Source organism: Marinobacter sp. OP 3.4 (genome assembly GCF_036224885.1).
Taxonomy (GTDB): Bacteria; Pseudomonadota; Gammaproteobacteria; order Pseudomonadales; family Oleiphilaceae; genus Marinobacter.
Genome location: NZ_JAVVLT010000085.1, coordinates 1 through 44,497 on the forward strand (window position 1 = coordinate 1; position 44,497 = coordinate 44,497).

At 62.0% G+C, this 44,497-nt stretch carries 37 protein-coding genes; 20 read left to right on the top strand and 17 right to left on the bottom strand.

The window, feature by feature from the left end; all coding sequences use genetic code 11:
- The first annotated feature begins 247 nt into the window (after positions 1 to 247).
- The 3 genes from RO069_RS14120 to mdoH all read left to right on the top strand — a co-directional run bounded on the left by RO069_RS14120 (position 248) and on the right by mdoH (position 4,252).
- Positions 248 to 1,783, top strand: a complete 1,536-nt coding sequence (locus tag RO069_RS14120) for a glucan biosynthesis protein G (RefSeq protein ID WP_328188376.1) — start codon at positions 248 to 250, stop codon at positions 1,781 to 1,783.
- 86 nt (positions 1,784 to 1,869) lie between these two features.
- Complete coding sequence (locus RO069_RS14125) at positions 1,870 to 2,157, top strand: hypothetical protein (RefSeq protein ID WP_328188378.1); 288 nt, start codon at positions 1,870 to 1,872, stop codon at positions 2,155 to 2,157.
- Positions 2,141 to 4,252 carry a glucans biosynthesis glucosyltransferase MdoH gene (gene mdoH / locus RO069_RS14130; protein WP_328188380.1) on the top strand — a complete coding sequence of 704 codons (2,112 nt, stop codon included), beginning with the start codon at positions 2,141 to 2,143 and terminating at the stop codon, positions 4,250 to 4,252. Before RO069_RS14125 ends, mdoH begins: the two co-directional genes overlap by 17 nt.
- 8 nt (positions 4,253 to 4,260) lie before the next feature.
- On the opposite strand, the gene RO069_RS14135 is transcribed toward mdoH, so the two are convergent.
- Positions 4,261 to 5,880 carry a L,D-transpeptidase family protein gene (locus RO069_RS14135; RefSeq protein ID WP_328188382.1) on the bottom strand — a complete coding sequence of 540 codons (1,620 nt, stop codon included), beginning with the start codon at positions 5,878 to 5,880 and terminating at the stop codon, positions 4,261 to 4,263.
- 191 nt (positions 5,881 to 6,071) lie between these two features.
- On the opposite strand from RO069_RS14135, the gene RO069_RS14140 reads away from it, so the two are divergent.
- The 3 genes from RO069_RS14140 to RO069_RS14150 all read left to right on the top strand — a co-directional run bounded on the left by RO069_RS14140 (position 6,072) and on the right by RO069_RS14150 (position 8,824).
- On the top strand, positions 6,072 to 6,809 hold the full coding sequence (locus tag RO069_RS14140) for a murein L,D-transpeptidase catalytic domain family protein (RefSeq protein WP_328188384.1): 738 nt from the start codon (positions 6,072 to 6,074) through the stop codon (positions 6,807 to 6,809).
- Positions 6,810 to 6,910: 101 nt separating this feature from the next.
- The gene (locus RO069_RS14145; RefSeq protein WP_328188386.1) at positions 6,911 to 7,606 is read left to right on the top strand and encodes an SDR family oxidoreductase; all 696 of its coding nucleotides are present in this window, start codon (positions 6,911 to 6,913) and stop codon (positions 7,604 to 7,606) included.
- 69 nt (positions 7,607 to 7,675) lie between these two features.
- The gene (locus RO069_RS14150; protein WP_328188388.1) at positions 7,676 to 8,824 is read left to right on the top strand and encodes a patatin-like phospholipase family protein; all 1,149 of its coding nucleotides are present in this window, start codon (positions 7,676 to 7,678) and stop codon (positions 8,822 to 8,824) included.
- Between the two features lie 11 nt (positions 8,825 to 8,835).
- On the opposite strand, the gene RO069_RS14155 is transcribed toward RO069_RS14150, so the two are convergent.
- Complete coding sequence (locus RO069_RS14155) at positions 8,836 to 10,281, bottom strand: phospholipase D family protein (RefSeq protein ID WP_328188390.1); 1,446 nt, start codon at positions 10,279 to 10,281, stop codon at positions 8,836 to 8,838.
- 82 nt (positions 10,282 to 10,363) lie between these two features.
- Between RO069_RS14155 and RO069_RS14160 the strand changes: the two genes are divergently transcribed.
- Positions 10,364 to 10,735: a VOC family protein gene (locus tag RO069_RS14160; protein WP_328188392.1), complete on the top strand. Its 372-nt coding sequence runs from the start codon at positions 10,364 to 10,366 to the stop codon at positions 10,733 to 10,735.
- 52 nt (positions 10,736 to 10,787) lie between these two features.
- On the opposite strand, the gene RO069_RS14165 is transcribed toward RO069_RS14160, so the two are convergent.
- The 3 genes from RO069_RS14165 to RO069_RS14175 all read right to left on the bottom strand — a co-directional run bounded on the left by RO069_RS14165 (position 10,788) and on the right by RO069_RS14175 (position 13,270).
- Positions 10,788 to 11,693, bottom strand: a complete 906-nt coding sequence (locus RO069_RS14165) for a VOC family protein (RefSeq protein ID WP_328188394.1) — start codon at positions 11,691 to 11,693, stop codon at positions 10,788 to 10,790.
- A gap of 65 nt (positions 11,694 to 11,758) precedes the next feature.
- Complete coding sequence (locus tag RO069_RS14170) at positions 11,759 to 12,358, bottom strand: TetR/AcrR family transcriptional regulator (RefSeq protein WP_328188396.1); 600 nt, start codon at positions 12,356 to 12,358, stop codon at positions 11,759 to 11,761.
- A gap of 90 nt (positions 12,359 to 12,448) precedes the next feature.
- The gene (locus RO069_RS14175; RefSeq protein WP_328188397.1) at positions 12,449 to 13,270 is read right to left on the bottom strand and encodes a hypothetical protein; all 822 of its coding nucleotides are present in this window, start codon (positions 13,268 to 13,270) and stop codon (positions 12,449 to 12,451) included.
- A 254-nt stretch (positions 13,271 to 13,524) separates the two neighbouring features.
- Here RO069_RS14175 and RO069_RS14180 point away from each other — a divergent pair, with 254 nt between their 5' ends.
- Positions 13,525 to 14,550: an NADP-dependent oxidoreductase gene (locus tag RO069_RS14180; RefSeq protein ID WP_328188398.1), complete on the top strand. Its 1,026-nt coding sequence runs from the start codon at positions 13,525 to 13,527 to the stop codon at positions 14,548 to 14,550.
- A gap of 244 nt (positions 14,551 to 14,794) precedes the next feature.
- Here RO069_RS14180 and RO069_RS14185 read toward each other — a convergent pair whose 3' ends face one another.
- The 4 genes from RO069_RS14185 to RO069_RS14200 all read right to left on the bottom strand — a co-directional run bounded on the left by RO069_RS14185 (position 14,795) and on the right by RO069_RS14200 (position 18,300).
- Entirely contained in the window at positions 14,795 to 15,511 is a 717-nt protein-coding gene (locus RO069_RS14185) for a YebC/PmpR family DNA-binding transcriptional regulator (protein WP_328188399.1), read from the bottom strand.
- 106 nt (positions 15,512 to 15,617) lie between these two features.
- On the bottom strand, positions 15,618 to 16,721 hold the full coding sequence (locus tag RO069_RS14190) for a GGDEF domain-containing protein (protein ID WP_328188400.1): 1,104 nt from the start codon (positions 16,719 to 16,721) through the stop codon (positions 15,618 to 15,620).
- A gap of 237 nt (positions 16,722 to 16,958) precedes the next feature.
- Complete coding sequence (locus tag RO069_RS14195; RefSeq protein ID WP_328188401.1) at positions 16,959 to 17,759, bottom strand: MBL fold metallo-hydrolase; 801 nt, start codon at positions 17,757 to 17,759, stop codon at positions 16,959 to 16,961.
- 97 nt (positions 17,760 to 17,856) lie between these two features.
- A complete protein-coding gene (locus RO069_RS14200; RefSeq protein WP_328188402.1) occupies positions 17,857 to 18,300 on the bottom strand; it encodes an SRPBCC family protein in 444 nt (147 codons plus the stop codon).
- 113 nt (positions 18,301 to 18,413) lie between these two features.
- On the opposite strand from RO069_RS14200, the gene RO069_RS14205 reads away from it, so the two are divergent.
- Positions 18,414 to 19,541: an AI-2E family transporter gene (locus RO069_RS14205; RefSeq protein WP_328188403.1), complete on the top strand. Its 1,128-nt coding sequence runs from the start codon at positions 18,414 to 18,416 to the stop codon at positions 19,539 to 19,541.
- A gap of 213 nt (positions 19,542 to 19,754) precedes the next feature.
- On the top strand, positions 19,755 to 20,822 hold the full coding sequence (locus RO069_RS14210; protein ID WP_328188404.1) for a proline racemase family protein: 1,068 nt from the start codon (positions 19,755 to 19,757) through the stop codon (positions 20,820 to 20,822).
- 30 nt (positions 20,823 to 20,852) lie between these two features.
- Here RO069_RS14210 and RO069_RS14215 read toward each other — a convergent pair whose 3' ends face one another.
- Positions 20,853 to 22,154, bottom strand: coding sequence for a nitrate- and nitrite sensing domain-containing protein (locus tag RO069_RS14215; protein ID WP_328188406.1), 1,302 nt, complete (start codon positions 22,152 to 22,154; stop codon positions 20,853 to 20,855).
- 248 nt (positions 22,155 to 22,402) lie between these two features.
- Here RO069_RS14215 and RO069_RS14220 point away from each other — a divergent pair, with 248 nt between their 5' ends.
- Positions 22,403 to 23,482 (top strand): efflux RND transporter periplasmic adaptor subunit, encoded by a 1,080-nt coding sequence (locus RO069_RS14220; RefSeq protein WP_328188407.1) that lies wholly within the window; start codon positions 22,403 to 22,405, stop codon positions 23,480 to 23,482.
- A gap of 3 nt (positions 23,483 to 23,485) precedes the next feature.
- Positions 23,486 to 26,551 (top strand): efflux RND transporter permease subunit, encoded by a 3,066-nt coding sequence (locus tag RO069_RS14225; protein WP_328188408.1) that lies wholly within the window; start codon positions 23,486 to 23,488, stop codon positions 26,549 to 26,551.
- A gap of 84 nt (positions 26,552 to 26,635) precedes the next feature.
- On the opposite strand, the gene RO069_RS14230 is transcribed toward RO069_RS14225, so the two are convergent.
- The 4 genes from RO069_RS14230 to RO069_RS14245 all read right to left on the bottom strand — a co-directional run bounded on the left by RO069_RS14230 (position 26,636) and on the right by RO069_RS14245 (position 30,962).
- A complete protein-coding gene (locus RO069_RS14230; RefSeq protein WP_328188409.1) occupies positions 26,636 to 27,496 on the bottom strand; it encodes a lipase secretion chaperone in 861 nt (286 codons plus the stop codon).
- Positions 27,493 to 28,557, bottom strand: coding sequence for an AraC family transcriptional regulator (locus RO069_RS14235; protein WP_328188410.1), 1,065 nt, complete (start codon positions 28,555 to 28,557; stop codon positions 27,493 to 27,495). Before RO069_RS14235 ends, RO069_RS14230 begins: the two co-directional genes overlap by 4 nt.
- Before the next feature lie 181 nt (positions 28,558 to 28,738).
- Positions 28,739 to 29,560 (bottom strand): poly(ethylene terephthalate) hydrolase family protein, encoded by an 822-nt coding sequence (locus tag RO069_RS14240; RefSeq protein WP_328188412.1) that lies wholly within the window; start codon positions 29,558 to 29,560, stop codon positions 28,739 to 28,741.
- Positions 29,561 to 29,780: 220 nt separating this feature from the next.
- A complete protein-coding gene (locus tag RO069_RS14245; protein WP_328188413.1) occupies positions 29,781 to 30,962 on the bottom strand; it encodes an NAD(P)/FAD-dependent oxidoreductase in 1,182 nt (393 codons plus the stop codon).
- A 244-nt stretch (positions 30,963 to 31,206) separates the two neighbouring features.
- Between RO069_RS14245 and RO069_RS14250 the strand changes: the two genes are divergently transcribed.
- Entirely contained in the window at positions 31,207 to 32,151 is a 945-nt protein-coding gene (locus RO069_RS14250; RefSeq protein WP_328188414.1) for a DegV family protein, read from the top strand.
- Positions 32,152 to 32,293: 142 nt separating this feature from the next.
- Positions 32,294 to 33,238 carry a DegV family protein gene (locus RO069_RS14255; RefSeq protein WP_328188415.1) on the top strand — a complete coding sequence of 315 codons (945 nt, stop codon included), beginning with the start codon at positions 32,294 to 32,296 and terminating at the stop codon, positions 33,236 to 33,238.
- Between the two features lie 107 nt (positions 33,239 to 33,345).
- Here RO069_RS14255 and fdxA read toward each other — a convergent pair whose 3' ends face one another.
- Both fdxA and mutS read right to left on the bottom strand, forming a co-directional pair.
- Positions 33,346 to 33,669: a ferredoxin FdxA gene (fdxA, locus tag RO069_RS14260; protein WP_328188417.1), complete on the bottom strand. Its 324-nt coding sequence runs from the start codon at positions 33,667 to 33,669 to the stop codon at positions 33,346 to 33,348.
- 215 nt (positions 33,670 to 33,884) lie between these two features.
- On the bottom strand, positions 33,885 to 36,503 hold the full coding sequence (gene mutS, locus RO069_RS14265) for a DNA mismatch repair protein MutS (protein ID WP_328188419.1): 2,619 nt from the start codon (positions 36,501 to 36,503) through the stop codon (positions 33,885 to 33,887).
- A 172-nt stretch (positions 36,504 to 36,675) separates the two neighbouring features.
- Between mutS and RO069_RS14270 the strand changes: the two genes are divergently transcribed.
- The 3 genes from RO069_RS14270 to RO069_RS14280 all read left to right on the top strand — a co-directional run bounded on the left by RO069_RS14270 (position 36,676) and on the right by RO069_RS14280 (position 38,854).
- Positions 36,676 to 37,173: a CinA family protein gene (locus tag RO069_RS14270; protein WP_328188421.1), complete on the top strand. Its 498-nt coding sequence runs from the start codon at positions 36,676 to 36,678 to the stop codon at positions 37,171 to 37,173.
- 132 nt (positions 37,174 to 37,305) lie between these two features.
- Positions 37,306 to 38,358: a recombinase RecA gene (recA, locus tag RO069_RS14275; protein ID WP_328188423.1), complete on the top strand. Its 1,053-nt coding sequence runs from the start codon at positions 37,306 to 37,308 to the stop codon at positions 38,356 to 38,358.
- A 25-nt stretch (positions 38,359 to 38,383) separates the two neighbouring features.
- Positions 38,384 to 38,854 (top strand): flavodoxin family protein, encoded by a 471-nt coding sequence (locus RO069_RS14280; RefSeq protein ID WP_328188425.1) that lies wholly within the window; start codon positions 38,384 to 38,386, stop codon positions 38,852 to 38,854.
- A 30-nt stretch (positions 38,855 to 38,884) separates the two neighbouring features.
- Here the strand turns inward: RO069_RS14280 and RO069_RS14285 are convergent, their stop codons facing one another.
- Entirely contained in the window at positions 38,885 to 39,169 is a 285-nt protein-coding gene (locus RO069_RS14285; RefSeq protein WP_328188426.1) for a hypothetical protein, read from the bottom strand.
- Positions 39,170 to 39,506: 337 nt separating this feature from the next.
- Here RO069_RS14285 and RO069_RS14290 point away from each other — a divergent pair, with 337 nt between their 5' ends.
- The 3 genes from RO069_RS14290 (at position 39,507) to RO069_RS14300 (ending at position 44,292) form a co-directional block, all read left to right on the top strand.
- Complete coding sequence (locus RO069_RS14290; protein ID WP_328188427.1) at positions 39,507 to 41,909, top strand: Lon protease family protein; 2,403 nt, start codon at positions 39,507 to 39,509, stop codon at positions 41,907 to 41,909.
- A 122-nt stretch (positions 41,910 to 42,031) separates the two neighbouring features.
- The gene (fixJ, locus tag RO069_RS14295; protein ID WP_328188429.1) at positions 42,032 to 42,658 is read left to right on the top strand and encodes a response regulator FixJ; all 627 of its coding nucleotides are present in this window, start codon (positions 42,032 to 42,034) and stop codon (positions 42,656 to 42,658) included.
- A 44-nt stretch (positions 42,659 to 42,702) separates the two neighbouring features.
- Complete coding sequence (locus RO069_RS14300; RefSeq protein ID WP_328188430.1) at positions 42,703 to 44,292, top strand: ATP-binding response regulator; 1,590 nt, start codon at positions 42,703 to 42,705, stop codon at positions 44,290 to 44,292.
- Positions 44,293 to 44,497 lie beyond the last annotated feature (205 nt).

Below are 44,497 nucleotides of genomic sequence, written 5' to 3' on the forward strand. Positions count from 1 at the left end.
CCGCGTTGCGCCGGCTCGATTTGGAACCACCAAACCTTCGCCACCGCGCCTTGCTATCAAGGCCCTCAGTGGCTCAGTAGGTTAACGAATTACCCAGACGGGACACTAGCGCCTGTTCCGCCTTTGTGTCGAATGGCTTACAAAGACGTCACTTGCTGCCCGACCGGGGCGGGGTTACAAACAGGGATGTCATGTTTATTCGGGGCGTCTGCCCCTATTGCCAAAACACACCCAGGGAACCCCACGTATGCTACGTCCGCTCGCAGGACTGCTGTGCATCTGTCTGGTGGCGTCGAAGGCTACCGCTGCTGAATCCTTCGGTTTCTCGGATGTGGCCGCAAAGGCCCGGGACCTGGCCCAGCAGGGCTGGAGTGCGCCTCCGGGGATACCGGACTTTCTCAGGGAGATCGAATACAGTCGCTACCAGGAGATCCGTTTCCGGGAGGATCGCAACCTCTGGCGCGATTCCGACTCGCCCTTCCAGGTGATGCTGACCCCGGCCGGCAAGCACTTCACCCACGCCGTGGCGCTGAATGAGATCCGCGATGGAGAGGTCCAGCCGATCCCCTTTGCCCGCGACAACTTCTCCTATCCCAGCGAGGAATTCGCCAAACGGATTCCCGCCGACCTGGGATACGCCGGTTTCCGGTTGACCTACCCACTGCGCGGGCCGGACATCAACAATCAGTTCCTGGCGTTCGCCGGTGCCAGTTATTTTCGTGGTGTGGGGCGTAGCGATGGCTTTGGCCTGTCCGCCCGCGGGGTCGCCATCGACACCGGGTTGTCCAGTGGTGAGGAATTCCCCTCGTTCATCGAGTTCTGGCTGGAAAAGCCGGCGGGAGGTGCCGAAGAGATGGTGCTTTACGCCCTGCTGGATGGCCCCAGCCTGACCGGCGCCTACCGGTTCACCGTCCGGCCCGGTGATGCGCTGGAGGTGGACGTTCAGGCCCAGCTGTTTTTCCGCAACCAGGTGGGTCTGGCGGGCTATGCGCCCCTGACAAGCATGTTCTACTACGGTGAGAACACACTCCGCCCCCTGGGGGAGTGGCGGCCCCAGACCCATGATTCCGACGGCCTGCTGGTGGTGGATGGCGATTCCGGAGAGTGGCTGTGGCGTCCGCTTATCAATCCGGCCTCGCTGCGCATGAGCTATCTCCGGGCCAATAACCCAAAGGGGTTCGGGCTGATCCAGCGGGACCGGGACTTCCGTGATTTCCAGGACCTGGAAGCCCGTTATGAACGTCGGCCCAGCGCCTGGGTCGAGCCCCGGGGTGACTGGGGCAAGGGCAACGTGGTGCTGGTGGAAATACCCACCCGTTCGGAAGTGAATGACAACATCGTTGCCTTCTGGGCGCCGGAGGAATCTCCCGGCGCGGGCGACAGCGTGGAACTGGCCTACACCCTGACCTTCGGGCCGCCGGATATCACCGGAAGCCCCGCCGGTGCGGCCATGAACACCTTCGTGGGCGATGGCAACCGCATCGGGGGAGGTGATCAGGATGGGGCCTACCGGATCCTGGTGGATTTCGCCGGTGGTGCCCTGGACAAGACCGATCCCGGGGCGGACGTGGTCAGCCATGTCAGCGCGGTCGGTGACACCAGGGTGCTGGAGCACTTTGTGGAGTATTCGGAGCCGACCGGCCAATGGCGCCTGTCGATGCTGGTAAAGCCACCCCCGGACCAGACGTTGGACCTGAGAGCCTATCTATCCCGGGAGGGTGAACCCCTGACCGAGACCTGGACCTACGAGTTGCCGCCGGGTCTCGATATTCGATCCCAGTAGCGGAGGCCGGACCGGGTGGTTGGAAGCAGGGTTGATGAAGGCCGGGTTTGATGAATGCCTGGGTCATAGGTGCATAGGAGAGAGCCGTGGAAAAAGCCATTTGTCAGTACGCTCTCGATCGCGTGATGCTCTACCTGCGGAACTACGGGGTGGAACCGTCCCCCGAGGTCTGTCGACGGGCGCTGACCCTGATCGACGAGTGCCTGAGAGACGCCGATAGCGCAGCCTGTGATGGCCCGGGGGCCATGCCTGGCGGCGTACTGGCCATGGTGTTTGATCGCCTGCCGGAGGTGTTCAGCCTTCCGGACCTGGACCTGCCGGTGCAGCGCCCACCCATTCGTCGAGGGAGTATCGGTTATGGGCCTCCCGTATGACCTGAATGCGGTGTCGTCAGCGGTATCGGTTGGCGGTCGGTGGCAACTGGTGGCAACGGTTCGGCGGTTTCTGCTGGCGGCGCTGGTGCTGGGGCAGACCCTGGTGGCCACCTGGTTGATGCTGCGGGTATTGCCCTACCATGGGGGCACCTGGATCGAGATTGGCCTGGCGGGGCTGTTTGCGATTCTTTATGCCTGGATTGCCGTCGGTTTCTGGACCGCAGTCTACGGTTTCGTGCTCCGGCTGGCAGGCGGTGACCGCTGGTCGCTGGCCCGCCGGCACAGCGAGCGGGACCTGGCGTTAACGCCCCTGACGCGAACCGCCGTGGTCATGCCCATCTACCATGAACCGGTGCAGCGAACATTGCGGGGCCTGAGGGCCATCTACCGGGACCTGGAACGGGCCGGGCAGATCGAGCACTTCGAGTTCTATATCCTCTCGGACAGCCGCGACCCGGAAGTATGGCTGGAAGAACAGGCCGCCTGGCAGGGCCTGTGCAACGAACTCAACGCCAATGGGCGTCTGTTCTACCGTCGTCGTACCCTCAACCTGAACTACAAGAGCGGCAACGTGGCGGACTTCCTGCGTCGCTGGGGGCGTCGCAGCCGGTACACCGTGGTGCTGGATGCGGATAGTCTGATAGGGGGGGACACCCTGATCCGGATGGTTCGCCTGATGGAACGTGAACCCCGGGTGGGTATCCTGCAGACCGCACCCGGCGTGGTGCGGGGGCGCTCCCTGTTTGCCCGTATCCAGCAGTTCGCCAACCGGCTGTACTCCCCCCTCTTTGCCACCGGCCTTGCCGGTATCCAGATGGGCGATGCGGCCTTCTGGGGGCATAATGCCATCCTGCGGACCGATGCCTTCATGGCCCATTGTGGTCTGCGCAAGCTGCCCGGAGCGGGCCTGTTTCGCGGGCCCATCCTGAGCCATGATTTCGTCGAGGCGGCCTTCATGGGGCGGTCGGGTTACGAGGTATGGCTGGAGCCTTCCCTGGGTGCCAGTTACGAGGAATCACCGCCGAGCCTGGCGGACGAGCTGTCCCGGGATCGTCGCTGGTCGAAAGGCAACCTGCAGCACCTGTGGATCATGCTGAGGGCGCCGGGATTGCGGTTTGCCCACCGGATGGCGTTCTTCAATGGCATCATGGGATACCTGTCCTCGCCCCTGTGGCTGTTGTTCCTGGCACTGACCACCGTGGAGGCGGCCCAGCTTGCCCTGATGCCCATCGACTATTTTCCGGACGATCAGCCGGGGCTGTTCCCGCTGTGGCCGGAATGGCGCCCCGGGCTGGCCCTGACCCTGGCCCTGACCACGGTCACCATGCTGTTCGCGCCCAAGCTGATTGCCTGGCTCGATGCCCTGATCCATCGCCGGGCCCGGTCCTTTGGCGGCGTTTTCCGGACCTTGGTGAGCGTGGTGGTGGAGACCGTGGTTTCGGTGTTGCTGGCGCCCATCAAGATGTTGGCCCACTCGGCCTATGTGCTGGGTGGGTTGTTCAACCTGTCCCTCCGCTGGGCGGGGCAGAACCGGACCGAGGAGACCCGCTGGCGCGAGGCCCTGGTCTCCCAGGCCCCGGGCATGGCCATTGGCCTGGCCTGGTCGGCGTTTGCCTGGTACCTGGATCCGCTGTTTTTCCTGTGGTCATTGCCGGTGGCCGTGCCCCTGGTGCTGTCTGCCCCGACGGCGGTCTGGCTCAGCCGGGTGAGGGCGGGGCAGTGCCTGTGTCGGCTTGGCATCCTGTGCACGCCGGAGGAAACGGCACCCAGCCGCCTGCTCCAGGATACTGACGATGAAGAGTCACTGCTGCCTCCCCTGGGACAGCTGACCCGATTTGAGGAAGCGGTGCTGTTACCGGCGGTCAATGCCATGCATTGCAGCCTGGCGCGCAGCCACCCGGGCCGGCTGCGGCGGGAAACCCTGCAGACACTGGCCCGGCGCTGCCTTGACCGAGGTCCCGGAGCCCTCGACCGCGCCGAACTGAGCCACCTCTGCCGTGACAGCGATACCCTGGCCTGGCTCCATCATGCAGCCTGGCGATCCGACCCGGACACCTGGTGGGGGCGGAAGCTGGCCCAGGCCGTGGCGTCGTGACGCCCTTCTCATGGCTCATCATCCAGCAGGTCGATCACCAGCCGGTCTTCCCCGTAGGTGTCGGGGCGGTACCGTACCCGACCATCGGGGCCCGCTTCAGCGGTCCAGTAGGCCATGACCAGGGGAATTCTGGTCGACAGGGAGATATTACGGGTTTCCCCCGAGAGACGGGTCTCCGTGACCCGGCGCCGGAGGCTCTCCGGTGCTTCCCGGAACAGTCGCTCGCTCAGTTGCACCGCGTTCTCCACCCGCACGCAGCCGGAGCTGTAGAAACGGTCCGGCGTGTCGAACAGCCAGCGGGAGGGAGTGTCGTGCAGGTAAACCGCAAAGGGGTTGGGGAACCGGATGGCCACTTCGCCCAGGGCGTTGCCGGGGCCGGCGGCCTGCCTGAGCATCAGGTTGCCGGGCTGGCTCCAGTCCACCTGGTCCGGGTCCAGTGGCGTGCCGCTGCGATCCAGTACCGTCAGCCGGTTGCGTTCGAGGTAGTCGGGGTCGGCCTGGATCGCCGGCAGGGTGTCCTCATAGAACACGGTGGGCGGAATGGTCCAGGTGGGGTTAACGGTGATGTGGCTGATGGCTGAGGTCAGTGCCGGGGTTTTCCGTTCCGGCCGGCCGACCTGAGTGTTGCCGTGCCAGACCTCCGCGCCGTCCCGGAACAACTGGACGCGGGCGCCGGCAATATCCACCAGTACCATGTCGTCGGTGAGGTAGGGGGCCATCCAGCGCAGTCGCTCCAGGTTGGCCCGGGTGCGGGCCTTCCAGGCCCCCGGTGCCAGGTTCAGTGCTTCCAGGGTGGCCTTGCCCACCAGTCCGTCGTCATCCAGGCCGTGGTCGCGCTGGAAGGCTTTTACAGCCTGGGTGGTGTGCTGGTCAAAGCGGGTCTGCTCCGGCGGTATCGCCTCCGGGTTGGACGGAATCGCCGATCCGGCCAGGTAGCCCTGGGCGGTCAGGCGGGCGACGAGGGCGTCCACCCTGGGACCGGTGTCGTCCTGCCTGAGCGTGGGGCCCGGCGGCACCGGTGGCCAACTCACCGGCAGGTGACGGTGTTGCTCCCGGTAGGCAGCGCGCAGGTTCCGGTATCGGGCAATGGACGGACGTGACCGCTGATAGGCCTGTCGCAGGCCCTTGCGGTGGTGGAAATCGCGGTGGATGTCGATGGCAAACTGCTCGGCATCCGGGTTTTTGGGTGCCTGGTGCCACATCAGGCCCAGTTCCTGTGGGTCCAGCCGGCCCCAGGCCAGGTCCGACAGGGACCAGACCAGGGTGAGGGTCGCCAGCTCGGCCTGGCAGGGGGTGGGTGGTATGTCGGCCGATAACTGGTCGGCAATCCGTGCCAGGTCGGACAGCTGGTAGTTCTGGGGGTTCAGGCCATCAAACCTGAGCCGGTCCAGTTCCCGCAGCAACCGTTGCCATTGCAGGCGGTCACGCCAGCGCTCGGTATGGGTCTGGATGTTGGCCAGCTCACTGACGGCCTGTTCCACAAAGGCCGGTGGTTCCGGCGCTGCCGGGCATCCGGCCTGCAGGCTCTGTGCCTGCCCCTGGCAAGAGAGGGTCAGCCACAGGCCGGCGGCACCGAGGGTCTGGACCACGGAGTGACGTAAAGATGCCCCTGGGCTCGAGTCCCGCATACCGAGCGTCCTCCAGCAGCCGTCGCTGCGCGTACAATATGTTGCAATTTGTATGGATTTTGTACAATTCGACCCGTTTCCCAGATTATTCCCGGGAATTTATTGCACAATAGTGACCATTGAATCGCCGGCACCCTAGTGGCAGGCACGGCAACGTCAGAATCCCCCGACCATGGCATGAGGAATGGTAAATGGTAGTCAGAGGCCTGAAACGCGCTCTGTTGGTATCGGTTTGTGCGCTTTCGTTCAGCCTGCCCTCAATCACCAGTCTAGCAGCGGTCACCGGAGACAGCCTGTTTTCCGGGCTCGCCGGCTCCGCGCCCAACCTTAACCCCGACGTGCTTCGCTACGCCCTGATGGCCACCCAGTGTGCCGTTCGCAATGGCGAAAGCTACCCGGACAGGCTGGCGGTGATTGATTTCTCATTGCCTTCCAGTGAGGAACGGCTATGGATATTCGACCTGCGTCAGCGCAGCCTGATCATCCGCGACCTGGTCGCCCATGGCCGTAACTCCGGAGACCTGGAATCCACCCGCTTCTCCAATGTCGAGGGCAGCCACCAGTCGAGTATCGGCCTGTTCCGGGCGGCGGAGAGCTACCGGGGCAAGCATGGCTATTCACTGCGCCTGGACGGGCTTGAGCCGGGGTTCAATGACCACGCGCGTCAACGGGCCATTGTGATCCATGGCGCCGACTATGTGGACCCGTCCTGGATCGACACCTATGGCCGTATCGGGCGCAGTCTGGGCTGCCCGGCGGTGCGGGAGGAAATCAGCCACCAGGTGGTGGATTCCCTGAAAGGCGGGCAACTGGTCTTCAAGTATTACCCCGACGAGGAATGGCTCAGCCGTTCCGGCCTGCTGAACTGTGGTGATACCACGGTGGCGGGCGCGCCATCCGGCGCTCCCGGCGGCAAGCAGGGGTCGTGATCGTCGCTTGAAACTGGCCGGGCCTTTTACGCGCCGGTCGGTTCTCGGCTATTCTGACTGCGGACAATACAACAACGCAGGAATGGCAGGAGAACCCTTTCATGTCAGACAATTCCCCTCAAGGCCCTCTGGCGGGCAAACGTATCCTGGTCACCCAGGCCGATGCATTCATGGGCCCCGTGCTGTGCGACGTGTTCCGGGAGCAGGGCGCCACCGTTATTGCCAGCCATGATGATATTACCGACCCCGATACCCCGCAGCGGATTATTCGCGAGGCCGGTCCGATCGATACCCTGGTGGCCAACCTGGCTGTACCCGCCCCCTCCACCCGGGTGGGGGAGGTGTCCCAGGACGAGTGGCGTGATACCTTCTCCGCGCTGGTGGACCCATTGCCGCGTTTTATCCAGGCGTTGCTTCCCGGAATGCGTGAACAGGGGCATGGCCGGGTGCTGGTCATGGGCAGCGCATCGGCCTTGCGGGGGATGAAGCGGGCCTCCACCTACAGTGCTGCCCGAGGTGCGCAGATGGCCTGGGTGCAGGCGGTTGGCGTCGAGCTGGCGCCGGAGAATATCCAGGTCAACCTGATTGCCCAGAACTTCGTGGACAATCCCACCTATTTCCCCCCCGAGATCCAGGAGAACCCGAAATTCCAGGATCGGCTCAAGCGCGAGGTGCCCCTCGGGCGTCTCGTTGGCGCCCGGGAGGACGCCCAGTTTGCCGCCTACCTGTGCAGCGATGCCGCGGGCTGCTTCGTGGGTCAGGTGTTCCCGGTCTGTGGTGGCTGGGTCAACCGATAACACGACACCGGTCCGCTGGCTTCGGTCGGCGGGCCCGGGTCGTTGACTCTGCAGGACAGGGAGGCGTTCATGGAAACCGGTATTGTGCTGACGGGAGGTGGCGCCCGTGCCGCCTACCAGGTGGGAGTGCTCAGGGGTATCTCGGATATGTACCCGGACTGGGAAAACCCGTTCGGAGTGATCGTCGGGACCTCGGCGGGGGCCATAAACGCTGCTTCCATGGCCGCTGGAAGTTCCATTTTCCGGCACAATATCAGTCACCTGGAGGGGCTCTGGTCGGAGATTTCCGTTAACCGGATCTACAAGAGCCAGACACTGGAGATCTTCCGCAACATGACGGGGGTGGCGAGGCGTCTGTTCATGGGCCAGGTGGATGGCTCGCCCGTTGCCCTGCTCAACAACAGCCCCCTGCGGGCCATGCTTGAGGAGGAACTGGACTTCGGGGCCATATCGGCGGCCATCGACGACGGCCGTCTGTCAGCCCTGGGGGTCAACGCCTGCGGTTATTCCACCGGCCAGAACGTGTGTTTCTTCCAGGGCAGGGATAGCCTGAAAAGCTGGACGGTGGGCCAGCGTGCCGGCTCCCGCACGCAACTGGGGCTGGACCATGTGATGGCATCTGCGGCCATCCCCACGGTGTTTCCACCGGTGCAGATCAACCGGGAGTACTTCGGCGACGGGGTGACCCGGCAGATGGCCCACGTCAGCCCGGCACTGCGGCTGGGGGCCGACCGGGTGCTGGTGATCGGGGTCAGCGCCAACAGCATGTGCCCCACCGAGCGACCGGAACCACCAGGTACCCCCACGTTCGCGCAGGTGATTGCCCAGGTGTTCAATGGCATGTTTCTGGATACACTGGACTACGATATCGACCGTCTCAGGCTGATTAACCGACTGCTGGAACTGATTCCGGAGGAGAAGCAGAAGGAGGCGGGGCTGGATTTCCGGCCCGTCAACCTGCTTGAGATTTCCCCCAGCCAGCAGATCAACGCCATCGCGGAGAAATACCTGGATGGCATGCCACTGGTTCTGCGTAACCTGGTGGGTGCCGCTGACCGGCATCATGGCACCGCCGCCAGCCTGGCCAGCTACCTGCTGTTCGACCCCCGCTTCTGCCAGGAACTGATCAGCCTGGGTTACCACGACGCGCAACAGCACGCCAACCAGATCAATCGCTTCTTCCACGAGCAGCCGGTGCCTGGGGGGGAAGAAGACTGAAATCCGCCCTGTCAGAAGGTGGAAAAGCCGGTGGCTTCCATGAAACGGTATTGCCAGTACCGGAACCGTGACTCGTCGGCATTGGCGGAGTAGGGCAGGCTGAATACCGGTGTCGACCCCGGCCCGTTCATCCACAGGCGCTCGAACAGCTCGGTCGCCGTGGCCATGACAGGCGCATCGGCGGTGCCGGTAACCAGCATCGAGGTCTCCAGGTTGTAGTTGTCGATATTGCGGCGGGTCAGGTTGGCCGATCCCAGCAGCAGCCGTGCCAGTCCCTGGCTGTCCCGCAACATCAGAAGCTTGTTGTGGCACTGTTCGCCGGCGGTGTTGCACCAGCGTATATCGATATCCGCCTGGTGCAGTTCGAACGCCACCTGGCGATTGGGGATGCCGTTCTTGGCGTGGCCAAAGGCGTCCTCGTTCCGGTCCAGCAGGATCCGCAGGGTGGCCCCCCGGTTGTGGGCCGCCTTCAGCGCCTCAACGGTACCCCGGTGGGACAGGTAGAACATGGCCAGGTCGAGCCGGTCGCCCTGGCCGGCGCGGTCGATCAGGTCGATGGCGGCTTCCCGGATGGCGGCCTCGGTCAGTACCTGGCCATGCAGGTCGGTATCTTCCGTCGCCTCCGGGGGGTAGATCTTCCCGGGCAGTGACCAGTCCGGGACCGCGACCCCGGACAGGGTCATGACCGCTTCCTCCGTGGCCAGCAGGTCCAGGGCGGCGGGGCCGGTGAAGGTGATGGCGGTGTTCCAGTGGCGGCTGCTGCCAGCGTGGGGGTTGGCGGAGGTGATCAGGCCCCGGAGCTGGTCGTCTTCATCCACCACCAGGGTCTTGCGGTGGTTGGCCTTGAAGTTGAGCAGGGCGAGATAGCTGCGAAGGGTTACTTTGCCATCCTCGAAGGCATTGGGCAGCCAGCCACCATCCGGATTATTGCCGAACCACTGGCAGCATCCCCGCCACAGGGCGGACCAGGTGGGATTGGAATCCCGCAACGGACGCAGGTTGGTTTCCACCAGGGTGATACCGGCCTGTCGCAGCCGCTCGAAATGGGGCTGGCGCACGCCGCCGTAGACGGTATTCAGGGGGTCGGTGATCACCACCACTTCCAGCTCCGGCACCGCTTGCTTGCGCGCCACCAGTGCCTGGGTGAGTTTTTCGGCCAGGGGTTCGAAGCTGCTGTCCGGGGCGCTGTCATTGAACAGGAACATGTCGATGACAATCATCCGTTGTGCCTGGGCGATCAGGTCGAACACCTCCCGGAATATGCCCTGGCTCTGGAAATGCCCGCCGGCGGCGGTGCGCCAGCTTACATCCGGAATCAGTCGGGCGTCGTACAGTGGACGGGTCGGCGTACTCCTGGACAGGCCTGCGGGCATGGGTTTGAACGTGTTATAAAGACCTGTTGCCAGCAACAATGTAAATATAACGGCGGCCACGAGCTTGAACGAGATCAGGTGCATCCCTGCGGGGTCTCCTGTTTCGGGTAATATCCGGCTATCGGTGAAAGCAGTATAAACAAACCAAATAAAAAGGGTTTTCGATATGATAGGTTACGTTACTATCGGTGTCAGTGACATGGGGCGGGCCAAGGCCTTCTACAGCGACCTGCTGGCCGACCTGGGCGCAAGTGTCCTGATGGACATGGAGCGTATCGCGTTCCTGGGCAAGAGTATGGGCCAGCCCATGCTGGCCGTCTGCACGCCCTATGACAAGGAGCCCAATCACCCGGGCAACGGCAACATGGTAGCCATCAATCCGGGGTCCAAGGAGATGGTGGACAAGCTCTACCACAAGGCTATTGAGCTTGGTGCCACCTGTGATGGCGAGCCGGGCCAGCGTATCCCCGACCGTTTCTACGGCGCCTATATCCGGGATCACGATGGCAACAAGGTGGCCTTCTTCCACTTTGGCTGATTGGCATAGCAGGGAGGGAAACACCGCAACCTGATGGTTGCGGTGCTGGCGGTCAGTCTCCGGAATCGGGAACCGTCAGGTCCGCCGGTTCATCGTCGATGATGAGCGGGTTGCCGTCCAGGTCCTGGGTCTGATCATCCTCTTCCGAGAGGGTCCGTTCCGTGACTTCCTCCGGATCCTCTGAAATCAGTCGCACCCGGGTGATGTTGCCCTGGTAGCGGCGCTCCACATCATCTTTCCAGTGCATCAGCACCAGGGACAGTGAACGGCGGCCTTCCGGGGTGCCCATGATGTATTCATCGTAGCTTTCGGTTTCAATGAACAACCGCTCGGTCAGCCCCACCTGATCATGGTAGAAGTCCCTGGCCTCCTCAAGGTCGCTGGCACCGATACCCACGGCCTCCAGCATGATGAGGGGAGCGTCGGGCGACTCGACGATCTCGATCAGGTTATTGTCCGGATCGCGTCCGAAGCCCACGACACCAAAGCCCGGTTGTTCCTCGGGGGGCAGTGTCACCACGCCGCCGGACCTCTCGAACTGATTGGCCAGGGCCTCGGCATCCGGCGTGTAGAAGACAATCTTGCCGGGGTTGTCCTGAAGGTTCCGCCCCAGCCCATCGGTAAATTCGATCAGGGTCAGGGTGGCCTCCTGGAGGGGGCTTCCCGGCGACTCCAGGGTAATCTGCCGGCTGTTGTCGGTGGTGATTTCGTCAACAATCCTCATGTCCAGGCCATTCCGGTAGACCGGCAGTGACACGTCCAGGTCACTGACGCCCAATTCCAGACCGGTTACCTGGCTGGCCACGGGGGTGGGCTCGTCGTCGTCATCCTCTCCGTCGGCATTCTTGTCGAAGAGTTCCCACTCGCAGCCACTGAGCAGCCCCACCAGCAGCAGGGCCATGAAGCAGGTAATAAAACCCGGGCGGGACGACGCCTGCCCGTATTTTCGGTACGCCATAGTCAACTTCCTGTTCTTTTTTGAGTTATGTCCCGGTACAGGCTCAACCCTGGGATGGTGAATTGTTAGCTGGCGCACATCCGCCAGCAGGCGTCGCGGGCATCGTTAATGTCCTTGTCCGACAGTTCGATATAGCCGGCCCTTTCGGCTTTCATCAGGTTGACGAAAGCGCCCCAAACCGTCGCCATGATAATTTCGGCGCGGATGTCCGTCCGGAACACGCCCTGTTGCTGCAGGTTCCTTGAGGGCTTCACGAGTCGTTGGAGCACCTGACGTTCCAGTGCCCGCGAGCGGTTATCCAGATAGGGCAGGTGGTCCTGCAATTCCAGGAACCGGAAGGACTTGGGATGCTCCCGGGCGAACCCGACCATCTGCTGCCAGTGCTGGTTGAACAGCTCCCGTGGCGAACCCTGCCTGTCCCGGGTCTGTGCCAGGTACTCGCCGAATCGCAGCTTCTCCTCCTGGAACAGCGCGTTAACCAGCGCCTCCTTGTTCTGGAAATAGCGGTATATGGTCCCGGTGCCAACCTGTGCCCGGTTGGCGATGTCCGGTACCGCCACTCCGTTGACACCCAGCTCCGCAAAGCGGTCGAGGGCGGCCTCCAGTATGGCCGTGCGCTTGGGTTGGGGGTCCGTTTGTTGTGTTTGTTGGGCGGTTGAAGCCATGACGTTCCTCTGCAGTGGTTTCCCTGAACCCTGGACAGGGTGAACCGGGAGGAACCCAACCGGTTCCTCCCTACCCGATGCATCAGGTTATCAGTTCGTCGTTGCTTCTGCCTCGTTTCCCTGTGTGACCCTTGCCGCAGTGCGGAAAGTCTGGTGGGGCTGGAAAATGCACATATTGGTATCGCCCATGGCATTACTGTCTGTAATTTCGGTGAAATGGCAGTAGGAGGTATCGGGTTTCAGTTCGTTGGTGATGGTGACACCGGCCCGGTTGAGTCCCGCTTCCGGATCCGTGGTGAAGCGCTGCAGGAAGATGTTGTCCCACCACGCCAGGTTCTGGGTATCGAACTCCTTGGCATTACGGCCCTCCGACAGGCGGAAGATGTAGTAGGCATCCTGGCCGGCCAGTTCGCTGAGTGGCTTCCAGGTCACTTCGATATCCTTCAGTGGGGTGCCGTCCGCAAGCTGGCTGCCATTGGCGGGGCGGTAGGACCCGTGGATATCGTCTTCCACCTGCTTGTAGGCCTTGATCAGTGCCTGGCCGGGGGCGTCCTTCTGAACCCGTGACATGGTGCGGACAATGCCGTCCTTGCCAGTGACCTCGATGGTGTACTCGCCTTCCTTCATAAAGCCGGTGGGCAGGTTGAGCATGTACCAGTGGCTGTTGGTGGTACGATCAAAGATATGGCCGTTGCAGTTGGCGGCGGTAAAGGTCTGGTTGGCGATTTCCTGCTCGTAGCCCTCGGGGCCCTTGGCCTTGATGCTTTCGATCAGTTCGGGAACCGGGCGGCCACCGGTGGGGTGGAAAGCAACCAGGAACTTGTGCTGCTCCTGGGGCAGGCCGGTATTGGGAAAATTCCAGAAAACGTTGCAGGCCATGATGTCGTAGATTTCGATCTTTTCCTCGGCCATGGTTCGGGCTCCTTGATTGTCGTGGTTGTTGGGGTGCCTGGTGAAAAAGCGCTGACCGTAATACGGCGACAGTCAGCCAATCTTGCTAACGTTCAGGGAAATAGGAATGAACGTTCATTCATTATCCTAGCCCCGGTTTTATCGGAGTGCAAGAAGCCATGGCTGGATTTTTTCCATGGACATTTGACCCGGCGGGAGTTTGGCTTCATCCTAATCCGGTTTCATAACGCAACCAAAAAACGGGAGAATCGACCGTGACTGATTACAACAATCGCGCCGTTGTACTGAAACAGCGCCCTCAGGGTGAAATCCAGGACGGCGACCTGGAGATCATCGAGAAGCCGGTCCGGGACCTGAAGGAGGGTGAAGTCCTGGCCAGGACCCTGTGGCTGTCTCTGGATCCGTACATGCGCCCGCGCATGAACGACAGCAAGGGCTATATGGATCCCATCGGTATCGGTGAGGTGATTGTCGGCGAGGTGGTCGCCCGGATTGAGGAGTCCCGGTCCGACAAGTACCAGGTGGGTGACCTGGTGACCTGCTACGCCGGCTGGCAGGAGTATTCGGTGTTCCCGGACACCGCCGACATGGTCTACAAGATCCAGGAGAAGCCCGGTGTTCCGCTGCAGGCCTACCTGGGTGTGGCGGGTATGCCAGGGCGTACCGGTTACTGTGGCCTGATGTTCGTGGGCGAGCCCAAAAAGGGCGAAACCGTGGTTGTATCCGCAGCGTCAGGCCCGGTGGGCACCGTGGTGGGGCAGACTGCCAAGAAGGAAGGCTGCCGCGCCGTTGGCGTTGCCGGTGGCCCTGAGAAGTGCCGTTATGTGGTGGAAGAACTGGGCTTTGACGCCTGTGTGGACTACAAGGCGGGCAATCTCGAGGAAGACCTGAAGGCGGCCTGTCCGGACGGTATCGACATCTACTTCGAGAACGTGGGTGGTGCGGTAACCCGCGCGGTCGCGCCGCTGCTGAACAAGGGCGCCCGGGTGCCCATCTGCGGCTACGTATCGGCCTACAATGCCGAGGATCCCAGCAAGGTGGAAACCCCGTTCCACGTCCTCAAGGCGCTGGATCCGGTGCCGGAGCACCGTTTCTTCCTGGTCACTGAGTGGCAGGACAGGCACCAGGAGATCACCGGCATCCTGGCGGACCGGGTGGCGTCAGGTGACCTGAAGTACCGTGAGACGGTGGCCGAAGGTCTTGATAACGCCGTTGAGGCGTTCAAGGGGATGCTGAAAGGGAAGAACTTTGGTAAGCAGTTGGTGCATATTGCCGACTAGTTGTCTGTTCCGGCCCTCTATGTCTTGCGGGCCAGCACCAGAGAGCAACTCCGGTGTCCAGAAGAGGCGGTTGGGGATTGCTTTCCGGGACCGTCGAACGCCAGGGATGGCGTTCGTCGAGCTCTATGACCGCCACGGATGGCGGGAATGCCTATTTTGCAGGAGCAAAAATAGGCCAGGGACGTACTTGCGGGGCGTGTCCCGGAAAGCGATACCCAACTGACTCCGCCCCCAAAGCCTGCAATCAAAGCTCAGCGTTGTGATAGACGTTCTGCACGTCATCCAGATCGTTGAGCATATCCAGGAACTTCTCGAACATCTCCACATCCTCACCCTGAACCGGCGTCGTGGTTTGGGGCAGGAACTGGATCTCGTCCACCTCGAACTCCAGCCCTTCGAAAGCCTCGCTCAATGCCTGCTTGGCCTTGGCGTACTCGGTGTTGGGGGCAAACACGGTGATCAGACCTTCCTCGTTCTCGATGTCCGTGACATCCACATCCGCTTCCATCAACGCTTCCAGAACGACATCCTCGTCATCGCCCTTGAAGGCCAGGATGGCGCAGTGGTCGAACATGTGGCTGACACTACCCGGGGTGCCGATCTTGGACTTGGTCTTGGTAAAGCACACCCGTACATCGCCGAAGGTGCGGTTGGGATTGTCGGTCAGGCAGTCCACGATCACCATGCAGTTGCCGGGGCCGAAGCCTTCATAGCGGGCTGCGGAAAAGTCTTCACCGGCGCCGCCCCTCGCTTTTTCCAGGGCCTTCTCGATAACGTGGGTGGGCACCTGGTCTTTCTTGGCGCGGTCGATCAGCCCCCGTAGTGTCAGGTTGCTGTCCGGGTCGGTGCCGCCGGACTTGGCGGCGACGTAGATTTCACGACCATACTTGCTGTAGACGCGGGTCTTGGCTGCGGCCGTCTTGGCCATGGAGTCTTTTCGGTTCTGGTAGGCTCTGCCCATGTTCAGGATCCTGTGGTTCTTCGGAAAAAACGAATAGTACACGCAGTCACCCGGAGGGACCACTGACCGTCGTCACACCCGGGCGAAGCATTGGCCGTTGTCGGGGTCAGGCCACCACGGCCCGGTTTCGCCCACATTCCTTGGCCATGTGCAGGGCCTGGCCGGCACGGGCGACCAGCCGCTCCGTGGATTCCCTGTTGTCGTACACCGCGATGCCGAAACTGGCGGTCTGGTTCAGGGAGGTGTCCAGGGTGGTTATGGGGGCATTCCGCAGAGCCGCCCGGATATTGTTCGTGGCGGCGGTGGCCCCTTTTTCATCGGTATCCGGTAACAGGATCAGGAATTCCTCGCCACCCCAGCGGGCGACGTCGTCCTGTTGACGGGTATTGGCCCTGAGCCGGGCGGCCACCTCCCTCAGGACTTGATCGCCCGCCTGGTGTCCCAGGGTGTCGTTGACCCGCTTGAACAGGTCCAGGTCCAGCATGATCACGGCAAAGGCCTGGGTGAACCGGTTGTGACGGGCCCGTTCGGATTCCAGCCGCGCGACCATGGCGCGGCGGTTCATCAGGCCGGTGAGCGGGTCCACGGTGGATATTTCGTTGAGTTCCTGACGGGCGATAAACTCCCGCACGCGAATCCTGAGCTGCAGGTGCGACACGAAGGCGGCAATGCCGATGGCGGAGAGAAGGCCGAGTTGCGATGCCACCAGTGCCAGTGGCTCATGGCCCCGCTGAATCATCACCGCGATATAGCACAGGACCGGAAGGAACAGCGGGATAACGCAGCCCCGCAGTCCGCGCAGGCTGACCAGTCCGGCACAGAATACACTGAGTATGGCCAGCTCACTCAGTACCCGGAAGGCGGTACCGCCCTGGTCGTACGCGAAGACCAGCAGGCCGAGCACACTGGACATCGCCGTGAGGGATATCAGCCTCAGCATCACCAGGGGCCATAGGTGGCCCGGAAAGCGCCGATAGTGCATGACCAGGGTGATCAGGCAGACGGCCAGCGGTGGTACCCGCAGGCCGTAGGACCAGAGGGTGTCCGCTTCAATCAGTGACCCGCCCCGGATCAGGATTGAACTGTGGGCAAAAACGCTCACTACCAGTAGAACCCAGGCCGCTTTCACCATGACTTCCCGGATCATCCGCTGTTCGTAACGGGCATAGGCCTCACGGAATCGTTCTGGAAGGCTGGCGGACGCGAACATGTAACCTCAGGTGTCAATTCAGGTGTGGTTATGGCTTTCTGGTGTTGGTGATGGCTCGCCTATGTGAACCGTGTCGCAATTATAGGGGTGAACGTGGAAAGGTGGTATGTCGAAGTGCAACGTCTTGTTTCCGTCGCGCCATTCGGTTGCAAACCGTTACAGGGGCGCGACGGAAGATGGTGGACTTGGCCCCTGAAGTCATGGGCTGGAGGTTTGCAGGCAGGGTTTCGGTACTGACTATACAAACTCCCTTGGGGGTTGGTAGTGATCACGGGTCATCAGGTCAATGCCGCAGTCCACGGCTGAGACCCAGTCCAGGAAGCGCGTCACCATGGCAGGGCCCTCGAACCGTTTGCCGTGCTGGGGCACAATCATATCCACATCCATGGTGCGGACCATATGGGCCCAGAGCTCGCAGACTTTCCGTGAACCGATATAGCGTCGGTGGAATCCCTCCATGTAGGGGATATGGTGATCGAAATTGCTAACGGGCCTGTGGTCTTCCGCCGCGCCCATCGACGCCCCCAGATCACCGGAGAACAGGATCTTTGACACCGGATCGTAGAATTGCAGGTTGCCGACGGAATGCATGAAATGCGCCGGCAGACACTGGATATAGGTATCCCCGAACGTCACCCGCGCACCACGGTCGGGAATGGCAATGATGCGATCAAAGACACTGCTTCCGAGCTGGTTGGTAACGTAGTCGGAGGCCAGGTGGGGCAGGAAACGGGCCCAGAGTCTGGAGGTGACAATGCTGGCCCTGGTGTGCACGATCCAGCGATCAATCGAACCGATGATATCCGGATCCTGGTGGGAGGCGAATACATAGTCCATTTCCCGGATGTTCATATGGCGGGATGCCGCCATGGACAGGGGGGTATAGGTAAGGTCGCCACCGGGATCAATAAGGGCTTCGTGTTTGCCATCCACGATAAGGAACTGGTTGGACTGGACACCCTCGCCGGTGACCAGGGAGTCGAACATCAGGCACTTGTGATGGCCATTATCAAACAGGACTATGGGGTCGACTGCCATTCTTCAATCCTCCTGGCACGTTAAGATGGAGCAGGCGGCGAGCTTAGGGCAGGAGCATCAGGATGGTATTGCGCCAGGTCAATCGAGCTGACTTTCGTCAAAGATCGGTCTCTGACAGCACCTGGCGCAGGCGGCGGATACCACGGCGGAGTACCCGCTCCACGGCCAGTTCCAGGGTACGGCCGGAATAGGGGACAACCTCGTCAAACTCGGCGGTGTAGTGCAGTCGGGTGCCTCCGTCCGGTGGCCCCGACAGCCGGATGCGGCCCAGGTGGTTGCGGAAGGCACTGAAGCTGGTGACCGAGTATTCGATCAGGTGGTCAGGCTCAAAGGTGAGGATGGTTTCCTCGAAACCAACCGGTCCGACACCGATCCAGCGTACCGACCCGGTGCCGTTGGGGTCGGCCTGATCGCTGTCGCGGATACGCTTCACCGGCAGCCCCACCAGGCTCCCTAGGCGATTGTGGTCTGCCAGCAACTGGAAGACCCGATCGCGGGGATAGGGCAGTTGCTCCGTGAGTTCAACGCGATATTTTGGCATTGGCAGTCGCTGTCATTGTTATTGTTGAAACATTATATAAGCCACTAGACTACCCGGTTCGCGATGCCGGAAAAAGCCGCGTCCGATAACACACTCCTGCTCAGGATAGATCCATGTCCCCGGAACATGACAGCGCCGACTCATCGAGCGGCGGCGATGATACTGCCACCACACGCTGGCAGGTGCTGAAGGAAGTCAGGGAACTGTCGACGCCGCTGTATGGCCTGTTTGGGCTGGGTGTGCTTTACACCCTCTATATTGCCCACCAGATCGTACTGCCTATCATCCTGGCCATCCTCGCTAGCCTGTTACTGGCGCCGCTGGTGAGTCGTGGTGTGCGGGTCGGCATTCCCCGCTTTGTCAGTTCGCTGGTGCTGGTGCTGACATTGCTGGCCGGTATCCTGGGATTGGGATGGGCGGTGGTCACTCCGGCACTGGAATGGGCGGAGGAAGCACCCCAGGGTATCTCGCGGCTGCTGGTGGGGCAGAGCGGGTTTCGCAACCAGATCGAAAAAGTCACGGAATCCGCCCGTAAGGTCGAGGAGTCAATGGACGGTCTCGCCGAAGGCGATAACCGGACACAACCCACCACCGTTGTCCTGCAGGCTGAATCCTGGCGTAGCCAGTTGATCCAGAAGGCGCGCAACGGTGTGGCGGGATTGGCCCTGGCGCTGGCCCTGACTTATTTCCTGCTGGTCAGCGGGGACCGGCTTATCCACAACTTCATTCGCCAGTTACCCGCGGGCCAACGGCGACGGGCCCTGACCATCGTGAGTGATTCCCAGAGCCAGATAGCCCAGTACCTGGGGGTTATCGGAGTCAGCAACCTGCTTATCGGCACCGTGACCGGCCTGATGTGCTGGGCGGTGGGCCTGCCGGACCCGGCGATCTGGGGATTGGTGGCCGGGCTGGCACGTTTCATACCCTACCTCGGTGTCATCCTGACCATCTCGCTGCTGGCGGTGGTCTCGGCAACCAGCCTGGATGAACTATGGCTGATGGTGGTCGCGCCCCTCGGATATCTCATACTCACTTCCCTGGTGGGTTTCTTCATTGAACCCTGGATCCATGGGTTCAGGATGGCGATCAATCCCGTTATCATTTTCGTGGCCATCTTCTTCTGGGGCTGGCTTTGGGGGCCGGTTGGCGTGTTGCTGGCGGTGCCACTGATGACCGTGATCCAGGTGGTGCTCAAGCAGATTCCGCGGCTAAGTCCGGTATACCGGGTTATTGCCCGGTGAGGCGCGCCGGACGCCAGGTTTTCGATCCATGGCTGCGGCGGGACTTCCCGTAGCCGCTGGACTACATTGAACAGAAGACGATCCGACCGCAGCCGGCGCCAGGGGCACGGCTCCCGGATTGCCATGGGGTCCAGACCGAGTTCATGACCAAGGCACAGCTTGGCATGCATGTTGTAGTTCCCGACCGTACGTGGGAGAAGAGAGGAGCTGTCTATGCCGGTGTTTGAGTTCCGCAGGCCAACCCATCATCGCACCCGTTCCATCGAGCTGGTGGATATGCAGTCCGGTGGCGATGTCAGCCGCATTGTGACCCGGGGCGTCGGGCATCTGCCCGGTGGCTCGGTACTGGAACAGATGCGCTATATCCAGAAGTACGGTGATGGCTTTCGCCGCTGGCTGCTGAACGAGCCCTATGGCGATCCCTTCATGTCGGTGGACCTGATCGTACCGCCTGACAATCCCAGGGCCCAGGCCGGTTACATCATCATGGAAGCCATGGGCTACCCGTTGTATTCCGGTTCCAACACCATCTGCACCGCAGCGGCGATTCTCGAGAACGGCGTCGTACCCATGGAGGATGGCGAACAGACCCTGGTGCTGGAATCTCCCGCCGGTCTGGCCTGGGTGACGGCCCACAACGCCAATGGCCGGGTACAGTCAGTGACCACCCGCAGCGAGCCGGCCTTTGTCTGCGAGCAAAACATGAAGGTGGACGTGCCCGGATGGGGGGAGGTCCGCTTCGACCTGGTGTGGAGTGGCGCCTACTTCGCACTGGTGGATGCCGAGTCCCTGGGATTTGGCCTGATGCCCGGGGAGATCAACCGCATGATCGAGTTTGGTCTGGCCATGGTGGAAGCGGCCCGCCCGGTGGTGACGGACCAGCATCCGGAACTGGGGGATGTGGGCCCCCTGCCGTTTGCCCACTTCATGGGGCCACTGGAGCCCGTCGACGGTGGGTACCGGTCCCGTTCCGCCACTTATGTGCACCCCGGTGTCATCTGCCGCAGCCCCACCGGCACCGGTACCACGGCGCGTATGGCGCTGATGTATGAAAACGGCGAACTGCGGGAGGGCGAAACCCTGGAGACGGTGTCTCCCAAGGGCAGTTCGTTCGTGGGGCGGTTGCTGGGCGAGTCCACCGTCAGCCACTACAGGGCGGTGAACACTGACATCACCGGTCGGGCCTGGACACTGGCAAGATCCGAAGTGCTGCTGGACCTGGATGATCCCCTGGTGGATGTCTCCGATCTGGAGGGCGTGCTCAACTCCGGGCCGGCATGACCATCCCCGGGACGCCCCCAGGGGATGGCATCACCGCAGCAGGTCGGTCATTTCCAACACCGAGCGGGCCACCTCGGTGAGTTTGCGGCCCTGGTCCATGGCCACCTTGCGCAACTGCTTGTGGGCCTCGTCGTCGGATATCTGGTGGTGTTTCATCAGCAGTAGCACCGCCTTCTCCAGGGTACGACGGTCGTCCAGGGCCTCCCGGGCGATGCGCAATTCGTCGCTGAGCTGATCCAGTCGGATCGCCTGCTGCTGAACCAGGTCGAACACCGAGCGTCCCAGCTTCTGGCCCATGCCGTCGCTGCGATATGAGCCGGTGTCACCGCCACTCTCGCTGGCACAGACCACCAGTACCGGGTCCGGGGCATGCCCACTGTCATCCAGGCTTTCCATGAGATTCTCCTCATGGGTCAAAGCATTGCGGGCCTCGGAGTAGCGGGCAATGCAGCGTCGGTGGAAGTGGTCTTCCAGTACATCCTCAATCTGTTTGAGTTCGTCGATGCGCTGGGTCATCAGCTCAAACCAGTGGTCGGCCAGGTCCGTATCCAGTTCCTTGTAACGGCCCACGGAACAGGCCAGCCCGCGCAGGTGTTTCAGGTCATGCCAGAAGTCCTCCCGGTTATGGCGTTTCCACAATGCCAGGACTTCCTCGTCCGCGAAGCGTTCGAACACCGGGAAGGACCGTTCCTGTGCGTCAATAAGGTGCGCTATGCGCTGTGACAGTGCATGGTCGAAGTGTCCGCGGGAGAACCCCAGGGAACCGGCTGCGCGCTCCTGGCCGGCCATTTCCTTGCCCTGCATCAGGTTGACCATGGCCACCATCATGCCCGCAATGGTGGGATCCACCACGGTTTCCGCCGCCTCGAAAACCACGGTCAGCAGGTGGCGGATCCGTTCAATATAGGCGTCGATGGCCTGTTCCGCGGAAATGGTCTGCCTGCGGACCTGCTGGCGGATGGCCGGCAGGGACTCGAGCCCGTGCAGGGCCGCCGCCAGGCTGTTGAGGAGGCTGGTGCTGGACGGGTCCTGGGTCAGTTCGGCCTGGATTTCCATCAGCTCATGCTCGAAGGCGTCATGCTGGCGAAGGCTGCCTTCCACCATGGCGGTCAGCTCCTCCGAGAATCGGTCCCCACCAGACCCGAGAAAGACGTTGGATGCGCCCCGCTCCCGCTGGAGTTCGTGGATCAGGTTGCCAACGCTGAGCACCAGCTTGCCCATCTGCAGGAACCGCTCCAGGTTCCTGAGTTCGCACCGTTTCGAGGCGATCAGATAATCCGCCGCCCGGGGGCGTTGATGGGGGTGGGGGGATAGCTTGGCTGCTGACATCATGGTGGCTCCCTGGAATCAATCCCTTGAGGGTTGGAATCTTCCGGACCCGTTCACGGGTCCGGCTTTCGGATCGGCTGTCCTGTCAGCAGCAATATGCAGGCCAGACCGTCCGTGATGACCTGAAAGACCGGTAAGAAACGATCGTTTGAGGGTTGCGGTCCTTTCTGTAGAATTGTGTGGATTTTCACAATAACGGACGCCCCGGAACAGGGACCTTCCGTTGCCATTGTCAGGGAGCGAATGCCGGTATGTCGAAGGTTAGATGGAGTTCCATGGGGCTTTCGCTGGCGCTGGCCGTGGCGATTATTGCCTGGCTCGCCACCGGCGAACTCCGGTCGGCCCAGGAGCAGGCACCGGGCCCGCGGGAAGGGCAGGGGCTGAGTCTGCCCTCGGTGGAGGTGGACCTTCGCCAGGCCAGCACCTTTCATCCGGATATCCGCCTGCAGGGCCAGGTGGAACCCTGGCGGCGGCTGGAGGTCAACGCTCGCCTCAGCGGGGTGGTGGAGAAACTCTCCGTCTCCCTGGGGGATGCCGTCAGCGAGGGCGACACCCTGCTCAGGCTGTCCGAGGACGATCGACCGGCAGCTGTCGCCGGTGCCCGGGCCCGGGTCCGTCAACTGGAGGCGGACCTGGCGGCGGCCGAGCGGCTAAGGTCCAACCGGCTGGTATCCGAGTCCGAGCAGATGCGTCTGGAGTCGGAACTGGCCTCGGCCCGGGCGGAACTCCGTCAGGCCAGCCTGGCCATGAGCTATCTCACTCCGTCGGCCCCGTTCGACGGCATTATCAACGCCCGCCACGTGGAAACCGGTACCTTCGTGCAGGCCGGCGAGCCCCTGTTTGAAGTGGTGCAGGTGGACCTGCTGAAAGTGAGCGGTTACCTCCCGCAGCAGCAGGCCGGGCGGGTAGCCCCGGGCCAGGGTATCGTGGTCAGTCTGCTGGATGGCCGTGAACTGCATGGGGAACTGACGTTTGTCGCCAGCGCCGCCGATCCGGAAACCCGCAGTTTCCGGGTTGAGGCCCGGGTGGCCAATCCCCAGGGCTATCGTATTGCCGGTGGCAGTGCGTCGGTCCGCATTGAAATGCCCGCAGAGGAAGCCCTGTACCTGTCCCCCGCGCTGTTGAGTCTGGGGCCGGATGGTCGCCCCGGGGTTCTGCATGTGGATGACGGTGATCGGGTGGCCTTCACCACCGTGACGCTGCTGAGCGTTGGTACCGAAGGGGCGTGGGTGTCCGGTGTCGATTTCCCGGTGCGGCTGATTACCCGGGGTGGCGGGTTCGTGTCGGAGGGGCAGAAGGTCCAGCCGGTGTCCGCGGTCGCGGGGGACTGAACCATGCGAACCCTGATACACGCGGCCATGGATCGCAGCCGCACCACGCTGCTGCTTCTGCTCTTCCTGCTTCTGGGTGGCTTTGCGGCCTTTAGCACCATTCCCAAGGAAGCCAATCCGGATGTCACCATTCCCACCATCTATGTGTCGGTCACCCTGGAAGGGATCAGTCCGGAGGATGGTGAGCGCCTGCTGGTCCGCCCCCTGGAGCAGGAACTGCGCTCCATCGAGGGCATCAAGGAGATGCGCAGCACGGCGGCGGAGGGCTATGCCGCGGTGATCCTGGAGTTCGATGCCGGTTTCGATCCCGACCGAGCCCTCCAGGATGTGCGGGAGAAGGTGGATACCGCAAAGGCGGAGCTGCCCTCGGAGGCGGAGGAGCCACGGGTCCATGAGATCAACGTCTCCCTGTTTCCGATCCTGTCCATTGGCCTGTCCGGCCCCCTGTCGGAGCGGGAACTGATCACCATCGCAAGGGAACTCCAGGACGCCATCGAGGGTATCCCTGAGGTGCTGGAGGTGGAGATCGGAGGCGACCGGGAAGACCTGCTGGAGATCGTGGTCGACCCCCAGGTCCTGGAGAGCTATGGCGTCGACTACGATCAGCTTGCCACCCTGGTGCGCCGTAATAACCAGTTGGTGGCGGCGGGCAGCCTGGATAACGGTCAGGGGCGGCTGGCCATCAAGGTACCCGGTGTGGTGGAGGACGTCGAGGATGTCATGAACATGCCGGTGAAGGTGAGCGGCGACCGGGTGGTGACCTTCGGTGACGTGGCGGTGCTTCAGCGGACCTTCAAGGACCCCACCGGCTTTGCCCGGATCAATGGCGAACCGGCGGTGGTGCTTGAGGTATCCAAGCGGTCCGGGGCCAATATCCTGGAAACTGTGGCCAAGGTCCGTGGCCTGATGGACGCCGCCGGTCCCAGGCTGCCGGAGGAGCTGGACGTCCGCTACACCATGGACCAGTCCGACGATGTGAGGAACATCCTGTCCGACCTGCTCAATAACGTGCTTACCGCCATCGTGCTGGTGGTGATCGTGGTGATTGCCGCCATGGGCCCCCGTTCCGCAGCGCTGGTGGGTATCACCATTCCCGGTGCCTTCCTCAGCGGGATCCTGCTGATCTGGGGGGTGGGCTATACCCTCAATATCGTGGTGCTGTTCAGCCTGATCCTGGTGGCCGGCATGCTGGTGGACGGCGCCATCGTGGTGTCGGAACTGGCGGACCGTAACCTGTCTGAGGGCATGTCCCCGCGCAAGGCCTGGGCGGAGGCGGCCAGCCGTATGTCCTGGCCGGTGATTGCCTCAACCGCCACCACCCTGGCGGTCTTTGTGCCGTTGCTGTTCTGGCCGGATACCGTGGGTGAATTCATGAAGTACCTGCCCGCCACGGTCATTGCCTGCCTCACCGCCTCCCTGGCCATGGCACTGGTGTTCCTGCCGGTGATGGGCGGTGTCAGTGGCGGCGGCAGATCGAGGCAAGCGGCTGTCGATGGTGCCATTGTAGCCGGCTACCGTCGGATCCTGTCGGGTTTGCTGCATTATCCCTGGCTGACGCTTCTGGGTGCCCTGCTGATCATCGCGGTGATCGGCTGGAGCTACAAGGCCTTCCATCATGGCCTGGAATTTTTCCCCGAGGTGGAGCCGGAATCGGCCCAGGTTCATGTCCGGGCGCGGGGTGACCTCTCGATCCACGAACGGGATGCCATTGTCCGGGAAGTGGAGCATCGGCTGGCGGGCATGCCGGAGGTGGCGTCGCTGTATGCGCGCTCCATGGTCAGCCCCGATCAGCAGATGGCGCCGGATGTGATCGGCAGTCTCCAGTTCAATTTCGTGGACTGGGACCAGCGTCGCCCGGCTTCGGAGATCCTCGCTGATTTCCGGGATATGACAGCGGATATTCCCGGTATCCGGCTGGAATTCCGGCAGCAGGAAGAGGGCCCCGGTGGCGGCAAGCCGATCGAGATCATGATTACTGGCGCGGATTATAGCGTGCTGGACGATTACACCACACGGCTGCGGGACACCATGGACGACATCGGCGGGCTCGTGGATGTGGAGGACAACCGCAGCCTGCCGGGTATCGAGTGGCGCCTGGAGGTGGATCGGGAAGCCGCGGCCCGGTTTGGCACCGACGTGGTCAGTATCGGCAGTTCCGTGAGGTTGGTGACCAATGGCCTGGTGCTGGCTACCTACCGCCCGACGGAAGTGCGTGACGAAGTGGATATCGCGGTGCGTGTTCCACGGGCCTGGCGGGAGCTCGACCAGTTCGAGCGGCAGACCCTGAACACGTCACGGGGGCAGGTTCCCCTGTCCCAGTTCATCAGCCTGGAGCCCGCGCCCAAGACAGGGACCATTGCCCGGCTGGACGGCCAGCGGGCGATCACCGTGAAGGCGGACGTGGGGCCTGACAGCAACGCCAACGCCCTGCTGAACCAGTTGCGTGAGCGTCTGCCGGAGCCGCCGCAAGGGGTGGGAATCCTCTATGGCGGCGAGGATGAGGAGCAGCGGCGTACCATGAGCTTCCTGGGGCTTGCGTTCCTGGTGGCCATCGGGCTGATGACGCTGATCCTGGTGACCCAGTTCAATTCCCTGTACCAGACCCTGTTGATCCTGTCGGCCATCGTCCTGTCGACGGCCGGGGTACTGCTGGGGCTGTTGCTGAACGGGCAGCCTTTTGGGGTGGTGATGGTGGGCATGGGTATCATTGCGCTGGCCGGTATCGTCGTGAACAACAACATCATTCTGATCGATACCTTCAACCAGATGCGGGCCGAAGGCCTGGCGCCGCTGGCGGCGGCCCTGGAAACCGGCTGCCTGCGTCTGCGACCCGTGCTGCTGACGGCCATTACCACCATCCTGGGCCTGATGCCCATGGTGCTGAGTGTGAACGTGGATCTGCTGACGCCGTCCCTGGGCGTCAATGCGCCTTCAACCCAGTGGTGGACACAGTTATCCAGCGCCATCGCCGGTGGACTGGCCTTTGCCACTTTCCTGACACTGTTGCTGACACCGGTGCTGTTGTTGGTGGGGGCCAGGTTCGGGCCGGCGGCAAAGCCCTCCGAATAGGCGGCGGGGGATTCAGCGGGGGAGCGGAAGTGTCCTGCCAGGGCATGTGTTCCGGCACTGGCAGGATGTGGCTGAGAGGTTGGGTTAGTTGGTAGCCTGTTCCGACGATTGGTCGGCGGACGACCCGCCGTTGGGCATGACCTCCGGATATCGGGAGGCCAATTCCCGCTGTCGTTCCGTGCGCTGTTCGGGGGTCAGGTCCGGGTCCGACTGGATGGCCATGACATCAAGGGTGTAGCGGGCCATCTGCTCCTCCCTGTGGTAGAGCTCGTCGGCCAGTTCCGGTCCCAGGTGAGTACGGCGCAGGCGGGCAATCTGTTCGTAATCATTGCGCAGGGACTGGGGATCGCCGCGAACCGCCAGCGTATCGGAAATCTCCCGGAAGGCATTGCTGTAGCGGTAGAACTTCTCTGCAATCTGCACCGCCTGTTCCCCCGCCTGTCCTCCCAGGCCGGCTTCAATCATCACCTTCAGTTCTTCCAGCTGCTGCTCGTCCATGGTGATGCGGGCATCCAGGAAGGCCTGTTCCAGAACGGTCTGGGCGGTCTCGTTCAGGACGATGTCGCCGTTCTCGTCCAGTTCGACCCGGCTCAGGGCGTTGGCCACCTGTTCAAGTTTGAACGGGAGATCGGTTTCCTCTTCCTGTTCCGCCTCGACAAGCTCTTCCGGCGCCTCTTCCTCCGCCGCAAGCATGGTGTCGGAGAACAGCTTTTCGTCCCCGGAGGCGTCACTGATCTGCGGTGTTTCGGTGGTGGCCGGTTGCGATTCCGCAGCCTGTTCCTCCGCCGGTGTGCCGGATTCCGGAATCAGGGCCTTTCCCCCTGCCCAGATGGCAATGGCCACGACACCAAGGACACAGGCGCCGGTGGCAAACAGTGTGGCCCGGTTTCTGGAGCGGGGCGCCGGGGCATCTTTTTTCCTGGGTTTGTCGATCCGGGTACTCACGGTATCAACTCCTCAATGCCCTGCCGTTCGCGGATATGGGAAATGGTGGTACCCGACCACTTCTTCATGGCCCGGCGCAGGCTGGAGGCGCAGGAGAAGCCGACGATGTCGGCAACCTCGTCCACACTCAACCCGGATGAGCGGAGCTGATGGGTGGCAATCTCCATCCTGACGGAATGGAGCAGTTTGCGGAATGAGGTCTTTTCCGCGGCCAGCCGCCGGGTCAGGGACCGTGGTGGCATCTGCATGCCCTGGGCCACCTGTTCCAGGTCAATGGACGGGTTGAAGTGGGAGCGGATATGCCAGCGTACCCGGTCAGTGAAGGTGATATCCACCGGTGCCTGGTTCAGTTCCTGTTCGCATTGCTGGATCAGCTTGCGGTAGGCCCGGCGACGATAGGGGCGGAAGGGCTTGATGACATAGTTGTAGTCGGCGGAAATGGCGGTCTGGTTGGTACCGAAGGTAACCGACTTGCAGGGAAGTTCACTGTACAGGTCGACATGGGCCGGTTCCGGGTAATCCAGGGTCACATGTACATCGGTGTCCCGGGCTTCCGGATTGCCGCACAGTGTCCACAGCCGGGCTGCCATGGCCACCCGGAACTCGAGGGTGAACAGACGCACGTCCTCCTCGTAGATCTCGTCGGTGGCATAGTCCAGGGGGTCCACCACCCGGCGGTTGCAGTCGATATAGGTGGTGGGCCGGGACACCATCAACGCGTAATAGGGCTGTGCTATCACCAGGTACCGACGGAAGGCTTCGCCGGCCTCCTTCAGGCTGGGACTGGAATGGATGGTGTAGCCCAGGGTTCCCCAGAAGCTCCAGTCCATCTCCATGCCGGTGATAAGGCCAAGCCCGGGCTTGCGGCAGTGTTGTATGCCATTGCGGACCAGAGTCTGCTGTTGCAGGTAGCTGATACGGATGTCCTGCATGTCAAACATGGCCGGTGATATGCCGGTGCCCTTGAGTAGATCACTGAGGTTGGCTCCATGTCGGACAAAAATCTCAATAAATCCCAGTGGATGCAGGTGGAGTGGGATCACTCTGGCGTTGAAGTCCATGTTGAGAGCCCCCTTTGATTGTCAATGCCATTATTGTGTTGGTGTTGTAACATTCTTTTACAGTGTGCCCTGATTCTCAGTGGGGTAAAAGGAACCCCTTAACAAAAATTGACTCCTGCATCCAGTACACATTGAAAAGACACAAACGCCGGCGTTTTCGCTTACCAGGGAGGCAGGCCGTTTACAGGCCCTTGCGTTCAATATCCCAGCCGCTCAGGTCACAGGCGGTGCAGGGGCCGGTGAACAGTTCCGCCGCAGCGCTGTTATCCTGAAGCTGATACAGCCACCAGGCGGTGCTGATGCCGGCAAACTCGCCGAAGTCGCCGACGGGCTCGAAGTGGCCCGCGCCATTGAGGGTGGCCCAGAACACCGGTACATCAACACGGTTGAATACCGGGCCCTGGTTCCGGGCGGGGCCCGCCAGGGCGTCGTTGCTGCCGGAGAGCAGCAGCATCGGCGCCGTCTGCTCATTCTGTGAATCGGCGTCGTGGCCCAATCCGAGGATGTAGGGCTGGACCGGTGCCGTGGCGGTGATACGGCTGTCCCGGGCAGCCATGATGGTGCCGCCACCACCCTGGGAATGCCCGGAAGCACCGATGTTGGAGAAGTCAATGCTGCTGCCATAGCTGGACTGGCGAACCGCGTCGATACAGGCCAGCATTTCCTCTCCGGACCCGGCGTTGGCGGTGTTGGCTGCCGCCACCACAAAGCCGTAGGAGGCCCAATGCGCCAGGCCGTCGCTGTAAGTGGACGGGGAACCGCCCGTACCGTTGCCCCAGAGAATCAACGGTGCCCCTGCCGGTACGTTGCGGGGGCGATAGACAGTGCATGACTGTCCTTCGCTACCGGATGTAGTGGCGTAGGAGCCGGGTGATGCGTACTGGTCCGTGGGGTCGCCACCACCGCCGCCACCGACCGCGAGGGCGGAGCTGGAGATCAGCAGTGCCCCGACGGCAACGACGGATTTGCGCAGCACGGACGGCTTGAATCTGGCGAGTTTCATAGTGTTTTCCCCGATCTTCAGAGCGTCATTATTGGATGTTGGGTTGGCCGTGCAGCAGGGGCAATGGAGGTTAGCGATCAGGCTCCCTGCATCGGCCTGGTTCGATAGTAGAGGTTGGTAACGGTATTCGCGCATCACAATATGCACAGATTGTGATCAATTTGTGGTAGTGGGGTCGGTTCGGTGTGAAGAGCTTCGCTTTTGCCGGGAGCAGTAATGGTCAGGCAATGTTGCCGGCAGCCACGGCGGACGCCCAGGCCCACTGGAAGTTGTGACCGCCAAGGTGGCCGGTGACGTCCACAACCTCGCCGATGAAGTAAAGTCCAGGATTATCATTGGCTTCCATGGTCTTTGATGAGAGGTGTCGGGTGTCCACGCCCCCCAGGGTGACCTCGGCGGTGCGGTAACCTTCGGTGCCCGCGGGTTGCAGCGTCCAGCCCGAAAGGGTGCTGGCTGCGGACTCCAGGTGACTGTTCCGGTATTCCTGCAGGGGACCGGACCATTCCTGCAGCCGGGCGAACGCCTGGGCAAAACGTTTGGGGAGGGTGTCCGCCAGGTAACGTTCCAGGCTGAGGGACGGTTGCTCCCGCTTCAGGGCTTTCAGCTCCCCGTCTACGTCCCGCCCGGGTAGCAGGTCGATGGACAGCGGGTCGCCCGGATGCCAGAAACTGGATATCTGTAGCATGGAGGGACCGCTCAGCCCCCGGTGGGTGACCAGCATGGGTTCACGGAAGTGCTCGCCGTTGCAGTGGACGTCCACCGGGCAGCTCAGGCCGGCCAGGGGAGCGAGCTGCTCCCTTAACTCCGGGTGAAGCGTGAAGGGTACAAGTCCGGCCCGGGTCGGCAGCACCGGCAGGCCGAACTGGCGCGCAATGTCGTAGCCAAAGCCGGTGGCCCCCATGGTGGGAATGGAAAGACCACCGCTGGCGATCACCAGGGCGTCGCAATGGATGGCGCCATGGCTGGTTTGAAGTTGGTATCCTCCGGCGCGGTCCGTCACCGAGTCCACGCTGGTTTTGAGTCGTAGCTCGGCACCGGCCCATTCACACTCGGTCAGCAGCATATCCAGAAGGTCTTTGGCGCTGTCGCGGCAGAACAGCTGTCCCGCGGCTTTTTCCACATGTTCGATGCCGTGGCGTTCCACCAGGTCCAGGAAATCCTGGGGGCGGTAGCGCTTGAGGGCGGAAATGCAGAAGTGGGGGTTGTCGGACAGGAAGTTCGCCGGCGTGCTGTTGAGGTTGGTGAAGTTGCAGCGGCCACCGCCGGACATCAGTATCTTCCGACCGGGTTTGGTGGACCGCTCGATCACCAGCACCCGACGCCCACGGTAGCCGGCCGTGGCGGCACACATCAGGCCTGCCGCGCCAGCACCAATAATGACGACATCGTAGGTCTGGGCCATGGTTGTCTGCTTCCTGTCCTGTCGGGGGCGGCAGTATAACGGTCACGGGTAATCGTACAATACCCTTGGTGGCCGGTGGTTTCCGGGGCCAGAACGTAAGCAATTGTGAAATGACACTCCCGGTGGGCTCCCGTTACCATGGCCGGGCTCGACTATTCCGGACAAACCTGTATGTTCTTAATGGATAACAACAAGGGCCTGCTCCCCCAAGCAGCCGGGCCTGACATAAAACCTGGAGGACGTAATGAAAGTTGGCCTGATCGTGGACTCCGCCTGCGACCTACCCCATGAATTCATTCGCCGGCATGGCATCTTCATCCTGCCGCTGACCGCGAAGATCGATAACCAGACCTTTATTGACGACCACAATCCGGAAACCACGGAAGATTTTTATCAGCAGGGACTGTTGGGCAAGGGGCATCATGCTGAAACCGAAGCTTTCTCCGTCGCCCAGATTCGTGAACTCTTCCTGGAGAAGGTCGTGCCCAACTACGACGTGGCCATCTGCGAAACGGTGGATCGGTCACGCAGCCAGATCTACCAGAATGCCTCCGAGGCGATGAATATGGTGATGGCGCAGGCCAAGTCCGTCCGCGAGAAAGCCGGCGTTGAGGGCAACTTCACCATGCGGGTTATCGACAGTGGGCAGTTGTTCGCAGGGCAGGGGCTGCTGGCCGCCTATACGGTAAGCCTGCTGGGCAAGGGGCTGTCCAAGAACGCGCTTCGCCATGAGGTGGAGAAGTTTGCGCAGAAGGTCTGGATCTGCGTGGTGCCGAAGGACCTGAGTTATATCCGCGAGCGTGCCCGTCGCCGGGGCGACAAGAGTGTATCCGGTATCGTGGCGTTCCTGGGCAAGGCCCTCAACATTACCCCGATTATCTGGGGCAAGGGCGTTATCGGCAAGCCGGTGGCCAAGACACGGTCCATGGATGGCGCCGTGGAAAAGGTGATGGATTACGCCGTGCGGCGTGTGGAGGCGGGGCTGCTGGCGCCGATTGTGTCCATATCCTGTGGCATGAGCTGGGAGGAGATTGACGCACTGCCAGGGCTGGATCGCCTGCGCAGGGTCTGTGAGGAGAACAATGTGCAACTGCTGCTGTCGCGTATGGGCATCACCAGCAGCATCTATATAGGTCCGGGCAGCATCTGCCTGTCATTGGCGGCGGAAGACCACGAGTTTGAAGCCTGACCGGGCCCGACTGTGACATCCGTCACACCGGGTCAAAGGTTGACAAGGACCACACTGAAACCATGAGCGCTTTCTGGTAAAAAGCGCCTCCTGTCACATTACTCGCCGCTTCCCCCCAGAGCGGCGTACTTCGGGAGGCGTTATGCGTGTTGGTTTGATAGTGGACTCGGCCTGTGATCTGCCACCCGAGTTTATCCGCAAGAACGATATCTTTATCCTGCCACTCACGGCCATCATTAACGGTCAGACCTACGTGGACAACCATGATCCCGCGATCACGGCGGAATTCTACGATCGTGGCCTGCTGCTGAAGGGCCATCACGCGGAAACGGAGGCCTTCAGCGCCGAATCCATCCAGAAGCTGTTCCTGGAAAAAGTCGTGACGGAATACGACATGGCGTTCTGTGAAACGGTGGACCGGTCCCGCAGTGAAATCTTCGATAATGCCACAATGGCCATGAACCAGGTGATGGCGCGCTACCAGCCCATCCGCGAGAAGGCCGGCCGTTCGGGGCCGTTTTCCATGCGCGTCATCGACACCGGCCAGGTGTTCGCCGGACAGGGGCTTATGGCCGCCCATACCCTGCGGCTGATCGACCAGAAGCTGTCGAAGAATGCCCTCCGTCACCAGGTGGAGACCTTTGCCGGCAGCATCTACACCTGCTCCATTCCCCGCGACCTGCACTACATGCGCGAGCGGGCCCGCCGGCGTAACGTGAAAAGCATTTCCGCCGTCAGCGCCTTCCTGGGTAAGACCCTGAATATTACCCCCATTGTCTGGGGGCACGGTGCGGATGGTGCCGCGGTGGCCAAGACCCGGAGTTTCGATGGGGCGGTGGAGAAGGTGCTGGACTATGCCGTCCGTCGGGTGGAGGCCGGATTGCTGACGCCCTATGTGTCACTGTCGTGCGGCATGTCGGCGGCGGAAATCGAGCAGTTGCCTGGCCTGGACCGGTTGCGAGAAGCCTGTCGCCGCCACAAGGTGGAACTGTTGCTGTGCCAGATGGGCATCACCAGCAGCATCTATTTGGGCCCGGGCAGTGTGTGCCTGGCCCTTGCTGCCGAAGACCACGGCTTCGAGGACTGAGGCGGAAACAGAAAGGGGGAGCCGGCCGGCTCCCCCTTTTTTCCTGATTCACAGGTCGCCATGCCCGGACCCTGTCCTGCGGACCGTCCGGGTATGGGTCGCGGTGATCAGCGCTCCAGGTACTGAAGCTTGTCGGGCTTGCCGTCCCATTCTTCCGCGTCGGGCAGCGGGTCTTTCTTCTCGGTGATGTTCTCCCACTTGGCGGCCAGCTCGGCGTTGATCTCGATGAACGGTTCCTGCCCGGCAGGCAACTCGTCCTCGGAGAATATGGCCTCGGCCGGGCACTCCGGCTCGCACAGTGCACAGTCGATGCACTCGTCAGGGTCAATCACCAGAAAGTTCGGGCCTTCGTAGAAGCAGTCCACCGGACATACTTCCACGCAGTCCGTGTACTTGCACTTGATGCAGTTGTCGGTAACCACAAACGTCATAGTCAGATTCCTGGTCTGGTGGTCTGTCTCATCAGTGGGGTGGTTCTGGTGTTATCGCCTGCGACAGGTCCCGATTCGGGGCCTGTCGTGGAGGGCGCCCGCCACCCTTCGTTCTGATCATTGGTATTTGGAGGCCGATATTGTAGGGAGCACCCGCCCGCCCCGCAAGCGCTACGGCGCTATAACCTTATGAGGGCGGGTTTTCAGGCGTGGCGCTATCCCTTCGTGCCGGCCAGGCGACGCAGTTCGTAGAGTTGTTCCAGCGCCTGCCTGGGCGTGAGGTCATCCGGGTCCAGTTCCGACAGGGCCTTTTCCACCGCGCTGGGTTCGAGGCTGGCAAACATGTCCCCCTGAAAGGCGTCGGGTGGCGTGCTGGCGGGCCCCGGTCCGGCCGGTGACGAGGCGGACATGGTTACCGGCTCCTGGTGCTCACCCTCCAGTCGCTGCAACTGGGAGCGGGCCTGGGCGATGACCGTTTGGGGGACCCCCGCCAGTTGCGCCACCTGGAGGCCGTAGCTCTGACTTGCGGGGCCGTCATGGACCGTGTGCAGGAAGACGATGCTGTCGTCGTGCTCGGTGGCGGTCAGGTGGACGTTCACCGCGTGGTCAAGCTGATCGGCAAGCTGGGTCAGCTCGAAATAGTGGGTGGCGAACAGGGTATAGCAGCCCACCTCCCGCGCCAGGTGTTCCGCCGTGGCCCAGGCCAGGGACAGGCCGTCGAAGGTGCTGGTGCCCCGGCCCACCTCGTCCATCAATACCAGGCTGTGGCGGCTGGCGTTGTGGAGGATGTTGGCGGTTTCGGTCATTTCCACCATGAAGGTGGAGCGGCCACCGGCGATGTCGTCGGAGGACCCCATGCGGGTGAAGATCCGGTCCACCGGGCCCAGCACTGCCCGGTCCGCCGGTACGAAGCTGCCGCAGTAGGCGAGCAGGGCTATCAGGGCGGTCTGGCGCATGTAGGTGGACTTACCCCCCATGTTGGGGCCGGTGATCACCAACATCCGCCGCTGTTCGTCCATCAGCACGTTATTGGGTACGAAGGGCTCGTCCAGCAGTTGTTCCACCACCGGGTGCCGACCGGCGTCGATATCCAGGCCCGGTGCCTCGCGGAACTCCGGCGCGGTGAACCTCAGGCTGGTGGCCCGCTCGGCGAAGTTGGCCAGCACATCCAGCTCCGCCAGGGCCTGGGCGCTGTCCTGGAGTTGTGGCAGCTGTTCCGCGAGCGTTTCCAGCAGTTGGTCATACAGGCCTTTCTCCCGGGCCAGGGCCCGGCTCTTGGCGCTCAGGGCCTTGTCCTCGAATTCCTTCAGTTCCGGGGTGATGAAGCGTTCGGCATTCTTCAGGGTCTGGCGGCGGATATAGTCCACCGGCGCCTGATCCGACTGGGCACGGCTGATCTCGATGTAGTAACCGTGCACCCGGTTGTAGCCCACCTTCAGGGTGCTGATGCCGGTACGTTCCCGTTCCCGGGTTTCCACGTCCAGCAGGAACTGGCCGGCGTTCTCGCTGATATTACGCAGGTCGTCCAGCTCATCGTCGAAGCCTTCCCGGATCACGCCGCCGTCGCGGATGACCACCGGCGGGTTGTCGATGATGGCCCGTTCCAGCAGGTCCGCCAGTTCGGGATACTCACTGATCAGGCTGGCCAGCTTCACTACATGGTGAGAGTTGACCGGCCCGAGTGCCTGTTGCAGGTCGGGCAGGGCAGCGAAGGCATCCCGCAGGCGGGCCAGGTCACGGGGGCGGGCGGAACGCAGGGCAACCCGGGCCAGGATGCGTTCGATATCGCCCACCCGTTTGAGCAGGTCATGCACCGGCTCGTAATGGAAGCCGTCCAGCAGGGCTGACACCGCGTGCTGGCGCTGGTAGACCTGTTCCGAATCCCGTAGCGGGCGGTTGAGCCAGCGGCGTAATTGGCGGGCGCCCATGGCGGTGGCGGTGCGGTCCATCACCCAGGCGAGGGTATGCTGGTGACCGCCCAGCAGGTTGGTGTCGATTTCCAGGTTGCGACGGCTGGTGGCGTCCAGTACCACCGCATCTTCCCGCCGTTCCCGCGTCAGCTTGCGGATATGGGGCAGGGCGGTGCGCTGGGTTTCGCGGGCATACTGCAGCAGGCAGCCAGCGGCGCAGATGGCCAGGGTCAGGTCCTCACAGCCAAAGCCGGTGAGGTCCCGCACCTGCAACTGCTGGGTCAGCAGGCGGTGGGCCGTGTCCGCCTCGAACAGCCAGGGCCCCTGGCGACGAATGCCGCTGAGGCCGTCCAGCAGGTCCTCGAAGGGAAAGTCCTCGCTGATCAGCACTTCCGCCGGGCGCAATCGCTGGATCTCTTCCTGCAGGGCGTCGGTGCCCTCGATCTCCGAGACGGCGAAGCGGCCACTGGAGATGTCCAGGGTGGCAATGCCAAACCCTTCCCTGTGATGGAAGATGGACAGCAGCAGGTTGTCGCGCCGGTCTTCCAGGAAGGCCTCGTCACTGAGGGTACCGGGGGTGATGATGCGCACCACCTTGCGCTCCACCGGGCCCTTGGCGGTGGCCGGGTCGCCGATCTGCTCGCAGATGGCGATGGACTGACCGGCGCGAACCAGGCGGGCGATGTAGTTCTCGGCGGCATGGTAGGGCACTCCCGCCATGGGGATCGGGTTGCCCCCGGACTGGCCCCGGGCCGTCAGGGTGATGTCGATCAGTTCGGCGGTCTTCTTGGCGTCATCATAGAACAGCTCGTAGAAATCCCCCATGCGGTAGAACAGCAGTTCATTGGGATGCTCCCCCTTGATCTTCAGGTACTGGCGGATCATGGGGGTGTGCCTGGAAAAGTCGTTCTGTGCTGCCGACATGGTATGTGCGCCCAGTTGGTGGAGTCTGAGAAATCCCGGTGTAGAATCGGCAAAAAGCCGGTGCCCCGAAACCTGCGTGATAGCAAACCACACCGTGGTGTTATTGTCGCCCGCAGACAGGGCCACCGGATTGTAAGAAAATATGACGCTGGATGAAACGAGGAGGCTGTGGATGCTGAAAGACTCGACCATGGAACAGGCCGCCAACCACCTGGGTGACCTCCTTTCCCTGAGGGGGCAGACCATGGTGACGGCGGAGAGCTGCACCGGCGGCTGGATCGTAAAGGCCCTGACCGACCGGCCCGGCTCGTCGGACTACGTCCTTGGCGGCCTGGTGACCTACAGCAACAGCATGAAACGTGAGCTGCTGCACGTTTCTGCCGAAAGCCTGGAGCGGGACGGTGCCGTCAGTGAGCCGGTGGTGCGGCAGATGGTGGCTGGCGCGGTCAAGGCAACCGGCGCGGATTTCGCCATTGCCACCAGTGGCGTGGCGGGTCCGGGCGGCGGCAGCGAGGACAAGCCGGTGGGCACGGTCTGGTTCGCCTGGGGCTCGCCGGCGAACGGTATCGTGGCGCACCGCTGCCATTTCGACGGTGACCGCGATGCGGTCCGGCGGCGGAGTGTGGTCTATGCGCTGCAGGGGCTGACGGATTACGTCCAGACGCTTTGATCCCGTGATACACGCCCCCCGGCAGGGGATTTGTTGAATGGGGTTGGTCTGGAATCAGGACTGTGGTTTAATACTGTTCAAGTATACAGTAAAACGGTCCGGGACAGTCGGAAACATTGAGGGTTTGCACTGATGGAAGACAATCGCAACAAAGCACTGAACGCGGCACTGAGCCAGATTGAACGCCAGTTCGGCAAGGGCGCCGTCATGAAAATGGGCGACCAGCCCCGGGAAGCCATTCCGGCGGTTTCCACCGGCTCACTTGGCCTGGACGTGGCCCTGGGTATCGGTGGCTTGCCCTATGGCCGGATCTGTGAAATCTATGGTCCGGAAAGCTCCGGTAAAACCACCCTGACCCTCCAGGTGATCGCCGAAGCCCAGAAGGACGGTAAAACCTGTGCCTTCATTGACGCAGAGCATGCCCTGGACCCGGTTTACGCCGAAAAGCTTGGTGTGAATGTGGATGAACTGCTGGTGTCCCAGCCGGATACCGGTGAGCAGGCCCTGGAAATTGCCGACATGCTGGTGCGTTCAAACGCGGTGGACGTCATCATCGTCGATTCCGTTGCGGCCCTGACTCCGAAAGCGGAAATCGAAGGGGAAATGGGGGACAGCCATGTGGGTCTGCAGGCCCGTCTGATGTCCCAGGCCCTTCGCAAACTGACCGGTAACATCAAACACGCCAACTGTCTTCTTATCTTTATCAACCAGATCCGGATGAAGATCGGTGTGATGTTTGGCAGCCCTGAAACCACCACCGGCGGTAACGCCCTCAAGTTCTATTCCTCGGTGCGCCTGGATATCCGCCGCATCGGCTCGGTCAAGGAAGGTGACGAGGTGGTGGGCAATGACACCCGGGTCAAGGTAGTGAAGAACAAGGTGTCGCCGCCCTTCAGGCAGGCCGAGTTCCAGATCATGTACGGCAAGGGTATCTACCACATGGCGGAAGTGGTGGACATGGGTGTCAAGGAAGGGTTCGTGGATAAGTCCGGTGCCTGGTACGCCTACAAGGGCGACAAGATTGGCCAGGGCAAGGCGAACGCCGCCAAGTTCCTGGAGGATAATCCGGACATTGCCACCGAAATTGAAACCGCCATCCGCGAAAAGCTGATGCCCAAGCCGGTATCCAAGGACAAGGAGCAGGCAACCGCCGAAGCAGAGGAAACCAACGGCGAACTGCTCTGATCCATTGATCGGACCGGGAGGAATCATGGCAAACGGTAAGAAACTGCTGATTGTCGCCCATGCTCCCTCACCCAACACACAACGGCTCAGGGAAGCCGTTGCCGAGGGAGCCAGTCACCCGGACATCGAGAATGTCGAGGTGCGGGTACTGGCGCCACTGGATGCCGGTCCGGATGACGTATTGTGGTGTGACGCCATTGTCCTGGGCACCACGGAAAACCTGGGCTACATGAGTGGTGCGCTGAAGGATTTCTTCGACCGAAGCTACTACCCCTGCCTCGAAGAGACCCAGGGCCTGCCTTTCACGTTCTACATCCGCGCCGGTCGCGATGGTACCGGCACCCACCGGGCGATCGATAGCATCACCACCGGATTACGGTGGCGTCAGGTGCAGGAGCCCGTGCTTTGCCGTGGCGAATTCCGGGAGGCGTTCGTGGGCCAGTGCCGTGATCTTGGCATGGCCATGGCCGCCAGCCTGGATGCCGGGCTGCTGTAGTCCGGTTTCCGGGGCATGCCCTTCGCGGCATCAGGCGCTGGTGCGGAGGTTACGTCCGCGCCGATCTTCCAGAGTGGTTTCCTTGCCGGTACGTGGGTGCAGCAGCATCGGGCGCCGCCGGCTGCTTTTCCGGCGCCTGTCGGGGCCCTTGAAAGCCTCCTGGCGACGACGCCGGTCCGGTTGCACCCGGCGATCCCTTACCGGTTCGGCAGGCGCTGGCGGGGTGTCGTCCACCCGGACCACTTCCCCGGCGGGTGTCCTGGCCGGTCGGTCGAGTGCCGTCAGCGAATGGGCAAACGTTTTTAGGATTTCCACGTTATTGATCTCCCTGAAAAATAATTCCCTGACCGCCCTGGTCGACTTCGGAATGATAAGTGTGTGGCCGAATTCTGGTAGTTTGTCACTCCTGTTTATCGGCTCCGCCCGGGCGATCTTTAGCCCGTCCCGGGGATGCCCAAGCAAGAAACGTGCACCGGTGCGCATTCCTGGTGCCCGGTTACGGCACAGGCGACAGATGTGACAGAACCGCCTAGAATGACCGGTTTCCCCGGCAGACATAGTGTCCCGTCTGGCTAACGAGTTACCCAGACGGGACACTAGCCACTATGCTGGGAACGTGCGACCACCCATTCGAGAACAACAGGACATCACATTGAAGGCTTTGCCCCTGAATCAGCTTTACAAGGCTTGCGTTCTAAAGGATCTCCCCTTCAAGACCACCCGTCAGCTGGATCCCCTGGCCGAGATCGTTGGCCAGAACCGTGCCCAGGAAGCTGTACGCTTTGCGCTCAACATGCCCCACGGCGGTTACAACGTCTACGCTGTGGGCCGCAATGGTCTGGGCAAGCGCACCATGATGTTGCGCTACCTGGAGCACCATGTGGACGAGGACCATCGCATCCACGACTGGTGCTATGTGGCCAATTTCGACGATCCCCGGGTACCGCGGATGATCCGCCTGCCGGCCGGGGAGGGAGGCAATCTCAAGCGGGACATGGAAAAGCTCATGTCCCGCCTGGTGAAGATGATTCCGCAAACCTTTGACAGTGACAGCTTCCTGGAGCGTGCCGAGCAACTCAAGGGCGAGTACGGCAAGAAGCAGGAAGACGAGCTGGAAAAGGTGGCCGACCAGGCCAAGCGCAAGAAGGTCAGCCTGACCCTCACCACGCCCGGCGGTTACCGGCTGGTGGCCATGAACGGTGACGAGCCCCACACGGCGGAGACTTTTGCCGAGCTGAGTGAAGCCCAGCGCAACAAGTTCGAAGAGGACATCAACAAGCTTGAGAAGAAGCTGCGGCAGGCCGTGCGCAAGATTGCGGACTGGGAGCAGGAGTATGCGGAGAAACAGCAGGCCCTGAACCAGGAGACCCTGGAGTCCATTTCCGGCCACCAGATCGACGAGCTGGTCAAACGCTACGAGAAAGAGCCGGATGTGGTGGACTATCTCGAAGCCGTTCGTAAAGACCTGGCGGAGAACCTGGACATCTTCCTGGATGACAACGAGGACCAGGCGGCCATCGCCTATGCCTCCCTGGACAAGAAGATGCCCCGCCGTTATCTGGTAAACCTGCTGGTGCACCAGAAGAGCGATGAAGTGCCGGTGGTGGTGGAGGACAACCCCACCTACCACAACCTGTTTGGCTATGTGGAGAATGTGACCTTCAAGGGCACCGTATTTACGGACTATTCCCTGATTCGCCCCGGCAGCCTGCACAAGGCCAATGGTGGCTACCTGCTGATGGACGCCATCAAGGTGCTGGAGCAGCCCTTCGTCTGGGATGGCCTGAAAAGGGCCTTGCGCAGCAAATCCATCATGATCAACTCCCTGGAGCGGGAGCTGACCCTGTCGGGCACCATCTCCCTGGAACCCGAGGCGATTCCGCTGGACGTTAAGATTGTCCTGTTCGGTGACCGGGAAACCTGGATGCTGTTGCAGGAATACGATCCCGAGTTCGCGGAGTTGTTCCGGGTCACCGCGGATTTCGAGAACGAGATGCGCCGCACCCCGGAGAGCCAGTTGCTCTATGCCAAGTTCATCGCCAGCCTGGTGTATGAAAAGGGGCTGTTGCACTGTGATCGCAAGGCGGTGGCCCGGGTGATTGAATACAGTTCCCGTACTGCGGAGCATCAGGCCAGGCTGTCGCTCCATGCCGCCGATATTGCCAACCTGCTGAGGGAATCGGATTACTGGGCCCGCCAGGCCAACGCTCGTTTGATTCAGGACAAGCATGTGGAGCAGGCCCTGGAGAGCGCCCGTTACCGCAGCAGCCGCATCCGGGACCAGTTCTACGATTCGATCCGCGACGGTACTACCCTGGTTACCACCGAGGGTAAACGTGTGGGCCAGGTCAATGCGCTTTCCGTGTTGTCCACCGGTGGTTTCGAGTTCGGCCTGTCAAACCGTGTGACAGCCACCTGTTACTACGGTGATGGGGATGTGCTGGACATCGAGCGGGATGCCAAGCTGGGCGGTAACATCCATTCCAAGGGCGTGATGATCCTCAGTGCCTGGCTGTCGTCCCGGTTTGCCACCCGGGATCCCATGCACCTGTCCGCCAGCCTGACCTTCGAACAGAACTACGGCGAGGTGGATGGCGACAGCGCGTCGGTGGCGGAGCTGTGTGCGCTGGTCTCGGCCCTGTCAGGGGTGCCGGTGCGCCAGGATCTGGCCATTACCGGTTCCATGAACCAGTTTGGCGAGGTGCAGCCCATCGGCGGCGCCAACGAAAAGGTGGAAGGCTTCTTCGAGACCTGCCGTATCAAGGGGCTGACCGGTACCCAGGGTGTGATCATGCCGGCCACCAATGTGCAGAACCTGATGCTGGACAGCCAGGTGATGGAAGCGGTCAGGGCTGGGCAGTTCCGTATCTACGCCGTTAATACGGTCGAGGAGGCGATGGAGTTGTTGATGGGCAAGCCGGCGGGTGTCGCCGACCGCAAGGGCCAATACCCCCGTGGTACTCTCTTTGGCACCATCGCCCGCCGCCTGTCCGACATGCGGGAGCATGAACGTCGTGAGCATGAAGGGGCTGCAAAGGATTCCACGATCCATTAACCTCTTGGGAAACTCCGGCGGCTACCATCCGGACGCGGCCTTTCAAAAGGCACTGCGGGCCGGGGTGGAACAGGGCCAGGGTACAAACGGGTCAGGGTAAAATAACGACAGGAGCGACAGGAATGACCGATATCCAGCAAACCGTATATGTGGTCGAGGATGATGAGGCGGTACGTGACTCCCTGGAGTTGCTGCTGAAATCCGATGGCAAGTCGGTGAAGACCTATCCCAGTGCCACGGACTTCCTCGGCGATTATTCGGAAGAGATGGCCGGCTGCATCGTGCTGGATATCCGCATGCCTGGTATGGATGGCATGGAACTGCAGAAGAAGCTCAACGCCCGTCATTCGCTGTTGCCCATTATCTTCGTGACGGGCCATGGCGATGTTCCCCTGGCGGTGGATGCCATGAAGGAAGGCGCTGTGGACTTTATCCAGAAGCCCTACCGGGAGGAGGCCCTGCTGGAGAAGATTGAGTCCGCCCTGGAGCAGGACCGGGAGCAGCGCAAGACCCTGGGCGAGCGCCAGGAGATTGTCCGCCGCATCAAGACCCTGACCCCCCGTGAGACCGAGATCATGGAGCGCATGATTGCCGGCCAGGCCAACAAGGTGATTGCCATTGAGCTGGAGATCAGCCAGCGCACCGTGGAGATCCACCGTTCAAGGGTGATGCACAAGATGGGGACCCACTCCCTGGCCCACCTGGTTCGCATGGTGTTGTCCGTAAAGGACCTTATCGACGTCGGATGAACGGCGGTTCATCATGAACCTATTCCCGCAACCGGCTGTAACCTATGACTGACCAGGCCAGCACCGAGTCCACGGTGCTACTTGTTGACGACAATGCCCAGAACCTCAAGGTGCTGTACGAAACCCTCAAGGATCGTGGTTATCACCTGCTGATCGCCAATGATGGCAAGAAGGCATTGACCCTGGCGTCCCGTCACCGGCCCGAAGTCATCCTGCTGGATATCATGATGCCGGACCTGGACGGCTACCAGGTGTGCGAGCGTCTGAAGGCGGACCCGGTCACGGCCGATTCCGCCGTGGTGTTCCTGTCCGCCCTGGACGATGTGGATGCCAAGCTCAGGGGGTTCTCCCTGGGGGGCGCCGACTATATCTCCAAACCCTTCCAGGCCCAGGAGGTGATCGCCCGGGTGGGCACCCACGCCCGCGTCATACGTCTTGAGCGCGCCCTGCAGGAACGGAACCGGGAACTGGAAAGCGACCAGACCCGCATCCTCAATGCCATCAGCGAGGGCATCTACGGGCTGGATGCCGAGGGCGATATCGTCTTTGCCAACCCGGCGGCGGCCATGATCAGCGGTTGCAGCGTGGAAGAGTTGATCGGCCAGAATTTCTTCGAGCTTCACTTCCGTCAGCCCCGGCCCTGTTCCGGGGCCCTGTGGCATCCAACGGAGGATGCCACCGACGGATTGCCGGTACAGGCCACCTGTAGTCAGGGGATTGCCGAGCATCAGCGCAATGTCACCATGTACCGGGCGGACCGCTCCAGCTTCCCCGCCGAATACCGGGCCACGCCCAAGAAGGAAGAGGGGCGCCTGACCGGTGCGGTGGTGGTGTTCCGGGATATCACCACCGAACTGGAGAAGGAACAGGCCCTGGAAGATGCCCGCAACCTGGTGCAGGAACAGCGGGACCAGCTTGCCCATGCCTCGCGCATGGCCACCATGGGGGAGATGGCGGCTGGCTTTGCCCATGAGGTGAACCAGCCCCTGACCGCCATCACCAATTATGCCCGCGTGGCCCTGCGTATGCTCCGGACCGATGAACCCGATCCGGACCTGCTGTCACAGACCCTGGAGAAGATTGAAGCTCAATCCCACCGGGCCAGTGAGGTGGTCAAGCGTATTCGCGGGTTTGTCCGCAAGCCGGCGGTGGGCAAGGAGGTGCTGTCGGTCGCTGCCTTGCTGGAGGAAACCCGCCAGTTTGCGGAGGTGGATGCCCGCAATAACGACGGTGGTGTCGAGGTGGTCGTGGCGGACGAGGTGCCGGATGTCCTGGCGGATCCCGTCCAGGTGCAGCAGGTGGCCCTGAACCTGATCCGCAACGCCCTGGAGTCCACTCGGGGGGCGGGCTCCGTGGAGCCGGTGGAGGTGACTGCCCGGATGCTGGATGACACCATGGTCCGCATTGAGGTGCGGGACCATGGCGAAGGCCTGCCTGAAGACGCTGAACAGAAGCTGTTCCTGCCGTTCTTTACCACCAAGAAGGAGGGCATGGGGATCGGCTTGACCCTGTGTCGTTCTCTGATCCAGGCTCAGGGGGGCGAGATCGGTTTTGAGCGTCCGCAGGGGCAGGGGGCGGTGTTTTTCTTTACCCTGCCGGTGGCTCCGGCGACCGCCGTAATGGGTGCGGAATAACCGGTCTCTGGTGGCTTCTGAAAAAGTTTTCAGGAAAGCGTTGACATGCCCGGAGCCATCTTTATAATGCGCCCACGTTGTCACGGAGCAGTCACGCAGACGGGCTCAGCCAGATTCACTCCTTCGGTTTCAGGTGGATGGCAACAGATCGCGGAGCGGTAGTTCAGTTGGTTAGAATACCGGCCTGTCACGCCGGGGGTCGCGG

What these genes read in the sequence shown, in the direction of transcription:
- RO069_RS14120 (WP_328188376.1), top strand. Translation starts at nt 248, where the DNA reads ATGCTACGTCCGCTCGCAGGACTGCTGTGCATCTGTCTGGTGGCGTCG.
- mdoH (WP_328188380.1), top strand. Translation starts at nt 2,141, where the DNA reads ATGGGCCTCCCGTATGACCTGAATGCGGTGTCGTCAGCGGTATCGGTT.
- RO069_RS14135 (WP_328188382.1), bottom strand. Translation starts at nt 5,880, where the DNA reads ATGCGGGACTCGAGCCCAGGGGCATCTTTACGTCACTCCGTGGTCCAG.
- RO069_RS14140 (WP_328188384.1), top strand. Translation starts at nt 6,072, where the DNA reads ATGGTAGTCAGAGGCCTGAAACGCGCTCTGTTGGTATCGGTTTGTGCG.
- RO069_RS14145 (WP_328188386.1), top strand. Translation starts at nt 6,911, where the DNA reads ATGTCAGACAATTCCCCTCAAGGCCCTCTGGCGGGCAAACGTATCCTG.
- RO069_RS14150 (WP_328188388.1), top strand. Translation starts at nt 7,676, where the DNA reads ATGGAAACCGGTATTGTGCTGACGGGAGGTGGCGCCCGTGCCGCCTAC.
- RO069_RS14155 (WP_328188390.1), bottom strand. Translation starts at nt 10,281, where the DNA reads ATGCACCTGATCTCGTTCAAGCTCGTGGCCGCCGTTATATTTACATTG.
- RO069_RS14160 (WP_328188392.1), top strand. Translation starts at nt 10,364, where the DNA reads ATGATAGGTTACGTTACTATCGGTGTCAGTGACATGGGGCGGGCCAAG.
- RO069_RS14165 (WP_328188394.1), bottom strand. Translation starts at nt 11,693, where the DNA reads ATGGCGTACCGAAAATACGGGCAGGCGTCGTCCCGCCCGGGTTTTATT.
- RO069_RS14170 (WP_328188396.1), bottom strand. Translation starts at nt 12,358, where the DNA reads ATGGCTTCAACCGCCCAACAAACACAACAAACGGACCCCCAACCCAAG.
- RO069_RS14175 (WP_328188397.1), bottom strand. Translation starts at nt 13,270, where the DNA reads ATGGCCGAGGAAAAGATCGAAATCTACGACATCATGGCCTGCAACGTT.
- RO069_RS14185 (WP_328188399.1), bottom strand. Translation starts at nt 15,511, where the DNA reads ATGGGCAGAGCCTACCAGAACCGAAAAGACTCCATGGCCAAGACGGCC.
- RO069_RS14190 (WP_328188400.1), bottom strand. Translation starts at nt 16,721, where the DNA reads ATGTTCGCGTCCGCCAGCCTTCCAGAACGATTCCGTGAGGCCTATGCC.
- RO069_RS14195 (WP_328188401.1), bottom strand. Translation starts at nt 17,759, where the DNA reads ATGGCAGTCGACCCCATAGTCCTGTTTGATAATGGCCATCACAAGTGC.
- RO069_RS14200 (WP_328188402.1), bottom strand. Translation starts at nt 18,300, where the DNA reads ATGCCAAAATATCGCGTTGAACTCACGGAGCAACTGCCCTATCCCCGC.
- RO069_RS14205 (WP_328188403.1), top strand. Translation starts at nt 18,414, where the DNA reads ATGTCCCCGGAACATGACAGCGCCGACTCATCGAGCGGCGGCGATGAT.
- RO069_RS14210 (WP_328188404.1), top strand. Translation starts at nt 19,755, where the DNA reads ATGCCGGTGTTTGAGTTCCGCAGGCCAACCCATCATCGCACCCGTTCC.
- RO069_RS14215 (WP_328188406.1), bottom strand. Translation starts at nt 22,154, where the DNA reads ATGATGTCAGCAGCCAAGCTATCCCCCCACCCCCATCAACGCCCCCGG.
- RO069_RS14220 (WP_328188407.1), top strand. Translation starts at nt 22,403, where the DNA reads ATGTCGAAGGTTAGATGGAGTTCCATGGGGCTTTCGCTGGCGCTGGCC.
- RO069_RS14225 (WP_328188408.1), top strand. Translation starts at nt 23,486, where the DNA reads ATGCGAACCCTGATACACGCGGCCATGGATCGCAGCCGCACCACGCTG.
- RO069_RS14235 (WP_328188410.1), bottom strand. Translation starts at nt 28,557, where the DNA reads ATGGACTTCAACGCCAGAGTGATCCCACTCCACCTGCATCCACTGGGA.
- RO069_RS14240 (WP_328188412.1), bottom strand. Translation starts at nt 29,560, where the DNA reads ATGAAACTCGCCAGATTCAAGCCGTCCGTGCTGCGCAAATCCGTCGTT.
- RO069_RS14245 (WP_328188413.1), bottom strand. Translation starts at nt 30,962, where the DNA reads ATGGCCCAGACCTACGATGTCGTCATTATTGGTGCTGGCGCGGCAGGC.
- RO069_RS14250 (WP_328188414.1), top strand. Translation starts at nt 31,207, where the DNA reads ATGAAAGTTGGCCTGATCGTGGACTCCGCCTGCGACCTACCCCATGAA.
- RO069_RS14255 (WP_328188415.1), top strand. Translation starts at nt 32,294, where the DNA reads ATGCGTGTTGGTTTGATAGTGGACTCGGCCTGTGATCTGCCACCCGAG.
- fdxA (WP_328188417.1), bottom strand. Translation starts at nt 33,669, where the DNA reads ATGACGTTTGTGGTTACCGACAACTGCATCAAGTGCAAGTACACGGAC.
- mutS (WP_328188419.1), bottom strand. Translation starts at nt 36,503, where the DNA reads ATGTCGGCAGCACAGAACGACTTTTCCAGGCACACCCCCATGATCCGC.
- RO069_RS14270 (WP_328188421.1), top strand. Translation starts at nt 36,676, where the DNA reads ATGCTGAAAGACTCGACCATGGAACAGGCCGCCAACCACCTGGGTGAC.
- recA (WP_328188423.1), top strand. Translation starts at nt 37,306, where the DNA reads ATGGAAGACAATCGCAACAAAGCACTGAACGCGGCACTGAGCCAGATT.
- RO069_RS14280 (WP_328188425.1), top strand. Translation starts at nt 38,384, where the DNA reads ATGGCAAACGGTAAGAAACTGCTGATTGTCGCCCATGCTCCCTCACCC.
- fixJ (WP_328188429.1), top strand. Translation starts at nt 42,032, where the DNA reads ATGACCGATATCCAGCAAACCGTATATGTGGTCGAGGATGATGAGGCG.
- RO069_RS14300 (WP_328188430.1), top strand. Translation starts at nt 42,703, where the DNA reads ATGACTGACCAGGCCAGCACCGAGTCCACGGTGCTACTTGTTGACGAC.